This is a genomic window from Variovorax sp. V93 (assembly GCF_041154485.1).
GTDB classification, from domain to species: Bacteria; Pseudomonadota; Gammaproteobacteria; order Burkholderiales; family Burkholderiaceae_C; genus Variovorax; species Variovorax beijingensis_A.
In genome coordinates, this window is sequence record NZ_AP028669.1 from 279,141 (window position 1) to 334,411 (window position 55,271).

A 55,271-nucleotide genomic window follows, 5' to 3' on the forward strand; every position below is an offset into this window, starting at 1 on the left:
CTGCGCCCGACGCTCAAGGTCCATGCCGAGGCGCCCGCGAGCACCGACATGACGCGCTATGTCGCCTTCCTGTCTGACCGCAAGCCGCTGAACCATGCCTATCTGGTGAGGCACGAAGTGCCGGACAACGCCGCACAGGGCGGCAATGCGCAAGCCACGTTCCGCTTCACCGTGGAGGTCGCATGGAAGGACTGACGCGATGGACGCGCCATGGCATGGCGGACATCTGGTGGCAGTGCCGGCGCAGCGCGCACCGCGTGTACCGCATGGCCGGGCCCGACGGCCTTGCCATCCTGCTGGGGCTGCTCGTGGTCTGCGGGCTGGCAGCGGCCGTGGTGCACGTCAGGCAACTGCGCATCGACCTGCGAACCGCCAGCGTGGCGGGCGAAACGACCGAGCCGTTGCTGCAGGCGCGGCCGGCGGCGGAACTGTCGAACCTGCAGAAATTCGAGCAGATGCTGCCCGCGCACGACGACATTCCCGAGGTGCTCGAGCGCCTGTTCGAGCTGGGCGTTGAAGAAAGGCTGCTGCTGTCGCGTGGCGAGTACCGCGCGCAGAGCGACGAGGTCGGCCAGTTCGTGCGCTACCGGATGACCATGCCCATCAAGGGCAATGCGCCCGCGGTCCAGCGCTTCCTGGAGCGCGCACTGGCGGGCAACCGCAGCCTGGTGTTCGAGTCGGTGCAGTTCAAGCGCGACCGCATCCAGGCGGAGCAGGTCGAGGCGATCGTGCAATGGACCCTGGTCACGGGGCTGCCCGGCCTTGCGGTGCGCGCGCCGCTGCCCAGGCCGCTGGACCGGCCGCAGGAGGGGGCGCCATGACGCAGCGCAAGGTGTGGCTGGTCCTGGCCTTCGCGGCCACGCTGGTCGCGGTGTACTTTGCGCCGGCCCAGGAAGAGGCCGTGGTGCAGGCCGCCGTGCGTCCGGCCGCGTCCGACGCGGCGCCGCGTGCGCTGCCCATGCAGGCGGAAGGCCGGCGGTCGGCGGGCGCGGCGGCGGGCGTGCTCGAACTGCGCCCGCGCGACGACATCGATGGCGACGACTCGCACCTGTTCGCAGCGCTGAGCTGGGAGCCTCCTCCCACCCGGATCGAGGCGCCGGCGCCCGCCGCACCCGAAGCCACGGCCCCGCAGGCGCCACCCGCGCCGCTGCAGCTGCTGGGCCGCTACCAGGAAGGCGGCAGGACGGCCATGTTCGCGACCTTCAACGGCGACAGCGTGGTGCTGTGGCCCGGAGAAAACATCAACCCCGAATGGCGCGTCGATGCCATCGAGGCCGGGCAGGTCGTGCTGACCTACCTGCCGCTGGGGCAGAAGCAGAGCCTGCCGTGGACGGCCTCCCAATGAAAGAAGAAATGACGATGTTCATGCACCCGCGCCCGAAGAAGCGCTGGGCCCATGCGGTGGGGGTGTGCGCGCTGGCCTGCCTGCTGCTGTCCGGCTGCGCGAGCCAGATGGCGTTTCGCGAAGCGAACCAGCTGCTTGCCGACAACAAGCCCACCGAGGGCCTCGCGAAGCTGGAAGAAGCGGTCAAGCTCGACCCCCGAAACGCGGAGTACCGGGTGGCGCTGTCGACCACCCGCGCCAGCCTGGTCAACCGCTACCTCACGGCGGCCGAGGCCAACCGCCGCGATGGGCGCCTGACCGAGGCGGAGAAGTGGTACCGGCAGGTCATGGCCTACGAACCCGAGAACGCGATGGCGCGCCAGGGCCTGGAGGCATTGGTGGTCGAACGCAAGCACCGGCTCGTGGTCATAGAGGGCGAGGCGCTGCTGAAGAAAGGCAAGCCGGAAGACCTGGCCACCGCGCTGGACATGCTGCGCCCGGTCCTGAGCGAAAACCCGCGTCAGCGCGAGGCGCTGAACCTGAAGGAGCGCATCGAGGAGGCCCAGAACAAGCAGGCCAAGCCCGAAGCCAAGCTCGCGGAAAGCTTCCGCAAGACCATCACGCTGGAGTTTCGCGATGCGCCGCTGCGCACGGTGTTCGACGTGATCGCCAAGGTATCGAGCCTGAACTTCTTCTTCGACAAGGACATTCGCCCCGACCTGAAGGCGAACATCATGGCGCGCAACACCACCATCGAGGATGCGGTGCGCCTGCTGATGGTGACGAACCAGCTCGAGCAGAAGATCCTGAACGAGAACTCGGTGCTCATCTACCCGAACACGCCGCAGAAGCTGAAGGACTACCAGACGCTGTCGGTGCGCACCTTCTACCTGGCCAACGCGGACGTGAAGGCGGTGTCGAACACCATCAAGACCATCGTCAAGACCAAGGACCTGGTGATCGACGAGCGGCTGGGCCTGATCATCATGCGCGACACGCCCGACGCCATCCGCATGGCGGAGCGCATCGTGGCGCTGCAGGACCTGACCGATCCGGAAGTGATGCTCGAAGTGGAAGTGGTCGAGATGAAGCGCTCGCGCCTGCTCGAACTCGGCATCAACTGGCCCAACCAGTTGTCGCTGTCGCCGGTGCAGATCGACGGCGTGCCGCTGGTGCTGAAGGACCTGGGGAACCTCAACCGCAGCAATCTCAGGGCGACCATTGGCGGCGTCACGGCCAATGCCCGCAAGGAAGACGCGGACGTGAGCATTCTTGCCAACCCGCGGATCCGCGTGCGCAACAAGGAGAAGGCCAAGGTGCTGATCGGCGACCGGGTGCCGGTGATCACGACGACGTCGAACGTGACGGGCTTCGTGTCGGAGTCGATCAACTACGTGGACGTGGGCCTCAAGCTGGAAGTCGAACCCAACATCTACCTGGATGAAGAGGTGGCCATCAAGGTCAACCTCGAAGTCTCCAGCCTGGTGCGGGAAATCATCAGCAAGTCGGGCTCGCTGGCCTACCAGATCGGCACGCGCGGCGCGAGCACGGTGCTTCGGCTGAAGGACGGCGAGACGCAGATCCTGGCGGGCCTGATCAGCGACGAAGACCGCTCCAGCGCCAACAAGGTGCCGGGGCTGGGCGAGATGCCGGTGGCCGGGCGCCTGTTCGGCAGCCAGAAGGACGATTCGCTGCGCAGCGAAATCCTGCTGTCCATCACGCCGCGCGTGGTGCGCTCCATCCGGCGGCCCGATCTGCAGTCGGCCGAGTTCGACTCGGGTACCGAAAGCAACATCGGTGCGCGTCCGCTGCAGCTCACGGGGGGCGGGGCTGAAGTTGTCAAGACGGTGGCCCCTGCGTCCGCCGCGGGTGGCGCGGTGGCGCCCGGCGCGGCTGCGGCAAGCGCAGTCGCGCCTGTGAATGCCGGCACTGCTCCTGCAGCTCCTGCGGCTCCTGCGGCCAAGGCGGCCCCGGCACAGCAGGGTGCGCTGGCAACGGGCGCCGTCAGCCTCAGCTGGAAGGCGCCCGCGCAGGTGAAGGTGGGCGAGCAGTTCAGTGCGGTGCTGAGCGTCAACAGCCAGCAGGCGCTGCGCGGCCTGCCCCTGCTCGTGGGCTTCGATCCGCAGCTGATGCAGGTCGTGAGCGCGCACGAGGGCGATTTCTTCAAGCAGGCCGGTGGCAAGAGCACGTTCAGCCAGCGCGTGGATGGCGTGCAGGGCAAGGTGTTCATTGCGGCCCTGCGCGAGAACCCGGCGGGCGGCGAGGCCGGCATCAACGGCACCGGCAGCGTGGCCACGCTCACCTTCAAGGCCGTCAAGGCCAGCACTGGCGCGAGGCTGCAGCTGCTGTCGGCCACGCCGGAGCCGGCCTCGGCATCCCCGGTGGCCGTTCCCGTGGAACAGGTGTTCAAAATTGTTCCGTAGCGCTCATCCTGCGCGTGGCTTCACCTTTGTGGAGCTGCTCGTGACGCTCGCCATCATGGCCGTGCTGGCGACCGTGGCGGTGCCGCTGGCCCAGGTGAGCGTGCAGCGCCAGAAGGAGCACGAACTGCGGGCCTCGCTGATGCAGATCCGCAAGGCGCTGGACGCCTACAAGCGCGCGTCCGACCAGGGGCGCATCCAGATGAAGCTGGGCGAGAGCGGATTTCCCAAGAAGCTCGACGACCTGTGGCAGGGCGTTCCCGACCAGCGCAGCCCGAACCAGCAGAAGCTCTATTTCCTGCGGTCGCTGCCGCGCGACCCGACCTATGCGGACGCCCAGGCACCCGCCGCGCAGACCTGGGGCCTGCGCAGCTATGCCTCGCCGCCCGACGCTCCGGCCGAAGGAGACGACGTGTTCGATGTCTATTCCAAGTCGAAGAAGACCGGCCTCAACGGGGTCGAGTACGCGCTGTGGTGATGATGAAGCGCATCTCCTTCGCAAGGGCCGCGCGCCGCGCCGGCTTCACGTTGATCGAGCTGCTGGTCGTGCTGTCGGTCGTTGCGCTGCTGCTGACCATTGCCGCGCCGCGCTACTTCGGGTCGATCGACAAGTCGAAGGACCAGGTGCTGCAGGAGAACCTGCGCGTGGTGCGCCTCACGCTGGACAAGTTCTATGCGGACAAGGGGCGCTGGCCGAAAACGCTCGACGAACTGGTCGAGCAGCGCTACCTGCATGCAGTGCCGACGGACCCGGTGACGGAGTCGCGCACCAGCTGGATCCTGCTGCCCTCGCAGAACAGCGAGGAAACGGGCATTGCCGGCATCAAGAGCGGCGCGTCCGGAGCCACCAAGGACGGCCGTTCGTATGAGAGCTTCTGACGGCGGCCCGCGCCCGGCAGGCGCGCTGGCGCAGCGGGGCTTCACCTACATCTGGATGCTGCTGCTGATCGCGCTCATGGGCATTGGCCTGACGGTGGCCGCCGACGTGCAGACCACCGTCAGCCAGCGCGACCGCGAGAAGGAGCTGCTGGCCATCGGGCGCCAGTTCCGCACCGCGCTTGCGAGCTACTACGAGGCCCGGCTGCCGGCGCCGGCGGCGGGCTTGCCCTTGGGCATGGGGGCCGGGCAGCCCGTTTCGGGCCTGCCGCCCGCGGCCGGTGGCGCGAACATTCCCGCCGCGGGCGGCCAGGCCGCGCTGCCGCCGCAGAACGATCCGCGCGGCTACCCCGCCACCCTCGAGGAACTGCTGAAGGACGAGCGTTTTCCGGGCGTGCGCCGGCACCTGCGCAAGGTCTTCGTCGATCCGATGACGGGCAAGGCCGAGTGGGGGCTGGTGCAGGTGTCGGGGCGCATCGTCGGCATCCATTCGCTCTCGACGGCCGTGCCGATCAAGCAGGCGGGTTTCGAAGGCGACGAGCAGGCGTTCACGGGCGCGCAGAGCTACGCCGAATGGGTCTTCGGTTCGGTCGCCCAGATGCCGGCGCCGGCCGGGGGCAAGACCATCGGGCCGGGGGCCGCCACCACATCGCTTCCTTCTTTCTCGACGACGCCTTTCGGCGCGTCCCCACGACCTTGAACCGAGCCGAGGTGTCCATGCGCAAGAAAATCGCTGCCGCCGTGTCGTTTGCTGCCGCCCTGCTGTCGATGCCGCTCTGCGCGCCCGCTGGTGCGCAGACGAATTCGGGGCTTCCTCCGGTGCTGCGGGACATGCCCCAGTCCGGGTCGATGTGCAAGAACGAGCGCTTGCCGGGCTCGGCGTTATCCGGCACGGGGCGTGCCGAAGGCGGCCTGGAGGCCGCTTGCGCATTGCCGGCGTCCGCGGCGGCCTCCTTTCTGCAAAAGAGCGGGGCCACGGTCATCGATACGCGCCACGAGAGCGAGTTCGCGCGCTTCCATATTGCCAATGCCATGCGGGCCGATGCGGCGAGCGTCCGTCTCAAGGAGTACCTGCGCGACAAGCCCTTGCTGCTGGTGGGAGACGGCAAGTCCGACCGCGAGCTCTATGGGGCGTGCGGCCGGTTGCGGGCCCAGGGCTTCAAGTCGGTCCAGGTGCTGATGGGTGGCATGGCCGGCTACCTGGCAAGGGAACTGCCCGTGAGCGGCCGCGGCGCGCCCGATGCATTCGAGTCTGCGCAGCTCGATCCCGCTCAGCTGTGGGCGCAGAGCCAGTTTCCCGAAAGCCTGGTCGTTGTTGTGAACAGTCCCGCGACCGCCGAGGCCCTGCCGCTCGCGTTCCGCACGGCAGACGCGGCGCCGCGTGCCGTTGCAGGCGCCGTGGAGCGCCGCCGCAAGGAGCAAAAGGGGGTGCTAGCCAATGTGACGGTGGTGGTCGACGGTGCCATGAGCGAGGCCACCTTTCGCCAGTACAGCCAGGCCGTGGCACCTACGCCGCTGCTGGTGTATGCGGGCGGCGCGGGCGCACTGAAGGCCTACCTCCGGACGCAGGAGGCCGTGTGGGCCGCGCACGCGCGCGGACCGAAGCAGCCGCGCTGCGGCTGAGGCAGCAATGCAGCGACGTGCATGGATCGGTGCGGCCGGCGCGCTGGCGGGCAGCGCGCTCATGTCCATCGGCCGCGGCAGCCTTGCCGCGCAAGAGGAGCTGCAGCTGCGCTTCAACCTGGGCATGAACAACCCGGGATCGCTCGACCTGGCGGCCCAGCGGCTCTGGATGTACCTTCCCGTGCGCCGCAATGCCTGGTGGACGCTGGACGCCGTCGAAACCGGCCTGCGGCATGAACTACAGGCCGATCCGCTGGGGCACACCGTCCTCTTCGTTTCGATCGACAAGCTCAGCGCCTATGCGCGGCGCACGGCCTCGCTGATGATCAGCCTGAAGCGCGCAGGCGCACCGATGCCTGCGCCCAAAGATGCACAGGATTGGCTCGCGCCGGAGCGCTACATCGAATCGGACCACGAAGCGATCGTGGCGCAGGCGCGGGCCCTGAAATCCGCGACCGGCGAGGGAACGGTGCGCAACATCCACGGCTTCGTGGCCGCGAGCGTGGACTACGCGGGCTACGCGCCGGAGGACTTCGGCGCGCTCTACGCGCTGCGCCAACGGCGCGGGGATTGTTCCGAGTACGCCTGCCTCGTGGTGGCGCTGTGCCGTGCATCGGGCATCCCGGCCCGCATGGTCGAGGGCTATGTCACGGATCGCAGCTTTGTCCCCAAGCCGATGGACTTTCACGATTGGGCAGAGGTCCTGGTCGACGGGCAGTGGCGGGTCGTCGACGCGCAGAAGGGCGCCTTGCTCGAGCAGGAGGCCCAGTACATCGCCTTCCGCTACTACCGCGACAAGGCGCTGAATGGCGTGGGGCTGGCGCACCGCTACCGCGTCGAAGGCGAGATGGAATTCAGCGTGTAGCGTGCGGCTGCCGTTCCAGCGCTGCACCGTTCACACGATGCCGCGCAGCGCCCTGCGGTACTGCACCGCCTCCGCCACATGCACCACCTCCACCGATTCGGCGCCCGCCAGGTCGGCCACTGTGCGCGCCACCTTGAGCGCGCGATGCGTGCTGCGCGCCGACCAGCCGAGCTTGGCGGCGGCGCTGTAGACGAACTTGCGGGCCGCATCGTCGAGCGCAGCATGCTTGTCGATGGCGCCGGCCTGCAGCGCCTGGTTGGGGCTGCCCTGGCGCTGCAGGGCGAATTCGCGCGCGGCCACCACGCGGCTGCGGATGCTGGCCGTCGATTCGCCGGCGGGCGCATCGATGAGCTGCTGCGCCGATACCGCGGGCACTTCGATGTGCAGGTCGATGCGGTCCAGCAGCGGGCCGCTGAGCTTGGCCTGGTAGCGCGAGATCTGGTCCGGCGTGCAGCGGCAGGCCTTCAGCGTCGAGCCCAGGTAGCCGCAAGGGCAGGGGTTCATGGCCGCGACCAGCTGGAAGCGCGCCGGAAACTCGGCGCGACGGGCGGCGCGCGCGATGGTGATGGTGCCGGTCTCCAGCGGCTCGCGCAGCGCCTCGAGCGCGGAGCGCGCGAACTCCGGGAATTCGTCCAGGAAGAGCACGCCGTGGTGCGCCTGCGAGATCTCGCCCGGCCGCGGGGGCGAGCCGCCGCCCACCAGCGCCACGGCGCTCGACGTGTGGTGAGGCGCCGAGGTCGGCCGGTTCATCCAGCGCGCGGCCGAGAAGCTGCCGGCCAGGCTGGCCACGGCCGCGCTCTCCAGCGCCTCGTCCACGCTCATGGGCGGCAGCAGCCCGGCAAAGCGCTGCGCCAGCATGGACTTGCCCGAGCCGGGCTCGCCGACCATCAGCAGGCTGTGCCCGCCCGCGGCGGCGATCTCGAGGGCGCGCTTGGCGCCCGCATGCCCCTTGACGTCGGCCAGGTCCGCATAGAGCGGCGCGGCCGCTGCGGCCGCGGCATGAACCCGGGCCCAGCCGTCCGCGGCGGGCGGCTGCTGGCGATCCTCGCCCTGCAGCGGCGCGGCGCCCTCGGGCATGAAGCGCTGCACCACGTCCAGCAGGTGCCTGGCGCCGTACACCTCGCTGCCGGGCACCAGCGCCGCTTCCTGGGCGCTGCCGGCGGGCAGCACCAGGCGCGTCGCGATGCCGCGCGTGTGCAGGGCCAGCGCCATGGCCAGCGCGCCGCGCACGGGCCGCAGCTCGCCTGAAAGAGAGAGCTCGCCGGCAAATTCGTGGCCTGCCAGCAGCGCGGGCTGGATCTGCCCGCTGGCCGCGAGGATGCCGAGTGCGATCGGCAGGTCGAAGCGGCCGGAATCCTTGGGCAGGTCGGCCGGCGCCAGGTTGACGACGATCTTCTTGTTGTTCGGAAACTCCAGGCCGGCGTTCTGGATGGCCGAGCGCACCCTTTCGCGCGCCTCCTTGACCTCGGTCTCCACCAGCCCGACGAGCGTGAAGCTCGGCAGGCCGTTCGCCAGATGCACCTCGACCGTGACACTGGCCGCTTCCAGCCCAAGCAAAGCACGGCTTTGCACCAAAGACAGGCTCATTCCACTCCCTCTCACCATTGTGGTGCGCCCGTTTTTGGCCGGGCTCATGCACCGCGGTGCCCCATGGGGTACCGCAACCGAACACGCTTGTAACTATTTCGCCTGGGTTGCCGGTGCGGGAGCGGCCGCCGTGCCGCAGGGCAAAACGTGCACTTTGGCACGCTCCCTGCTATGAGACGGTGTCCCCCAACAATCCAACCAACTCCGAGGAGTCTCGATGATGCACCGTAAATTCGCCCAGGCAATGGCCGTGGCCACCCTTGCCGCCCTGCCGATGCTTGCGAGCGCACAGCTCACGGGGAATGTGGCACTGACCAGCAACTACAAGTTCCGCGGTCAGGACCAGGACATGATCGGGAAGAACGACTACGCCAAGACCAAGGGCTTCAAGCCCGCCATCCAGGGCGGCTTCGACTACGCCTTCGGCGAGAGCGGCTTCTACGTGGGCAACTGGAACTCCAGCGTCAACTGGCTGCAGGGCAACAGCATCGAGAGCGACATCTACGGCGGCTACAAGTTCAAGGCCGGCCCCTTCGACCTGGACGTGGGCGCGCTCAGCTACATCTACCCGGGCAACTCCGCGGGCAACACCACCGAGCTGTACGGCGCCGGCACCTGGGCCGACGAGGCCATCGGCTCGTTCACGCTGAAGTACTCGCACACGGTGTCGAAGGACTACTTCGGCTACGCGGGCAACAAGGCCGGCTCGGGGCTGAAGGGCCGCAACACGGGCTACCTGAATCTGGCCTACAGCAAGGAGATCGTGCCCAAGCTCACGCTGAAGGCGGCCGTGGGCTACACCCACATGTCCAGCGACATCCGCAGCCTGGGCTACAAGAGCTACGTGGACTACAACGTGGGCGTGTCGTACGACTTCGGCAACGGCCTGGCGCTGGCCGGCTCGGTGCAGGGCGCCAACAAGAAGAGCTCGTACCTGGCGGTGGCCAACCCCGGCTACGACTTCGGCTTCGGCACCTTCGGCCAGACCACCTATTCGCCCAACAAGGCGCGCTTCATCGTTACGCTCAGCAAGACGCTGTAAGCAGGCACAAAAACAAGGTGCGGCCCAAGCTGCCGCACCATTCATTCCATCCAAGAAGGAGAAAGTCATGAAGCTGGTCACAGCCATCATCAAACCGTTCAAGCTCGACGAGGTGCGCGAAGCCCTCTCGGCCATCGGCGTGCAGGGCATCACGGTCACGGAGGTCAAGGGCTTCGGCCGCCAGAAGGGCCACACCGAGCTGTACCGCGGCGCGGAGTACGTGGTCGACTTCCTGCCCAAGGTGAAGATCGAGGCGGCGGTCTCCGACGACCTCGTCGACCGCGTGATCGAAGCCGTGGAGGGTGCGGCGCGCACCGGCAAGATCGGTGACGGAAAGATTTTTGTCTACAACCTCGAGCAGGTCGTTCGCATCCGCACCGGTGAAACCGGCCGCGAAGCCCTCTGATCCAGCCCGGAAAACAACAACCATGAAAAAACTGCTTGTTTCTCTCGCGCTCGGCCTGAGCCTGCTCGCCGCAGGCACGGCGAGCTTCGCCCAGGCGCCTGCTGCTGCCACGCCCGAGGCGCCCGCGGCATCGGCGCCCGCAGCTGCCGCACCGGCACCCGCGGCCGCCCCGGCCGCCGCCGCGCCTGCAGCTGCTGCCGAAGCAGCGCCCGCCGCGGCGCCTGCCGCTCCTTCGTTCAACAAGGGCGACACCAGCTGGATGATGCTGTCCACGCTGCTCGTCATCATGATGACCATCCCCGGCCTGGCGCTGTTCTACGGCGGCCTGGTGCGCAGCAAGAACATGCTGTCGGTGCTGATGCAGGTGATGGTCACCTTCTCGATGATCGTGGTGCTGTGGCTCATCTATGGCTACAGCCTCGCGTTCACCGAGGGGAATGCCTTCTTCGGCGGATTCGACCGGCTCTTCATGAAGGGCGTGTTCGATCCGGCCACCGGCGTGTTCGCGCCCGGCGCCACCTTCAGCAAGGGCGTCTACATCCCCGAGCTGCTGTTCGCCGCCTTCCAGGCCACCTTCGCCGGCATCACCTGCTGCCTGATCGTGGGTGCCTTCGCGGAGCGCGCCAAGTTCTCGGCCGTGCTGCTGTTCATGGTGATCTGGTTCACCTTCAGCTATGCGCCGCTCGCGCACATGGTCTGGTTCTGGATGGGCCCTGACGCCTATGCCAGCAAGGACGTGGTCGACGCCATGAACGGCAAGGCCGGCCTGATCTGGCAATGGGGCGCGCTCGACTTCGCAGGCGGCACCGTGGTGCACATCAACGCCGCCGTGGCGGGCCTGGTCGGCGCCTACGTGATCGGCAAGCGTGTCGGCTACGGCAAGGAATCCTTCACGCCGCACTCGCTCACGCTCACCATGGTCGGCGCTTCGCTGCTGTGGGTCGGCTGGTTCGGCTTCAACGCAGGTTCGGCTCTCGAAGCCGGCACCAGCGCCGTGCTCGCCTTCATGAACACCTTCTCGGCCACCGCCGCGGCCGTGCTCGCATGGTGCATCGGTGAAGCGCTGATGCGCGGCAAGGCCTCGATGCTGGGTGCCGCTTCGGGTGCTGTCGCAGGCCTCGTGGCCATCACCCCGGCTGCCGGCAACGTCGGCCTGATGGGCGCGATCATCATCGGCTTCATCGCCGGCTTCGCCTGCCTCTGGGGCGTCAACGGCCTCAAGAAGATGCTCGGCGCGGACGACTCGCTCGACGTGTTCGGCGTGCACGGTGTCGGCGGTATCGTCGGCGCGCTGCTCACCGGCGTGTTCAACACCCAGTCACTCGGCGGCCCCGGCCTCGTGGGCGACTGGGTCACGGCCAGCGTGGTGTCCAACGGCATCGGCGCGCAGGTCTGGATCCAGCTCAAGGGCGTGCTGCTGACCATCGTGTGGTCGGGCGTGGTGGCGTTCATTGCCTTCAAGATCGCCGACCTCACCATCGGCCTGCGTGTGTCGGAAGAAGAAGAGCGCGAAGGCCTCGACATCTCCTCGCACGGCGAGACCGCATACAACCGGTAACCCCAAAAAATAGGCAACCCCCCAGTCTTCGCGCACTTCGTGTCGCTACGCCAACCCCCCTGCTGGGGGCAACACCAGAGGCCCGGCAAAGCCGGTTCCTCGGTGTTTCTGGAAGAAGGCATGCGGTGTACAGGCTGGTTATAAGAACTACACGGAACGATTTTTCAGCGAGGTCTCCTTTGGATGTTCAGCCCGTGAGCGCTTCGGCGCCAGCGGGCTTTTTTTTGCCTGTGTTTTTCCTCTGGAGCGGCGATGCCCGCCCATGCACAATTCCGGGCATGTGGACCTCCATCGACAACAGCCTCTGCGAGCTCGGCGAATCGCCGTTCTGGCATCCGCGGGAACGCGCCCTGTACTGGCTCGACATCCCGGGCCGCGCCGTGCTGCGAACGCGCGGCGAGATCGGCACGCCTTCCGCCACGGTCGAGCGCTGGGCCTTGTCCACCGAGCCCGGCTGCATGGCACCGGCGCGCAGCGGCGGCCTCGTGATTGCGCTGCGCGACGGCATCTACCGGGCGCGCGAGTGGGGCGGTGAACTCGTCGCCATCGCGCGCGTGGAACACGACGTGCGCACCATGCGCTTCAACGACGGCAAGTGCGATGCGCTCGGCCGCTTCTGGAGCGGTTCGATCAACGAGGCGAAAGACCGTGCCAACGCCGCGCTCTACTGCCTCGACGCGCGCCCCGGCCGTGGCGCGGCGCCGGCGGCCCTCGCGCAGATGGCCAACCAGGTGACCACGGCCAACGGGCTCGCGTTCTCGCCCGATGCGCGCACCCTGTACTGGGCCGATACGCCCGCGCACCAGGTGCGCGCCTGGGACTGGGACGCCGAGGCCAACACGCTCTCGCAACCCCGCGTGTTCCGCCAGTTCGACGCCAAGCCCGAAGGCTGGACCCCCGATTCGCCGATGCTGCGCTACGCAGGCCGCCCCGACGGCGCCACGGTTGATGCGCAAGGCCACTACTGGGTTGCGATGTTCGAAGGCGCCCAGTTGCTGCGCCTCGCGCCGTCGGGCGAGACCGTGGCCGCCGTTCCCGTTCCGGCGCAATGCCCCACCATGCCCTGCTTCGGCGGCGACGACCTGAAGACCCTCTTCGTCACCACCGCCCGCAAGGGCCGGCCCGCCGCCGAGATCGAGCGGCTGCCGGCCTCGGGCACGGTGGTCTCCATGCGCGTCGACACCCCGGGCCTGCCGGTCGCCTTCTTCGAAGATTGAGCGGCCCCCGCATGGCCCTGCAGCACATCCCGCCGATCCAATGCCTGCTGACCTTCGAGGCCGTGGCACGGCTGCGGCATGCGGGCCGCGCGGCCGATGAGCTGTGCGTGACCGCCAGCGCCGTGAGCCACCGCATCCGCCAGCTCGAGGCGCACGTGGGCTTCAAGCTCTTCGGCCGCGGCGACTTCAGCCTCACGGCCGACGGCGCGGCCTACCTCGCCAACGTGCGCACCGGCCTCGCGGCGCTGCAGGCCACGCCGCTGAGCGCGGCAACGCAGCGCGCCACGCGCCTGCGCATCGCCGTCACGCCCACCTTCAGCCGCGTGTTCCTGATGCCGCGGCTCGAACTGTTCCGCAACATCTACCCCGACATCGAGCTGGTGCTGCAGGTGTCGATCCCGCTGCTCGACGTCACGGCCGAGCAGGCCGACCTCGAGGTGCGCTACGGCAGCGGCGCGTACGCCGACTGCGAACACCGTCTGCTGCTCGAGGAAGAGGTGCTGCCCGCCTGCAGCCCGAGCTACCTCAACGAATTCGGCCCGTTCGATGGCTTTCGCACCGCGGCGGAAATTGCCAGCGCGCGGCTGATCCGCAGCCCGCTCGAACCCTGGGGCACCTGGTTCGCGAGCTGCGGCCTCGACCAGCCCGAGCCGCACGTCGGCTCCCAGTTCAACGACCTGGGCCTGGTATACGACGCCGCGGCCAGCGGCTTCGGCGTGGCGCTGGTGCGCCAGAAGATGGGCGCCGCCTGGTTCGAATCGGGCCGGCTGGTGCCGCTGTCCGACCGGCCCGTGCCCTCGCCGCACCGCCACACCATCTGCTGGCAGCCCGGCACGCTCGATCGCTGGGAATGCGCGGCTTTTGCCGACTGGCTGGCGCTGGCGCTGCGCTGAGCCGGCGGCCGGCCGCCGCATGCGGCAAAGTTCTCTCAAGCCCGGCGCAAAAAAGCTTCAACCCGGCGCCGCCGCATTTTGCGTAGAGTGCAGGGCACCACGAGAGACATCCATGAACGCGCCGCTCACAGCCGCCCAGCACGATTCGCTGCAAAAAACCGACCGCCAGTCGCAGATCGTGCGCGCCCTGCAGGCCCACCTGCCGGCCCACGCGCTGATCTGGCACGCCGAGGACACCACGCCCTACGAGTGCGATGGCCTCACCGCCTACCGCCAGCGCCCGCTGGTGGTGGCCCTGCCCGAGACCGAGGCGCAGGTGGCGGCCGTGCTCAAGACCTGCCACCAGCTCGGCGTGCCCGTGGTGGCGCGCGGCGCGGGCACCGGGCTTTCGGGCGGCGCCATGCCGCATGCGCTGGGCGTGACGCTGTCGCTTGCCAAGTTCAACCGCATCCTGAAGATCGACCCGGTGGGCCGCACGGCCGTCGTGCAGTGCGGCGTGCGCAACCTGGCCATCAGCGAAGCCGCCGCGCCCTTCAACCTCTACTACGCGCCCGATCCGTCGAGCCAGATCGCCTGCACCATCGGCGGCAACGTGGCCGAGAATTCGGGCGGCGTGCACTGCCTCAAGTACGGCCTCACGCTGCACAACGTGCTGCGCGTGCGCGGATTCACGGCGGAGGGCGAGCCCGTCGAATTCGGCGGCGAGGCGCTCGATGCACCGGGCCTGGACCTGCTCGCGCTGGTCATCGGCAGCGAAGGCATGCTGGCCGTCACCACCGAGGTCACCGTCAAGCTGGTGCCCAAGCCGCAGCTCGCGCGCTGCATCATGGCCAGCTTCGACGACGTGCGCAAGGCCGGCGATGCGGTGGCCGCGGTGATTGCGGCCGGCATCATTCCCGCGGGGCTCGAGATGATGGACAAGCCGATGACCGCCGCCGTCGAAGACTTCGTGCACGCGGGCTACGACCTCGATGCGGCCGCGATCCTGCTGTGCGAATCCGACGGCACCGCCGAAGAGGTGGAAGAAGAAATCGGCCGCATGACGGCCGTGCTGCGCTCCTCCGGCGCCACTGCCATTGCGGTGAGCACGAGTGAAGACGAACGCATGAAGTTCTGGAGCGGCCGCAAGAACGCCTTCCCCGCCTCGGGCCGCATCAGCCCCGACTACATGTGCCTGGACTCCACCATCCCGCGCAAGCGGCTGGCCGACATCCTGCTGGCCATCCAGCAGATGGAGAAGAAGTACAACCTGCGCTGCTGCAACGTGTTCCACGCGGGCGACGGCAACCTGCATCCGCTGGTGCTGTTCGACGCCAACGACCCCGACGAGCTGCACCGCTGCGAGCTCTTCGGTGCCGACATCCTCGAAACCAGCGTGGCCATGGGCGGCACCGTGTCGGGCGAGCATGGCGTGGGCGTGGAGAAGCTCAACAGCATGTGCGTGCAGTTCACCGCGGCCGAGAACGAGCAGATGTTCGGCGTCAAGCGGGCCTTCGATCCGGCCGGCTTGCTGAACCCCGGCAAGGCGATTCCCACGCTGCAGCGCTGTGCCGAATACGGCAAGCAGGTGGTGCGCGGCGGCCGGCTGCCGCACCCCGATCTGCCCCGCTTCTGAGAACGACAACAAGAACACAGACCATGGAACCCGCCCTCCGCCAGATCGCCGAGCGCATCCGCGCCGCGGCCGCCGACGCCACGCCCCTTCGCATCCGCGGCGGCGGCACCAAGGACTTCCATGGCGAGACACCGCACGGCGAAGTCCTGAGCACCACCGCGCTCACCGGCATCACGAGCTACGAACCCAGCGAACTGGTGGTCACCGTGCGCGGCGGCACGCCGCTCGACGAACTCGAAGCCGTGCTGGCCGAAAAAGGGCAGTGCCTGCCTTTCGAGCCGCCGCACTTCGGCGCGGCGGGCGCGGGCACTGTGGGCGGCATGGTGGCCGCCGGGCTCAGCGGCCCGGCGCGTGCCAGCGTGGGCGCGGTGCGCGACTACGTGCTGGGTGCCAGGCTCGTCAACGGGCGCGGCGAAGTGCTGAGCTTCGGCGGCCAGGTGATGAAGAACGTGGCCGGCTACGACGTCTCGCGCGTGCTGGCGGGTTCGCTCGGCACGCTGGGCGTGATTGCCGAAGTGAGCCTCAAGGTGCTGCCCGTCGCGCCGGCCGAGGCCACGCTCGAATTCGCCTGCAGCCAGGCCGATGCACTGCGACTGCTCAACGAATGGGGCGGCCGGCCGCTGCCGCTGAATGCGAGCTGCTGGTTCGAATACGCAGGGGCCGGTGCGCTCTACCTGCGGCTGCGCGGCGCGATGGCGGCCGTGGAGGCGGCGTGCACGCATCTCGGCGGCGAGCGCAAGCCCAGCACGCGCGCCGCCGCCGATTGGCAGGCGCTGCGCGACCAGCAGCTGCCGTGGTTCGATAGCGCCGATGGACCGGATGCACTCTGGCGCCTGTCGGTGCCGCAGACCGCGCCGGTGCTCGCCATCGACGGCAACGCGCCGCTCGTCGAGTGGCATGGCGGACAGCGCTGGTACAAGGCTGCGCCCGACCAGGCCGCACGCATCCGCGGCATCGCGCACGCCGCGGGCGGGCACGCCACGCTGTTCAGAAAGCCTGCTTCGCAAGCGGGCGGCGACGTTCCCCGCTTCGACGCACTGAGCGCCCCCATCGCCCGCATCCACCGCGCGCTGATGCACGAGTTCGATCCGCACCGCATCTTCAACCGCGGCCGGCTCTTCGCAGACGAATAAAAAAGAAACGACACCTCCGCGATGCAAACCGAACTCGCCCCCGAATTCCGCGGCACCGACGAAGGCCGCGAGGCCGAAGCCATCCTGCGCAAATGCGTGCACTGCGGCTTCTGCACCGCCACCTGCCCCACCTACCAGCTGCTCGGCGACGAGCTCGACGGCCCGCGCGGGCGCATCTACCTGATCAAGCAGGTGCTCGAAGGCAAGGCCCCCACGCGCAGCACGCAGCTGCACCTGGACCGCTGCCTGACCTGCCGCAACTGCGAGAGCACCTGCCCGAGCGGCGTGCAGTACGGCCACCTGGTCGACATCGGCCGCAAGATCGTCGACGAGAAAGTGCCGCGCCCCGCCATGGAGTCGGCCACGCGCTGGCTGCTGAAGGAGGGGCTGCCGTCGCCGCTCTTCGGCCCGGCGATGAAGCTCGGCCAGTCGGTGCGCGGCCTGCTGCCCGATGCGCTCAAGGCCAAGGTGCCGGCCAAACAGGAGGCCGGCGCCTGGCCCACCGCGAGGCATGCGCGCAAGGTGCTGATGCTCGCAGGCTGCGTGCAGCCCTCGATGATGCCCAACATCAACAGCGCCACCGCGCGCGTGCTCGATGCGGCCGGCATCCAGGCCGTGATCGCGCCCGAGGCCGGCTGCTGCGGCGCCGTCAAGTTCCACCTCAACGACCAGGAGGGCGGCAAGGCGCAGATGCGCGCCAACATCGACGCCTGGTGGCCGATGGTCGAGCGCAACGAGGCCGAAGCCATCGTGATGAACGCCTCGGGCTGCGGCGTCACGGTGCGCGAATACGGCCACATCCTGCAGCACGACGCGGCCTACGCCGCCAAGGCCGCGCGCATCAGCGAGCTGACGCGCGATTTGAGCGAGCTGCTGCCCGATCTGGTGCCTGCGCTGAAGGCCCGCGTGCGCGCGCCGGCCGGCGTGGTCGCCTACCACCCGCCCTGCACGCTGCAGCACGGCCAGAAGCTGCGCGGCGGCGTCGAGACGCATCTGCGCGCCCTCGGCTTCGACGTGCGCGTGGCCTTGAACGAATCGCACCTGTGCTGCGGCTCGGCCGGCACCTACTCGGTGCTGCAGCCCGAACTGGCCTACCCGCTGCGCGACCGCAAGCTCGGCCACCTGGAGCAACTGCAGCCGAGCGTCATCGCCTCGGCCAACATCGGCTGCATCACGCACCTGCAAAGCGGCAGCCCGGAGACGCCCGTGCGGCACTGGGTGGAACTGCTGGACGCGGCGCTGGCAGCGGCCTGATCGCACACCGAAGAGCGCCCTGGTCCGACTCGCGCCAAGGCGATTCGCGCCGCATCATGGCGGCACCGATTTTCCAAGGAGCAAGCCTCATGTCTTCCGTTCCAGCTTTCATCGCCTCCAGGACCTTGCGGCGTGCCTTGCTGGCTCTCGCCTGTGCGGCCGGCGTCTTCGCAGTGCAAGCCCAGTCGGCCATGCCGCAATGGAAGGGCGAGGGCGCGGTGCGCTATGTCTGCGGCGGCATCGGCTCGGACGAATCGACCGCAATGCGCGCGGCCATGAAGGAGCATCCGCTGGCGCTGCTCTTCGCGCGCTCCGACGGCGCCTACCTGGCGGATGTCCAGGTCGACATCAAGGGCGCCGACGGCGCGCCTTCGCTGGGCCTGCGCGCCAGCGGGCCGGTCTGCCTGGTCGACCTGCCGGCGGGCCGCTACACCATCGACGCCGCCATGGCCGGCAGTGCCAAGAGCCAGACGGTGACGGTGGGCGGCGGCTCGAAGACCGTCGATTTCAGGTTCTGAGCTTCCGGTGCGCTCAGGGCGCGCCGCAGCGCAGCGGCAAGCTCAGCCAGAACGTGGTGCCCACGCCCGGTGCGCTCTGCGCCTCGATGCGCCCGCCGTGCTGCTGCACGACCGCGCGCACCACTGAAAACCCAAGGCCCATGCCGCGTGCGGCGGGCATCGGAGCAGGCGCGGCGGCAGCCTGATCTTCCTTGTGCATGGCAAGGCGCTGGCCGCGCGGCGTGGTCAGCAGGGCCTGCAGTTGCGAAGGCGTCATGCCCGAGCCTTCGTCGCTGACGGTGATGCGAACAACGCCTCCGCCGGGGCTCTGGAGATCGGGCATGGCCTCCATGCGCAGGCTCACGCAGCTACCCTGGCTGCTGTGGCGGATGGCGTTGTTCAGCAGGTTCACGATGGCGCGCGTCAGCAGCGCGCCGTCGGCCCGGATCGTTGTTTCATCGGTTTCGTCGAGCCCTGTCTCCACGCGCACGCCGTGGGTCCGGGCGTAGGGCCACACCTGATCCCGCGCGTCGAGCAGCACCGTGCCGACATGCGTTTCCGCAAAGCGGTAGTCGTTCGACCCGGCCTCGGTGTAGTCCATGAAACCCTCGGCCAGCGCGAGCGTGCGTTCCGCTTCCCGGCGGATCGCCCGCAGCAGATCCGCCGGCGGCGGCGCTGTGTCCGTCTCGGCGCCATGCATCGACAACAGGCTGAGGATGGTGACCTGCGGGCTGCGCAGGTCGTGGGACAGAAAACGCCGCCATTCATCGCGCTGGCGCTGGGCTTCGCGCTCGGCTGTGAGTTCGGGCAGTGCCACCACCCAGCCCCGCTCGTCACGCGCCGCGGCGCCGAAGGGCGCGGCCTCGAACTGGAACACGCGTGCCTCGGCGGTCTGGTATTCGCCGCGCAGGCGCTCGGTCCAGTGGGGGTGTTCTGCCGCCATCGCTGCATCGGCTTGCACCGTGGTCGCTAGGGTCGCGAGCAACCTGGGCAGCGACACATCCCTGAGTGCCGCCGTCTCGCCGTCGCGCGAAGGCAGCGCACCGGCGCGCAACAGGCGAAAGGCCGCAGCGTTGCTCGATCCGATGCGCCCGTCTTCGTCGCAGATCAGCATCGCGACGGGCACGGTGTGCATGGCTTCGTCCATCAGCTTCTGCATGCGCTGGACACGGGCAATGGCCCGGTCCAGGGCCTGCTTGGGTTGCTGCGCGGAATCGGCCGCTGCAGGCGCGAGGGCCGGAAGCATCTCGAAGGCGCCGGCCGGAAGCATGTCCAGCGCCTGGGCGCGCTCGCGCAGAAAGGCGAACTGAGACTCCAGCCGCCGCCAGCTCCATAGAAGGTAGAGGATGGCGAGACCCAAGATGGGGGCCGCCGGGGGCAGCCACCAGTGCCGGGCGAGCATGGCGGCGATGCTGAGCAGCAGGCAGGTCGCGGCCAGGCTGAAGGCGACCGGCAAAGCGTGGTGCGCCATGCGGATCAGCAGCCACAGCGCGATCCAGATCGGCACCACCGTCCATGCCGCATAGGCGAGTGGCGGCATCACGCTGATGTTGCGCGCATGAAGCAGGTTGTCGATCGCATTGGCGTGCACCTCGACGCCGGACAGAACGCCCCGGACGCCCGCATGGGGTGCCAGCGTCTGGTCGCCGAGGCCCGGGGCCGTGGCGCCGATGAGCAGCAGCTTGCCCTGCAGCAGCTCACCGGGCACTTCCCCACGCAGTGCGCTCACATACGGCACCGTGCGGTAGCTGCCGCGCGGGCCGGCGAACAGCAGGCGCAGCGGGTCCTCGCGCAGCCAGGTGCCGGACGGTGCCGCTGGGGGCGGCTGCGACGGGACGCGGCCCGTCATGAGCGCCCCCACATAGGGCTGCAGATGCCCGGCGTATCCCTCGCGCAGGTACAGCGTGCGCGCCACCCCGTCAGAATCCGGCGTCAGGCCCGCATGGCCGACGCCCCTGGCGCGTTCGGCGAATACCGCGAGCGGCGGCAGGAAGCCCGGCCAGTACTCGTTCGTCGACGCCAACGGCGGGGCATGCAGCAGCGGCAGGTAGACCGGCAGCTTGCCCATGGCTTGCGCCAGCCGCTCGTCATCCCGCGGGTTGATGCTGGGCTCGGTCAGGAAAAGATCCAGCAGCACCGCGCGCGGTGCATGGGGCGCCAGCCGCTCCAGCAGCCGGGCGTGGATTTCTCTGGACCAAGGCCAGCGGCCGAGTTCGCCCAGGCTGCGTTCGTCGATCGCGATGATCATGATGTCGGGCGTCGCGGTATGCGATGCAAGGCGCAGCATCCGGTCATGGATCGAGGCATCGATCTGCGTCACGATGGGGCGCTGCGCCAGTCCCAGCATGGCAATGGGTAACAGCAGCGCCATCAACAGCCGTTCGATGACGAGCCGCGTGCGCATTGCGAAGGCCCGGCTCAACGCGCGGGAATGTCGAAGCTTCCGCCGAAGCCCTGCCGGGGGCTCGCGGGTTCAGTGCTGCCCGGCTGCTGCTCGCGCACGCGCCAGTGGTAGCGGCCGCCGACCGCGAAGGGGCCCACCGTCATGCCCGTGGCGTAGACAGCCGGCTCGCTGAGCAGCAGCAGCGAGAAGTCGGCGCTGCGCGAAAGCTCGAAGGCGTAGCGCCGACCGGAAACCCCGGGCCACCGGATCTCGACGCGGCCGTCGGCCATGGGCGTGGCCGTTCCTGCGCTGCTGCCCTGTCCACTTGCACTGGATGGCGGCAGGTAGACCGTGCTGTCGCCCGGCAATCCCTCGAGCTGTGCGGCATCGAAGGCGGTGAGGCGAAGCTGGTAGAAGCCGGGCTCGATTTCGGCCGGCACGGTGAATGCAGGGCCGGCACCGCGCTGCTCGTGCACCGGCAGCAGGACGCGCTCGTCGCGCGCGAGCTGCAACCGGTAGCCCTTGGCGTTCGCGACCGGCACGAGTTCGAGCGTCCGGTCGCCGCTTCGGGGCCCGGTGGCAGGCACGAGCTGGGGTGCCGTCAGCAGGGGGCGCGCCTCGGCGCTGCCGTCTTCCAGCAGGACGGCGCCGTGGCCCGCGCGCAGTACGAGGGCAGGAGCTGCGGGCCGCTGCGGGTCTTTTTGTCCTGCCACGGCGCTCTTGCCGACCGTCACTTCGCCTTCGATGACCTCGCTGGCCAGCAAGCCGCCTTCGTCGCGCACGCGGAAATGGGTGCCGCGCACGCCCAGGCCCAGCGAACGTGCGCGGATCTCGAACTGCTGGCTGGGCCGCTGCTTCTGGACTTGCGACTCCACGCGGCCTTCGATGAGCCGCAGCCTGACCGTCGCGGCATCGATCGCCAGCACTTCGAGCGCGCTGCGAGAGGGCAGCACGACGCGGCTGCCGCCGGGCAGGCCCAGGGTGACGAAGGCCTCGCTGCCGGTGGTGAGGATGTCGCCCGGCTGGATCGGCATGCCGGGGGAGAGCGCCTGTTCGCCCCCGCTGCCGCCGCGGCGGCGCGAGGCCGCTCCTTCGACTGCCGTCACCACGGCGGCGCCCTCGGGCACGATGCGGCCGTCCGCGAAATACAGCACCGTGCCGGGTTGCAGCAGGCGAGGCTCGCCGACCTGGTTGCGCTGCTGCACCTCGGGCCAGCGCTGCGGTGCCTGCAGGCGCTGCCCCGTGATGCCCCAGAGTGTTTCGCCGGGCTGCACCACGTGCGGCGTCGGCTGCGACTGTGCGGACACCGCGAATGCAATGAACCACACGCATGCCACCAGCTGCCTGCACTGCATCGCTCGAGAATCTCCCCTCGTTCCGTGATCGCTCTTTGTCATGTCGGAATCGTTCTGGTTGGCGGGAGCATAGTCGTTGCCCCCTGCGGCACCATCAGGGTTCCTCCTGCCGGGTGGCTTCGAGACGATAGCCGCGTCCATAGACCGTGCGCAGGCTCAGCCCGCGCGCCGCCTCCAGCCCGAGCTTGCTGCGCAAGCGGTAGATGTGGCTGTCCAGCGTGCGCGACGGCAGCTCTTCGCTGCTGTAGCCGGCGCTTTCCAGAAGATGGGCGCGCGACACCACGCCGCCCATGTGCTGGAACAAGACCAGCGCCAGCTTGAACTCGCGGTCGGTGAGCGCATGCCGCTCGGGCGGCGCGCTGTCCGGCGGAAGCGGATGGATCAGCACGCTCTGCGTGAGCCTGTCGAACTCCCATCGGCCGAAGAGCTCCTGTTCCGATTGCGCCACCGGCGAGCGCCTGGCCATCAGGCGCTGCACGCGCGCACGCAACTCCAGCGGGCGGAACGGCTTGACGATGTAGTCGTCGGCACCGAAGTTCAGCGCCTGCACCACGTCCTGCTCCGAGGTGCGGGAACTGAGCATGAGCACGGGCACCAGGTCGCGCTGCCAGGTGCGCAGCCATTTCAGCAACTCGAGCCCTTCCAGCCCCGGCACGTTCCAGTCGAGCACCAGCAGGTCGAAGCTTTCCCGCCGCAGCACCTGCTGCAGCGCGGCGCCGTCGGTGAAGGCCGTGCACGCCACCGTCGTCTCTCCCACCGTGAACAGCTGTTCCATCGTCCGCACGAGGTGGGACAGCTGGTCGGGGTCGTCTTCGAGGATGGCGATGCGCATGGGGTCCGTTCGTCTGGCGGCGGGATTCTGACAGCGAATCGAAGGACCAAATCTGACGATTTCACGCAAACCGCCGCCGTTACTCGAAGGATGCGAACAGTAGTAAAAAAATTCACAAACCGACACGAAAAGTGTCGGCAATTCTGACGAAACCTCGTGGCGCGTCCGCGCCGCGGAACCCCTCTCGACATCATCCGCGCCCTGTGCAGTGCCGGCCGGCGCTGCGAATTCCGCAAAAGCCACAGTCTCCCGTGCCCGGTCATGGACGAGGTTGTGCATGCAACCTGATTGATCGAGGAAGACTGAAATGAACAAGACCTACCGGTCTGTATGGAACGAGGCGCTGGGTGCCTGGGTGGCGGCATCCGAAGTGACCAGGGCGCGCGGCAAGCGCGCCGGCGGCAAGGTGATGGCCGGCATTCTGCTGGCGGCGGGTGTGCAGGGAGCCGCCTGGGCCGACGTCAAGATCGACAACGCCTCGGGGGCGGTGTGCAGCGCGGTGGGCACGCCTGCTGCAGGGGGAGGCGCATGGACTTGCCAGGTCCCCAATGGCAGCGGCAGCTTTGCCACGATTTCGGGTATCGCGACCAACCCGACGACGGGAGGACCTGATCTGGCCAGCCTTGCAAGCACAGTTTCCGCGAACGTCGGCACCAATGCCATTGTCTGGGGAAACACCGCCACCAAGGCGCTTGGCATCGACAGCATTGCCATCGGTACTTCGGCGCAGGCCCTGGGCGGGAGCAGCGTCGCCATCGGCACCTTCGCCCGCGCCGGCGATGCCGCCTCTGTCGCAATTGGCCAGGGTGCAACCGCATCGGGCCTTGGCACCACGGCCATAGGTCCCAGCGCCGGCACGGGCGCGACCGCGAGCAACAGCGTTTTCATTGGCCCCAACGCCGGCGCGAACTCGTCTGGCAACAGCAACTCATACATTGGCACAGGTACCGGCTACCAGGCGAACGGCGACGTCAACAGTGCGTTCGGCCCTCTTGCTGGGAGCGTGGTCACAGGCAGCGCCAACGCTGCCTTTGGATATGGCGCAGGCGAATTCGTCAAAGGCGATGCCAACATCGCGTTCGGCGCCGCGTCGGGATTTCAGGTAGAGGGAAGTCAGAACACGGCCATCGGGAGCCTCGCCGGGCTCGCGACCAAGGGCAGCAACAACTATGCTTCCGGCAGCTTTGCCGGCATCGGCACCGAGGGGAACAACAACGTCGCCATCGGCACGTCTGCGGGAACGGGGTTCTCCGTCGATCCCGTGACAGGCGATGTCCTGGACCGCAACGGCAATGTCGTGGCGTCCGCCCCTTCGATCGTGCGGAACGAGACCGTGGCAATCGGCAACAAGGCCATTGCCGACGCGGATCGAGCCATTGCCGTGGGAACGGGTTCGTTGGCGAGTGGGGTCGGTTCGATGGCTGCGGGCGTGCAGGCGAGAACGACGGCGGCAACGACTTGGGGAATGGCCATCGGCAACAACGCCGTTGCGGACGGCGACCGGGCGGCGGCCATGGGCGCCAATTCGCTGGCGCAGGGGCCGAGCACGACAGCCGTCGGCCAGAACGCTACGGCGAGCGCAGCCAACGCAACGGCTGTCGGCGTCGCAGCGACCGCGAGCGCGGAGCGCGCGACAGCGATCGGGCCCAGCGCCGCGGCCCTTGGCGTGGGAACCACCAGCGTCGGCAATTTCGCGGGGCTCGGCAACACGGGCGCTGGCAACTCCTTCCTGGGCCTCAACGCCGGACGGGAGTCTTCCGGCGACAGCAGCACCTACATCGGCAACGGTGCCGGCTGGCAGACCAAGGGCTACTCGAACGCATCGATGGGCACGACCAGCGGCGCTTATTCCACCGCCGACTACATGGCCGCCGTAGGTTCGGGCGCATTGCAGAACAGCACGGGCAGCTACAACTCCGCACTGGGTGCCAATGCGGGTTTCGGCGCCGGTGGAAGCGGCAATGTGGCCCTTGGTGCTTTTGCAGGCCAGAACAACGGCAATGTGAACAACACGATTGCCATCGGCAGGCAATCCACGGCCACGGCCGGCAGCGCCATTGCGATGGGGAACCAGGCCCGCGCTTCGGGCCTTTATTCGATCGCGCTCGGCGCGGTTGACAACCAGGTGGGCAATACCGTGACCACCGCGACGGGCGATCGCGCGATCGCCATCGGCGCGGGCGCGCAGGCGGTGGGGGCCTCGTCCATCTCCATCGGCACGCGCAATGTGGTCAACGGTGCCAACAGCGGCGCCATCGGCGACCCGAGCGTCATCGACGGCGCCAACAGCTACAGCGTGGGCAACAACAACACGCTGGGTGCAGGCGCCACCAACACCTTCGTGCTGGGCAACGGCGTCAATATCCAGGTCGCGAACGCCACGGCGCTGGGCAACGCGACGAGCGTGACGGTGGCCGATGGCGTGGCACTGGGCAGCGGCTCGGTGGCCAGCGTGGACAAGGGCGTGGCGGGCTACGTACCGACAGGCGCCAGCGCCGGGCAGGCTGCCGCCATCGGTGCGACCACCGGAACGCTGGGCGCAGTGAGCGTGGGCGGCAATGGGCAATACCGCCAGATCACCAACGTGGCGGCCGGTGCGGCCGACAGCGATGCGGTCAACGTGAGCCAGCTCAAGGCGGTGTCCAGCGCGGCAGCGGCGGGCGCGGTGCACTACTACAGCGTCAACGACGGGGGCACGCAGCAGGGCAACTACAGCAACAGCGGCGCCACCGGACTGAACAGCCTGGCGGCAGGCGTGAATGCAACGGCGCAGGCCGCCAATTCGGTTTCCATGGGCAACGGCGCGAGCGTGGGAGCTATCGCCACCGGCGGCATCGCCATCGGCACGGGCGCGTCGGTGTCGGGAACCGTTTCCACGGGCGCGACCACGCCTTCGACGTTCTACTCGTCGATCGCCATCGGCAACAACGCGAAGTCGCATGACGCGCAGGAAGTGGTCATCGGCACCGATGCAGGTTTGAACGCCACCATGCTGGCGCAGCCGGGCTACCTGTCCGACAGCGTGATGGTCGGGGCGCAGGCGGGCGCCAACTCGAAGTACCAGTATGCGACCTTCATCGGCCAGGAGGCCGGCCGCAGCACCAACGGCTACCACAACACCGCCGTCGGCCAGAACGCCATGCGCTTCATGGATGGCAGCGCCAACACGGCGCTGGGCAGCAATGCGCTGGCATCGGCCAATGCTTCGGGTCTCAGCCCGGCGTCGGGGTCCAGCAATACGGGCATCGGTTCCGGGGCCGGGGTCAGCCTGCAAGGCAGCGGAAATGCCTACCTGGGCGCATCAGCGGGGGCGGGCACGATCGGCAGCAACAATGTAGCCAGCGGCAACAGCGCCGGGGCTTCCGTCGAAGGCAGCGGCAACGTCGCGAGCGGCTACGTCGCAGGCAACAACGTGACCGGCAACAACAATGTTGCGAGCGGCTACCTGACCGGCCTCAGTGTGACCGGAAACAACAACGTGGCCAGCGGTTACCTGGCGGGTGGGGGCATCATCGCCAATGACACCGTGGCCATCGGTTCGCAAGCGCGGGCCTCGCAGGATCGCGCCATCGCCATCGGCACCGGCGCGCGCGCGACGGGCGTTCAGTCGATCAGCATCGGAACATGGAGCACGGTCACAGGCGAGAACAGCGGCGCCATCGGCGATCCCAACACGGTGTCAGGCTCCGGCTCGTACGTGCTGGGCAACAACAACAGCGTCACCGCCGACAACGCTTTCGTGCTCGGCAACAACGTCACGGTGAGCAACGCCAACAACGTGGTGCTCGGCAACGACAGCGCCGACAAGGCGGCCGTGCAGGTCAGCAGCGCGACCGTGCCGGGCGTGATCGCCACGCTCAATCCGGACGGCTCTGTCAGCTATGCGCCGGGGCCGTCCATCACCTACGGCAACTTTGCCGGCACCGCCGCGGGCGTGGTGAGCGTGGGCGCCCCCGGCGCCGAGCGGCAGATCGTCAACGTGGCGCCGGGCGAGATCAGCAGCACCAGCACGGACGCCATCAACGGCAGCCAGCTGTACGCGGTGGCCAGCACCGTCAATGCGCTGGGCGGCAGCCTCACCACCATCGTCAACAACGCGCAGACGCACTACTACAGCGTGAACGACGGCGGCACCAGGCAGGGCAACTACGACAACAGCGGCGCCAGCGCGGCCAACAGCATTGCTGTCGGCGCGGGGGCGAGCGTCGGCTCCGGCGCGGTCAATTCGCTGGCCGTGGGCACCAATGCCAGTGCCACCAGCGCCAACAGCGTGGCCGTGGGACCGAATGCCACCGTCAGCACCGACAACAGCGTGGCGCTCGGCGCGGGCTCGACCACCGCCGCGGCCACGCCCACGGCCAGCACCACGATCCAGGGACAGACCTACGACTTCGCCGGCACCGCGCCGGTGGGCGTGGTCAGCGTGGGCGCGCCGGGGGCCGAGCGCCAGGTCCAGAACGTGGCCGCGGGCCAGATCAGCGCCACCAGCACCGACGCGATCAACGGCAGCCAGCTGTACGCAACCAACCAGGCGATCAACAACATCCAGACGGGCAGCGGCGGCATCAGGTATTTCCACGCCAACTCGCAGGCGGCGGACTCGCAGGCAGCGGGCGCGGAGAGCGTGGCCATCGGGCCACAGGCCGTCGCGCTGGGCAACAGCGCCTTTGCGGGCGGCAGCGGCGCGCAGGCGAACGGCGCAAGCAGCATCGCGCTGGGCGCGAATGCCATCGCCGCCACCAGCAGCGGCGTGGCCCTTGGCAGCGGCGCATCGGCCGACCGCGCCGGCATGAACGGCCAGCGCGAGATGTTCTCGAACGTCTCGGTGCTGTCCGCGCAGGGCGCGGTGTCGGTGGGATCGGCGGGCAACGAGCGCCAGATCACCAACGTCGCGGGCGGCACGCAGGCCACCGATGCGGTGAACGTGCGCCAGCTGCAGGCGGTGCAGGCCGGCAGCGTGCGCTACGACACGAACGCGGACGGCAGCGTCAACTACAACAACGTGACGATGGGCAACGGCAGCGCCACCGGTCCGGTGGCAGTGCACAACGTGGCGCCGGGCGTGGCGCCCACCGATGCCGTCAACGTGCAGCAACTGCACCAGTCCAGCGCGGCCAATACCGCGTACACCGATGCGCGCGTCAACGCCCTCGGCAGCGACATCCGCGCCGTCGCCCGCAACGCCTATGCCGGCACGGCCGCGGCCATGGCCGTGCAGATGCCCGGCAGCTACGTGCCCGGCAAGACCGTGATGCGCCTGGGCTACGGCGTCTTCAAGGGCGAGAGCGCGGTGGGCGTGAGCTTCCGCCGCACCTCGGAGAACAACGCATGGAGCCTGACCGGCGGCATCGGCATGAGCCGCGCGGGGGCGGCCGCCACGGTCGGTGCCGAGTGGGTCTTCAATTGAGCGAGAGAGAGAGATGAAAAAAATCATGATTCGAACGAGCGGTGGGGCCGCGCTGGCAGCGGCGATGCTGGTGCTCCAGGGCTGTGCCTCGCCGGGCGTCGCCATCGACAAGGACGCGCAGGCGCGCGTCGCATCGGAACGGCCGGAGGCGCCCAGGCCCGAGGACTTTCCGGACCTTGGCGGCGCCAGGTGGAAGCAGGGCGCCTTTCCCGGCACCGATGCGTTCGCCCGCATGCGCACCGGCATGGGCAAGGACCAGGTGCGCGAACTGCTGGGCTGGCCGCACTTCAGCGAGGGGCTGTGGGGCGTGCGCGAGTGGAACTACATCTTCCACTTCCGCACGGGCAAGAGCGCCGACTATGTGACCTGCCAGTACATGGTGCGCTTCAGCAGCGATGGCGTGTCCACGGGCGGCTGGTGGAAGAACCCCGATTGCGCCCTGCTTGCGCAGCCGCCGGCGGCCACGCCGATTCCGGCCAGCACCAGGCTGGCGCCGCCGCAGAAGGTCACGCTGAATGCCGACGGCCTGTTCCGCTTCGACGGCGCTTCGCTGTCGGACCTTCTCCCCGATGGACAGGTGCGCATCGAGCGGCTGGCCGCCGAGCTGCGGGGCAACTTCAGGTCGCTGCACTACATCGTGGTGACGGGGCATACCGACCGGCTCGGCGGCGATGCCTACAACGAGGCCCTGTCGCTCGCCCGCGCCAACACCGTGCGCGATCTGCTGGTGAAGCAGGGCATCGACGGCAAGCTGATCCGCGCCGCGGGCATGGGCAAGCGCCAGCCGGTGGTCAGCGATTGCGAGGGCACGCGCAGTTCGCCGGCCCTGCTGCGCTGCCTGCAGCCGAACCGCCGGGTCGAGATCGACGTCGCCGGGGAGCAGTAGCCTGTGAACGCATCATGGATCCACAGGGAGTATCGGATTGCCCTGGTGGATTCGGATGCGCTGCAGCGCATCTGCACCTCCAATTCGCTGTCGGTCCTGGGCGCGGACAACGCGCCCTTCGGCCGGATGTCCGAACTGGTCGCGGCGATCCGCGCGGGGCATCAGTTCGACGCCGTCATCGTCGGAATCCATGCGGACGCCGCGAAGACGATCTCCGAGCTGGCCGACGTGGAGGATGCCGCGGGCCGGCCGCTTCCAGTGCTGTATGTCGCCCATCACACCGAGCTGCAGATCGTGCATCGGCTGCCTGCGCAGGTGCTGGCGCAGGAGTCGTTCCGCCTGCTGCCTTCGCCGGTCGACGAGGATGCGCTGATCGAGTGGCTGAACGCGCTGGACCGGCGCGATGGCCGGGATGGCCGGCACGCAGGCATCGGGTTCCTGCGCGTCGGGCCTTGATGAATCAGCCCGCCGCCAGCGCCGCCTCGATGTCGCGCGCGATTGACGCGGGCGTGTCCAGCGGTGCATAGCGCTTGAGTACCCGCCCGTCGCGGCCGACCAGGAACTTGGTGAAGTTCCACTTGATGGCCGTGCTGCCCAGGAGGCCCGGCTTTTCCTTGGTGAGCCATTGGTAGAGCGGCGCGGCGTTGCTGCCGTTGACGTCGATCTTTTCCATCATCGGAAAACTCACGCCGTAGTTGGTGGTGCAGAACGCGCCGATCTCCTCGTTGGTGCCCGGGTCCTGCGAGCCGAACTGGTTCGACGGAAAGCCCAGCACCACGAGCCCCTGGCTGGCGTACTTTTCGTACAGCTCCTCGAGCCCTGCGAACTGCGGCGTGAAGCCGCACTGGCTGGCCGTGTTGACGATCAGCAGCACCTTGTCCCGGAAGTCCGAGAGCTTCACGTTCTTGCCGTCGATCCGCTTGGCTTCGAAGTCGTAGATGCTGGTGGTCATGGCGCTGCCTCGGTCAGGTGGGGGACGAAAGCCGATCATCGCCCCGCGCCGGCGTTCGCGCAAACGCCGACCACACGGCGGCCAGCACGATCAGCGCGCCGCCCGCCAGGATGCGCGGATCCATCTGGGCCGCGCCCAGCGCCACGGAAGAGACGCTGGCAAAAAGCACCTCCGACAGCATGATCACCGCCGTGGCGCTGGCCGCCAGCCGCGCCGCGCCGTACTGCAGGCAGACGTTGGCCACCACGAAGCCGGTGCCCAGCAAGGCCGCCCACCCGATCCAGCCCGGCTCCGCGGCAAGCGGGGAGCCGAAGGCGCCGAGCAGGGTGCCGGCCGCCGCCGCGATGGCCGCCACCGTTGCGCATCCGCAGAACATGGCCAGCGCGCGCGATTCGCCGGGCGCGTCGCGCAGGTGGCGCAGCACGATGTTGGTCACGGCAAAGCTGAAGCCGGCCGCCAGGCCCAGCCAATCCGGCAGGCTCGAGGGCACCGGCCATTCGACGCCGGGCGTCTTGAGCACCACGGCCACGCCGGTCAGCGCCAGCGCCACGCGCGCGAGCGCGCCGCCGGTGGGCCGCTCGCCCAGCACGGCCCAGCCCAGCAGCACGCTCCACAGCGGCATCAGGTAGAACAGCAGCACCACGCGCACCACGTCGCCCTGCGTCACCGCCCAGTTGAAGCCCAGGTTGGTGAAGCCCGCCGCCAGGCCCAGCAGCACCAGCATCGGATACGCCGCGAAGCCGCGCCAGGCATGCCGGCGAAAGAAGCCCATCACCGCGGAAATGGCCACGTAGATGATGCAGGTGGTCCAGACGGGATGCAGCCCGTGGCTTTCGATGTGCCGGAACGGGAACCACGAAACGCCCCACACAAAGGCGTTGAAAATCAATGCAAGAGCAGGCATAGGTTGTTGCTCGCCCCCAAGCTGCGCGCACTTCGTGTCGCTACGCCAACCCCCTACCGGGGGCAACACCAGCGGCCCGGCAAAGCCGGTTCCGCGGTATTCCTGGTGAAAGCAAAAGGTCGCAGCAGCGGGGGCTAGTGGTGTTTATCGCTGCGGGCGATGGCGAGCAGGTGCTCGACTTCCTCGGGGTACTTGCGCAGGTTGTGATGATGCCAGCGCTGGATGAACCACATGCAGCCCGCCACCACGCCGCCGAAGGCGCCGATGGCCGCGAAGGCCGACAGGCCCAGGCCGGTGCAGGCGCTGTAGAAGCCGCCGAGCAGCAGGATGCAGGCCTGTTCGTTGAAATTCTGGACCGCAATCGAGCGGCCGGCGCCCATCAGGTTGTGGCCGCGGTGCTGCAGCAGCGCGTTCATCGGCACCACCAGGAAGCCGCCCAGCCCGCCCAGCAGGATCAGAAAGGGCACCGCAATCCAGACGTTGCCGATCAGGTTCATGCTGATGACCAGCAGCCCCATGCCGATGCCCATGGGAATCACGCGCGTGGCCATGTCCAGCCGCATGCGCATCGACGCGACGATGGCGCCCACCGCCATGCCGATGGTGACCACGCCGGTGAGCGCCGTGGCCTGCGTGGTGTTGTAGTCGAGCGCAAGCGCGGCCCAGGCCAGCACGATGTACTTGAGGTTGGCGCCCGCGCCCCAGAACAGCGTGGTGGTGGCCAGCGAGATCTGGCCGAGCTTGTCGCGCCACAGGCGTGCGTTGCAGTGCCAGAAGTCGGGCAGCAGCGAGAACATGTTGCGCGCCAGGCCATGCGCCGGATTGGCGCGCAGCGGCCGCATCTCGACGCCGGTGTGCGGAATGCGCGTGTTGAACCAGGCCGCCAGCATGTAGACGAAGATCAGCACCGAGATGGCCGCCTCGGCCGGTGAATCGACCCCCGTGTTGATCAAAGGCATGTCGAACGACAGCAGCCGGCTGGAGACCGCATGCCCCACCAGCGAGCCGCCGAGCACGATGCCCAGCAGGATCGAGGCGATCGTGAGCCCTTCGATCCAGCCGTTGGCTTTTACCAACTGCGAAGCGGGCAGCAGCTCGGTCAGGATGCCGTACTTGGCCGGCGAATAGGCCGCCGCGCCCAGCCCCACGATCGAATACGACAGCAGCGGATGCGAGCCGAACAGCATCATCAGGCAGCCGATCACCTTGATGGCGTTGCTGATGAACATCACCCGCCCCTTGGGCAAGGCGTCGGCGAAGGCGCCCACCAGCGGTGCCAGCACCACGTAGAAGACGGCAAAGATCGGCACCAGCGCCGCGCGCTGCCATTCGGCCGCGCCCGTGCTTCGCATGAGCTCGACCGCCACGACAAAGATCGCGTTGTCGGCCAGCGACGAAAAGAACTGGGCCGACATGATCGTGTAGAAACCGCGCTTCATCGATGGGCTGGCTGGCCAGGAAGGTGCTGGCAGTAGTGAGAAAGTGTCGCGTCTTTTGGGCGAATGGGCGGTTATAGCATGGGGGTACGACAGCGAAATCAGCGTTCCCATCCTGGACGGCCTGGTCCGGGAAGATGCTAAAACCCCATCTGTTCACCATTCGACGCCCCCCAATGCCGCGCCCCATTCTCGCCACTGTCCACACCGCCGCACTTCGCCACAACCTCGACCGGGCACGGCGTGCCGCGGTCGATGCCCGCGTCTGGGCCGTGGTCAAGGCCAATGCCTATGGCCACGGCATCGAGCGGGTCTATGAAGGCCTGCGCGGCGCCGACGGCTTTGCGCTGCTCGACCTGGCCGAGGCCGAGCGCGTGCGCGCCCTCGGCTGGCGCGGCCCGGTGCTGCTGCTCGAGGGCGTGTTCGAGGCGCGCGACCTGGAACTGTGCTCGCGGCTCGACCTGTGGCACACGGTGCACTGCGACGAGCAGATCGACATGCTCGCGGCCCACAAGACGCTCAAGCCGCAGCGCGTGTTCCTCAAGATGAATTCCGGCATGAACCGCCTGGGCTTCGCGCCCGAGCGCTTCGGTTCGGCCTGGACGCGGCTGAACGCGCTGCCGCAGGTCGACGAGATCTCGCTGATGACGCATTTCAGCGACGCCGACGGCGCGCGCGGCATCGCGCACCAGCTGGAGGTGTTCGAGCGCGTCACGCACGACCTGCCGGGCGAGCGCTCCATCGCCAACAGCGCCGCCACCTTGCGCCATGCCCGGCAGACCCGCGGCGACTGGGTGCGCCCCGGCATCGTGCTGTATGGCAGCGCGCCCGATTTTCCCGAGCACGACGCGGCGCACTGGCAGCTGCAGCCCACCATGACGCTCTCGACCAAACTGATCGGGATTCAGTCGCTGAAGGCCGGCGACACCATCGGCTACGGCTCCAACTTCACGGCCGACGGGCCGCTGACCATCGGCGTGGCCGCGGTCGGCTATGCCGACGGCTATCCGCGCCATTGCAACACCGGCACGCCGGTGCTGGTGAACGGCGTTCGCACCCGCATGGTGGGCCGCGTGAGCATGGACATGATCACCGTCGACCTCACGCCCGTGCCCGAGGCGAAGTTCGGCACCGAGGTCACGCTGTGGGGCCGCTCGGCCGTGAGCGGCGCGGTGCTGCCCATCGACGAGGTCGCGCAGGCCGCCGGCACCGTCGGCTACGAGCTCATGTGCGCGGTGGCGCCGCGCGTGCCCTTCGCCCCGGCCGACGACGAATGAAGGTGCTCTCCAACTGGCGCTCGGTGCGCCTGTGGGAGACGCAGCTCGAGCGCGACCTGCACCGCAACTACAGCCTGCGCACGCATGGCATCCTGATCGGCAGCTTCACGCTGCTGCTGATGTGGGGCGTGTCGGCGCTGCAGATGCATGTGTTCGGCGTGCAGTCGCTGGCGGTGCGCTATTTCCTCACGCTGGGCGTGGGATATCTCGGCTACCTGGGGGTGCTGCGCTGGTGGGCCCGGCGGCTGGTCGAGAACCGCGCCGGCTTCAACCTCGATGCGGGTGACGTCGTCGATGCGGGCGATCTGGCGTTCGATGCGGGCGGCAGCCCGGCCGGCGGCACCGGCGGCAGCGCGCTGTCCGATGCAGCCAGCGGCGCGCTCGAGGTGGCGGGCGCCGCGGACGAAGGCGCCGTCATCGTGGTGCCGGTGGTCGCCATCTTCCTGATCTGCACGGCCATCGTGCTCGGCGCCGGTTCGCTGGTGCTGCTCTACTTCAGCTGGGACGCGCTGCTGGCCGTGGCCGTCGAGGTGGCGTTCTCGTACGTGTCGGCGCGCGCCGCGGTGCGCGTGGCGCGCGAAGGCTGGCTGATGGCGGCCGTGCGGCTGACGTGGAAGCCGCTGCTGGGGGCGGTCTTTTGTGCGGTGGTCCTCGGCGCTGCGCTCGACCATTTCATGCCCCAGGTCAATTCGCTGCCCGAGGCGGTGCGGGTCCTGCTGAAGAAGCACTGAGCTTCTTCCGGCGGCTGCATTGTGGGTGGCCGCGATGCCTGCCTGCGCCTGACCGGTCGATCGTCATACGCAGTCCGTCGGATGGTCTGGCGCCCGCAGAGCCACCACACTCGCGGCATGGCCGAACCACTTCCCGCACCCGCATTCCCTCTCGAGTACGAGCTTTTCAACACCGTCACCGAGGCGGCGCGCGCGGCACTGGAGTCCGTGCTGATCGAGTCGATCGAACGCCGCAAGGAGTTCGGCGCCATGATCTGCCAGCAGGGCAACCAGTTCTTCGCGATGCCGCCGCGCGAGGGCGACACCAACACGGTCGACGTCGGCCACCGCCTCGGCAACGGAGGCTGCCCCGAGGGCACGACGGCGGTGGCTTATTACCACACGCATCCGGCCTACAAGGGCGCAGGCTTCAACATGGAGCCCGACCGCTTCTCGCCCGAGGACCGCGGCGTCGCGAACGACATGCAGATCGACGCCTACGTGGGCAGTGTCTCGGGCCTGTTCCTGCGCTACGACCACCGCCTGCGCAAGATCATGGTGGCCGGACCGCGCCTGCGCAACGCCCGCGACCTGCCGCAGCCGGTTCCGGTGAAGAAGCCCGCGCCGAAGACGCTGCGGCGACGCATCATCCCGGCGCCGCGGCTGCTTTGAAGCGCGTGCGCCGGCGCCCCGCGGCGCTCAATACAGCCCGAGCTGCCGCATCTTCAGCCGCGCCAGCCCCAGCAGCGCATCGGTGAACGGCGTGGCCACCGCCGTCAGCTCGCCGAGCTCGCGCACCACGGTGACCAGCGCATCGAGCTCTACCGAGCGTCCGGCTTCCACGTCCTGCAGCATCGAGGTCTTGAACGCGCCGAGCTTCATCGTCACCGCATGCCGGTCTTCGGGGCTCTGCGTGATCTCGATGCCGATGCGCCGGCCGATCTCCTTGGCCTCGAGCATCACGGCCGAGATGAAGCCGCGCACGTAGTCGTCGCCCATGATCAGGTCGGTGGTGACGCCCGTGAGCGCGCTGATCGGGTTCACCGTCATGTTGCCCCAGAGCTTGAACCACACGTCCTTCTGGATCTGCGGCGACAGCGTGGCGTCCAGGCCCGCGCGCTGCAGCAGCGCGACCAGCTTCTGCACGCGCGGCGTGGCTTCGCCCGAAGGCTCGCCCACGATCAGCCCGTTGCCGAAGTGATGCCGCACCACGCCGGGCCCGTCGAGCGAACAGCTCGCGTGCACCACGCAGCCGATCACGTTGCGCGAGGGAATGGCCCTTGCGATTGCGCCGTCGGGGTCCACGGCCGCCAGGCGGTGGCCGGTGATGGCGCCGCCGAAGCCGCCTTCGAGGAACCACCACGGCACGCCGTTCATCGCCACCAGCACCAGGGTGTCGGGCCCGATCAGCGGGCCGATGCGTTCGGCCACGCCGGCCAGCGCCGGCGCCTTCACGGCGATGACCACGAGGTCCTGCGTGCCGAGCGCTTCGGGGTCGGCCACTGCGTTGACCGGCACGCGCGTGCGCACGTCGCCGCGCATCAGCGAAAGGCCGCCTTGCTGCAGTGCCTCGAGCGTGGCGCCGCGCGCCACCACGTTGAGCCGCTCGCCGGCCTGCGCCAGGCTGGCGCCGATCCATCCGCCGATCGCGCCGGCGCCGTAGATGCAGATCTTCATGTCAGTTCTTGTAGCTGGCGTCGATGCGGTCGACCTGGCGCACCAGCGCGTCGAACACGTCCTGCCCCGCGCCATGCTCGGGGCTGAACTGCAGCGCATCGCGCGTGCAGCACTGCGCGATCTCCTCGCTCACCGGAATGGCCGCGCCCATCGAGAAGGTGGCCATCTGGATCTCGCAGGCGCGCTGCAGGGTCCAGAGGATCGCGAAGGTCTGCGGCAGCGTCTGCCCCCAGGCCAGCAGGCCGTGGTTGCGCAGGATCACGGCGTTGCGGTCGCCGATGCTCCTGAGCAGGCGCGGGCCCTCGTCGGCGTGGATGGTGATGCCCTCGAAGTCGTGGTAGGCCACCATGCCGTGCAGCTGCGCGGTATAGAAATTGGTCTGCTGCAGGCCGCCCTGCAGGCAGGCCACAGCCACGCCGGCCGTGGTGTGCGTGTGCATCACGCAATGCGCACCGGGCAGGCCGTCGTGGATGGCGGCGTGCACCGTGAAGCCGGCCGGGTTCACCGGATGCGTCGAGCCGTCGAGCACCTTGCCGTGCAGGTCGATCTTCACCAGGTTGCTGGCCGTGACCTCGCTGTAGTGTAGGCCGAAGGGGTTGATGAGGAACTGCTTCTCGCCACCCGTCACGCTGTCGGGCAGCCGAAGGGTGATGTGGTTGTAGATCATTTCCGTCCACCCAAGCATCGCAAAGATGCGGTAGCAGGCCGCGAGCTGCTCGCGCGCGGCGCGCTCGTCGGGATGGATCGAGGGATGGACCGGCGCCGACGGCGGCACGCGGGTGGCGAGTGTGGTGTTCATTGCAGTTCCTTTCAGATGACGCTTGTCTTGTCCCCGAGCTCTTTGCGGGGAACACCGCGGAACCGGCTTTGCCGGGCCGCCGGTGTTGCCCCCTTGAGGGGGAGGCGGCTACACGCAGTGAGCCGCTTCGGGGGTGGGCTAGCCCTCCGCGGTGAAGCCGACCTCTTTCACGATCGGCGCCCACTTGGCGGTGTCTTTCTTGAGCAGATCGGTCAGCTCGGCGGGCGTGGAGGACATGGCTTCCAGGCCGAAGGTGCCGAGGCCGTCGATCACGTCCTTCTGCGCCAGCGCGTTCTTCATCGAGGTGTTGAGCTTTGCGACCAGCTCCGGCGAGGCCTTGGCGGGCAGGAAGAAGGCGAACCATTCGCTGTGCGCCATGTCCTGGATGCCCTGTTCGCCGAAGGTCGGCACCTCGGGCGCGAAGCGGCTGCGCTTGGCGCCCGAGACGCCCAGGATGCGCACCTTGCCCGAGGCCAGGTGCTGCGTGATGTCGCCGATCGGGCCCGAGACGGCCGAGATGTTGCTGCCCAGCAGGTCCAGCATGGCCGGCTGCGTGCCGCGGTAGGCCGCGTGCTTGAGCTCGACGCCGCCCTTCTTGCCCAAGAGCGCGCCGATGAAGTGCGGCGTGGAGCCCGCGGCCGGCGAGCCGAAGTTGGCGCCGGCCGGGTTGGCCTTGGCCCAGGCCAGGAACTCGGGCACCGTCTTCACGCTGGCGGGCACCGCGGGGCCGACTGCAAAGCCGAAGTCGAAGATGCAGGCGATGCTGACCGGCGTGAGGTCGACCATCGGGTCGTACGGCAGCTTCTTGTAGATGTGCGGGTAGATCGTGAGGATGGAGGTGGGCGTCTGCAGGATGGTGGCGCCGTCGGCGGGCCGGCCCTTCACGTAGCTCACGGCGATCTGGCCGCCCGCACCGGTGCGGTTTTCGACCACGGCGGCCTTGGCGTAGTCGGGGCTGAGCTTCTGCGCGATGCGCCGGCAGGTGGTGTCCGAGGTGCCGCCGGCCGCAAAGCCGGTGACGATGGTGGCGGTCTCGAGCGAGGCCTGCGCGAAGGCGCGCTGGCCCAGGCTGGCGAGCAGCGCCGAGGCGCCGGTGGTCTGCAGCAGCTGGCGGCGGGTGAAGGTCATGGTCTGTCTCCGGGGTGTTGTGGGTTGCGTTTCACTCAAGACTCGTCGCGCAGCCAGGTGACTGCGCCCGAATGGGTCACGGCGCCCTGGTGAGCGGGCCGCACGGTGAGCGCGTATTTTTCCAGCAAGCCGCGGTGCGGGACCCCCGCGTTTACCTGACGTCGGGAGAGCCGCAGTGCAATCTCTTCCGCCGCCAGTTCCACCGAAATGGTGCGCGCTTCGGCCCGCGCGTCGATGGCGATCATGTCGCCGTCCTGCAGCGCCGCAATCGGCCCGCCGTCGGCCGCTTCGGGCCCCGCATAGCCGATGCACAGGCCGCGCGTGGCGCCGGAGAAGCGCCCGTCGGTCAAAAGCGCCACCTTGTCGCCCATGCCCTGGCCGTAGAGCAGCGCGGTGATGCCCAGCATCTCGCGCATGCCGGGACTGCCCTTGGGGCCTTCGTTGCGGATCACGATCACGTCGCCGGGCTGGTAGCGGCGGTTCTGCACGGCGGCCTGCGCTTCTTCTTCCGAGTTGAAGACGCGCGCGGGGCCGCGGTGCACCAGCGTCTGGAGGCCCGCGGTCTTGAGCAGCGCGCCGTCGGGACAGAGGTTGCCCTTGAGCACGGCCAGGCCGCCGTCGCGCGTGATCGGATCTCCTGGCGCGCGCACCACGCGGCCGTCGGGCGCGGCGGCATCGGCCAGTTCCTCGGCCAGCGTGCGGCCGGTGAAGGTGAGCGCATCGCCATGCACGAAGCCCTGCGCCATCAGCGTGCGAAGGATGACGCCCGCGCCGCCGATGTAGAACACGTCGCGTGCCAGGTACTGCCCGCCGGGGCGCAGGTCGGCGATGAGCGGCGTGCGCGCGAAGACCTCGGCCACGTCGTCGAGGTGGAACTTGATGCCGGCCTCGTGCGCGATGGCCGGCAGGTGCAGCGCGGCGTTGGTCGAGCCCCCGGTGGCCGACACCACGGCGCAGGCGTTCTCGAGCGCCTTGCGCGTGACGATGTCGCGCGGCAGCGGGCTGTCTCCCAGCACCGCCTTCATGAGGTTCTTCGCGGCGCGGCGCATCAGCGGTGCGCGTTCGCTGAACACCGCCGGCACCATGCTCGAGCCGATGGGCGCGAGGCCCAGCGCTTCCGACACCATGCCCATGGTGTTGGCCGTGAACTGGCCCGCGCAGGCGCCGGCCGTGGGCAGGCAGGCGCGGCTCATGGCGTCGAGCTCGCCGTGTGTGGCGGTGCCGGCCAGCACCTTGCCGATGGTTTCGTAGGTATCGACCACATTGAGGTCGCGGCCGTCCGGGCCCGGCATCTGCCCCGGCAGCGCCGAGCCGCCATGCACGAACACGCTCGGCACGTTGCAGCGCACCATGCCCATCATCAGGCCCGGCAGGTTCTTGTCGCAGGCGCCGATGGCGAAGATGCCGTCCCACTGGTGGCCGCGCGTCGAGGCCTCGACGCTGTCGGCAATCAGCTCGCGCGAGATCAGCGAGAAGCGCATGCCCGAATGCGCCATGGTGAGCCCGTCGCTCACCGACACCACCGGGCATTCGTGCGGCGTGCCGCCGCCGGCGTAGATGCCGGTCTTGGCGTGCTGCGCCTGTTCGCGCAGGTTGAGGTTGCACGGGCTCATCTCGCCGCCGGTGTGGAACACGCCGATGTGCGGGCGCTCGATGTCCTCGTCGTCCTGGCCGAGTGCATGCAGGAAGCTGCGCGTGGTCGCGCGGATCGTGCCTTCGCGGATGGTGGCGGAGCGGAATCGCTTGGGATCGGTCGGGGAGGTCATGGCGCGAAGGAGCGTCAGTAGCCGCTGGGCGTTACGGCGCTCGCGGCGCTCTTGTACCGGGACGACAGCTGCCTGGCCGCCGCCGTGAGCAGGATGGTGTCCACGCCCACCGCCACGAACTGCGCGCCGGCGGCCAGCCACTTGCGCGCCTGCTCCTCGGTGGTCGACAGGATGCCCGGCGCCTTGCCGGCCTTGCGGATGCGCGCAATGGCGTCGGCGATCATGGCCTGCACCTCGGGATGGTTGGGCTGGCCGACGAAGCCCATCGAGGCCGACAGGTCGGCCGGCCCGATGAACACGCCGTCCACGCCCGGCGTGGCCGCGATGGCGTCGAGGTTCTTCATGGCTTCCACTGTCTCGGCCTGCACCAACAGGCAGGTTTGCGCGTTGGCCTCGTGCAGGTAGCGCGGATAGGCCTGCCAGCGCGAGGCGCGCGCCAGGGCGCTGCCCATGCCGCGGATGCCTTCGGGCGGATAGCGCATCCCTTGCACCATGCGCGCCGCCTGCTCGGCGGTGTCGACCATCGGCACCAGGATGGTCTGCGCGCCGATGTCCAGGAACTGCTTGAGCAGCGTGACGTCGCCCACCGGCACCCGCACCACGGGATGCGAGCGTTCCGAATCGGGCTGCGCCGACCAGGCGCTCGAGATGCCCTGCAGCTGCGCGAGCACCGAGCGCACGTCGTTGGGCGCGTGCTCGCCGTCGACCAGCAGCCAGTCGAAGCCGGTGCCGGCCAGGATCTCGGCCGCATAGCCGTCGGCCAGGCCGACCCAGAGGCCGATCTTCTGTTCGCCGGCCTGCATGGCCTGCTTGAAGGTGTTCAGGGGTGTTTGCATGGTGTGTCTTTTAGATGAGACGAAAGGCAATGCTGCCCAGAGGGCCGTAGTCGGCATGGAAGGTGTCGCCGGGCAGGGCGATGGTGGGCCGCGTGAACGAGCCGCCCAGCACCACTTCGCCGGCTTCGAGGCATTCGTCCCACGGCGCGAGCTTGTTCGCGAGCCAGGCCACGCCCGTGGCCGGGTGGTTGAGCACGGCCGCGGCCACGCCCGACTCCTCGATCACGCCGTTCTTGTAGAGCAGCGCGCTCACCCAGCGCAGGTCGACCGCGTCGGGCTTGACCGGCCGGCCGCCCATCACGATGCCGGCGTTGGCCGCGTTGTCGGCAATGGTGTCGAACACCTTGCGCGGCGCCTTGGTGTGGCGGTCGAACTGCTCGATGCGCGCGTCGATGATCTCGATGGCCGGCACCACGTAGTCGGTGGCGGCCAGCACGTCGAAGATGCTCAGGTTCGGCCCCTGCAGCTTCCTGCCGAGGACGAAGGCCAGCTCCACCTCGATGCGCGGCGCGATGAAGCGCTTGAACGGAATGTCGCCGCCCTGCTCGAAGAACATGTCGTCGAGCAAGGTGCCGTAGTCGGGTTCGTCGATCTGGCTGGACTGCTGCATGGCACGCGAGGTCAGGCCGATCTTGTGGCCCTTCACGGCGCGGCCTTCCGCGATCTTCTGCCTGACCCATTCGCGCGAGATGGCGTAGCCGTCCTCGATGGTCATGCCGGGAAAGCGCTTGGAGAAATGCTCGACCTGCACGCGCGATCTTTCGCTTTCGTGCAGTTCGGCCGCGAGCTTGGCGATGGTGTCGGCGGTGAGCATGGTGCTACTTGTTGAAGAGAGGATGCAGGTTGCTGTGCTTGCCGTCGTACACCTGACCCGGGCTTTCGTCGATCTGCAGCGTGATGCCGATGTGGCGCTTGTCGAAGATCGGTTCGAAATGCGTGCGCACGGCGGCCAGAAGTTCGTCGCCGGCTTTTTTCTTCACGGCCTCCGAGCGCCCCGCGGCCATGCGGATGTTGAGGTACACGAAGGCATAGTCGGCCTTGCCGTCGGCCACCGCGTAGTGCGCAGCGGGATAGGCCAGCACGCGCGTGCCGCCGATGGGGAACACCGGTTTGCCGGTCTCGTCCTGCTGCGCGAGCATGGTGTCGGCCAGCGTGCGGCACAGCGCCGACATGTCGGTCTCGGCTTCGATGTTGGGCGTGTAGAGAATGACGAGGTGGGGCATGGTGCGTGCTCAGACGGGAAGGGGTGTGACCGGGAAGATCGCATTGATCTGCCCCGTGCCCGAGCTGCCGAAATAGGGCGTGACCACCTCCACCGGCGCGGTGTAGCGGTCCCAGCCCAGCAGGCCCAGCAGCATCGCGGTGTCGTGCATGTCGCCTTCGCCCCAGCACTTGTCGGCGTACATCGGCAGCATGCCGACGAAGGTCTGCCAGTCGCCGGCCTTCCACAGTTCGACCACGCGGCGGTCCACCTGCTCGAGGAAGGGATCGTAGACCTTGTGCATGAATTCGGGGGCGCGGCCGTTGTCCGCGAAGTGGTGCGAGAGCGAGCCGCTCGCGAACACCGCCACCGTGCCCTCGTAGCGCTCCTCGATCGCGCGGCGCACCGCGAGGCCGAAGCGGCCCGACTCGGTGAGGTCGTGCCAGTCGCACCAGCCGCTGATGCTGATCACCTTGTAGTGCTGGTCGGGGTTCATGTAGCGCATCGGCACCAGCGTGCCGTACTCCAGTTCGAGCGTGGTGTCGCTGTGCGCGCGGCTCTTCACGCCCATCTCGTTGGCCACGTCGGCGATCAGGTGGCCCAGCGCCGGGTTGCCGGGGTAGGCGTAGGGCATGTTCTTGATGAAGTGCGGCAGCTCGTTGCTGGTGTAGGTGCCACCGAACTTCGGGCCGCAGTTGACGTGGTATTCGCTGTTGACCTGCCAGTGCACGTCGAACACCACGATGGTGTCCACGCCCAGCGCGCGGCAGCGCCGGTCGATTTCCTTGTGGCCGTTGATCGCGGCGTCGCGGCAGCCGAAGTTCGGTCCCGGGAATTCCGAGAGGTACATCGACGGCACGTGCGTGATCTTGGCGGCGAGAGCGAGTTGGCCCATGTCCGTATCTCCTTGTTCCGTTCAGGCTTCGAGCTGGATGTTGCCCTTGCGGATCACGTCGCCGTACTTCGCGATCTCGCTCTGGATGAAGGCCGCGAAGCGCTCCGGCGTGCCCGGCAGCGGCGCGATGCCGCCCTTCTGGAAGGCTTCGGCCACCGCGGGGCTCGCGAGCGCGCGGTTCACCTCGGCGTTCATGCGCTGCACGATGGCATCGGGCGTGCCAGCGGGCGCCAGCAGTCCGTTCCACGAATTGGACTCGATGGGCACGCCCTGTTCCGCCAGTGTGGGTATGGTGCTCGCGTATTGCGAGCGCTGCGCGGTCGCCATGCCCAGCGCCACCAGCTTGCCGCCCTGCACGTGGCTGCGGAACTCGGGCCAGTTGCCGAACATCATCGTCACCTGCCCGCCGAGCAGGTCGGTGAGTGCGGGGCCCTGGCCCTTGTAGGGCACGTGCACGATGTCCAGGCCCATCTGCAGCTTGAGCATCTCGCCCGACAGGTGGGCCGAGGTGCCGTTGCCGAAGGAGGCGAAGCTCAGCGTGCCGGGCTTGGCCGTGGCGGCGTTGCGCAGGTCGGCCAGCGTCTTCAGGCCGCTCGCGGGATGCGTGGCCAGCACATGCTCCGACATGCCCATGAGCGCGACGGGGCGCAGGTCTTTCTGCGTGTCGTAGGGCAGCTTGCGGACCAGCGTCTGGTTGGCCGTGAAGCTGTTGGCCACGCAGACGAAGGTATAGCCGTCGGGCGCGGCCTTGGCCGCCGAGTCGACGCCGATCACCGTGCCCGCGCCGGGCTTGTTCTCGACGATCACCGGCTGGCCCAGCGCCTTCGCCACCTCGGTGCCTACGAGGCGCGCGACGAAGTCGGTGGTGCCGCCGGGCGGGAAGGGCACGATCACGCGGACCGGCTTGTGGGGCCAGGCGGTCTGTGCCCGCGCGAGCGAGGGCAGCGCGGCGAGTGCGGCCGCGCCCTGCAGCAGCGTGCGGCGCCGCGTGTTCATGCCATGCCCCAATGCGGGATGTGGTGCGAGCCCATCGATACCGCAATGTTCTTCGGCTCGCAGAACACTTCGTAGCTCCACGTGCCGCCCTCGCGCCCCGTGCCCGAGGCCTTGGTGCCACCGAAGGGCTGGCGAAGGTCTCTGACGTTCTGGCTGTTGACGAAGCACATGCCGGCCTCCACCGCGGCGGCCACGCGGTGCGCCCGGCCGATGTTCTCGGTCCACACGTAGCTGCTGAGGCCGTAGGCGATGTCGTTGGCGAGTTCGATTGCGTGCGCCTCGTCCTTGAACGGAATCAGGCAGGCGACCGGCCCGAAGATCTCGTCCTGAGCGATCTTCATGCGGTTGTCGACATCGGCGAACACGGTGGGCATCACGTAGTTGCCCTTCTTCACGCGGTCGGGCAGGTTCGCTGGCGCCTCGAGGCCACCGCACAGCAGCGTCGCGCCTTCCTTCGGCCCCAGCTCGATGTAGCTGCGCACCTTGGCCAGATGCGCCTGCGAGATCATCGGGCCCACGATGGTCTTCTCGTCGAGCGGGTCGCCCACGGTGATGCGCCTGGCGCGCTCGGCGAACCTGGCGGCAAAGCCGGCGTAGATCGACTGCTGCACCAGGATGCGCGAGCCGGCCGTGCAGCGCTCGCCGTTGTTGCTGAAGATCATGAACACGGCCGCGTCGAGCGCGCGGTCGAGGTCGGCGTCGTCGAAGATCACGAACGGGCTCTTGCCGCCGAGTTCCATGCTGAACTTTTTCAGGCCCGCGCTCTTCACGATGCGGTTGCCCGTGGCGGTGGAGCCGGTGAACGAGATCGCGCGCACATCGGGGTGCGCCACGAGCGGCTCGCCGGCTTCCTTGCCGTAGCCGTGCACCAGGTTCAGCACGCCGGCGGGAATGCCCGCTTCGAGCGCGAGTTCGCCCAGGCGCGCAGCTGTCAGCGGCGAGAGCTCGCTCATCTTCAGTACCGCGGTGTTGCCGAAGGCCAGGCAGGGCGCGACCTTCCAGGTGGCCGTCATGAACGGCACGTTCCACGGGCTGATGAGTGCGCACACGCCCACCGGATGGAACAGCGTGTAGTTCAGGTGCGTGGGCGTGGGATAGGTGTGGCCGTCCACGCGCGTGCACATCTCGGCGAAGTAATAGAAGTTGTCGGCCGCGCGGGGGATCAACTGCTTGCCCGTTTGCGCGATGACCTGGCCGCAGTCGTTGGTCTCGGTCTGCGCGATTTCGGGCACGTGCCGGGCGATCAGGTCTCCGAGCTTGCGGATGAGCTTGGCGCGCTCGGGCGCGGGCAGGCCGGCCCACTTCGGGAAGGCCTCCTTGGCGGCGGCCACGGCCGCATTCACTTCGGCCTCGCCGCCCGAGGCGACTTCGGCCAGCACCTCCTGAGTGGCGGGGTTGACGGTTTCGAAGTAGTCGCTGCCGGCGACGGACTTGCCGCCGATGAGATGGTCGATCTGTTGCATGGAGAAATGTCCGGTCCGGTTCAATCGAGTTTGATGTCGCGCGCCTTGATCAGGGCATGCCACTTCTTGCGCTCGGCGTCGGTGTAGCGCGTCATTTCGGCGGCGTCTGCAGGGCGGGCTTCCCAGCCCGCGTCGTAGAGCTTCTGGCGCACGCCGCCATCGGCCATGGCCTTCTGCAGCTCCGCGCCCAGCTTCGCCTGCACTTCCTTCGGCGTGGCGGCGGGTGCGACGAGGCCTTGCCAGGTGTAGGCCTCGACGTTGGCGTAGCCCAGTTCCTTGGCGGTGGGCACGTTGGGCAGTTGCGCAATGCGCTCGGCCGACATCGCGAGCAGCGGCACCACCTTGCCGGCCTTCACGGCGCTCACACCGCTGGGCAGGTCGAGCATCATCAGCGGCACCTGCCCGCCCATCAGGTCCTGCAGCGCCGGCGCGCCGCCCTTGTAAGGCACGTGCAGCATCGACACGCCGGCCTCGCGCTGGAACAGTTCCATCGCCAGGTGGTGCGGACTGCCGGTACCCGGCGTCGCGATGCTGTACTTGCCGGGCGATGCCTTGAGCGCGGCGAGCAGCGCCTTCGCATCGGCGATGCCGGCATTGGGCGCGGCCGTGATGATGAGCGGCGAGCGGCCCATCATGCCGACGAGCGCGAAGTCTTTCTCGGCGTCGTAGGGCAGCTTCTTGTAGAGCGCGGGGTTGTAGACCAGCACGCCGTTGTCGGCCGAGAACACGGTGTAGCCGTCCCCCGGCGAGCGCGCCACGTTCTCCGACGCGATGATCGCGCCCGCGCCGGGCTTGTTGTCGACCAGCACCGGCTGGCCCATCTGCTGCGACACCTGCGCGCCGACCGTGCGTGCGAGAAAATCGGTGCCACCGCCGGCCGGGTAGCCCACCACCCAGCGCACGGGCTTGGCCGGGTAGGCTGCGGTTTGCGCGGACGCGCCGAGCGCGAGCATCGAGGCGCTCAGCGCCACGAGCATGGCTGCCACGCCGGGCATTTTCTTTCTGGCTTTCATGGTGCTTGTCTCCGCTTTTTTTGTGTGTGACAGGAAAAAATTCAGGCCGCGTCGATGGTGTTGACCAGAGCCCCGATGCCTTCGATCTCGCAGACGACCACATCGCCCGGCTTGCAGTCGACCACGCCGTCGGGCGTGCCCGTGAGGATCAGGTCGCCCGGCGACAGCGTCATGAAGCGGCTGAAATACTCGATGAGGAAGGGCGCGTCGAAGATCATGTCGCGCGTGCTGCCCTGCTGCGTGACGGTGCCGTTCACCGTGGTCTTCAATGCGAGCGCCATCGGGTCGGGCACGTCGGCCGCGTCGACGAACCACGGGCCCAGCGGCGTGCAGGTGTCGCGGTTCTTCACGCGCAGGTTGGGGCGGTACCAGTTCTCCAGGTAGTCGCGGATCGCGTAGTCATTGGCCACGGTGTAGCCGCCGATGAAGTCGTAGGCGTCATCGCGCTTCACGTGCTTTGCGGTCTTGCCGACCACGATGGCGAGCTCGCACTCGTAGTGCATGAACTGCACGCCAGCCGGCCGGTGCGTGAACTGCCGGTGGCCGATCAGCGTGCTCTGGCCCTTGACGAACACCAGCGGCTCCTCGGGCGCCTTGAACTCGAGTTCCTTCGCGTGATCGGCGTAGTTGAGGCCGAGCGCGAGGATGGTGCGCGGGCGCGGCGTGGGCGCGAGCGGCGGCAGCCAGACGAGCTGTTCCTGCGGCACGACGCGGCCGTCGTCCAGCCGCACGGCGGCGTCGGCCTGGCCGTTGAAGTCGTGTGCGGTGCCGGTGTGCTCGCGGCCTTCGAAGATGACGCGTGCGTGCTTCATGCGGCGGCCTCCTGCACGAGCGTGTTGCAGAGGCTCTCGAACCCCGGCGCGGAAATCTCGATGCGGTCGCCCGCACGCGCCAGCGGCCGGCCGGCGTCGCAGCCGAGCATCAGCACGTCGCCATGCGCGAGCGTCATGAAATCGCCCACGTCGGTGAGCAGCTGCTGCGCCGGCCGCACGAGCTGCGAGAAATCGATCGATTGCTTCAACTCCCCATTGATGCGCACCTCGACGTGGAAGTGCGCGGGGTCGGCCACCTCCTGCGCATCGCGCAGCACCGGGCCGATGCCCAGGAACCCATCGACGCACTTGAACTTCACGGGCGGGCGGAAGAAGCTCGCATGCGGAATCGAGAGGTCGTTCATCAGCACGAAGCCCTCGACGTCGCCCTCGGCGCCGATCACCATGCCGATGCTCGCGCCGATCTCCACCTCGGGCACCGATGCAGGCACCGCGATGGCGCTGCCGTGCGGGCTCCAGGTGTTGGCCGTCTTCACATAGAGCACCGGCGCCTTCGGCGGTGCCTTGTAGGGTGGCTGCGTCATCTGCGGCGCGAGCGCCTGCATTTCCGCGCGGAAGTTCAGCAGCGTGCCGTACACGGTGCCGGTCGGCAGGAAAGGGGAGGAGGTCATTCGGGTTGCTCCAGCGCGATCAGTTCGTCCAGCAGCCCATACAGCTGCGTCAGCTTGGTCTTGCCCAGCGACTGCTCCAGCCACTGGTAGTGCGACTCGATGCTCGAGGACAGCTTCTTCACCAGCTTCATTCCGTGCGCCGTCGCCTCGACCACGGTGCGGCGCTGGTCCTCGGGGTCGCGGCTGCGGGTGATGAGGTCGTCTCGCTCCATGCGCGCGAGCACGCCCGTGAGGCTGGGGCCGAGGATGAAGGCCTCGCGCGCCACGCGGCCGGTTTCGACCGCACCGTTCTCGCCGAGCACGCGCAGCACGCGCCACTGCTGGTCGGACAGCGCGTGCTCGCGCAGGCTGGGCCGCGTGTGGGCCATGACGGCTTCGCGCGCCTGCAGCAGCAGACGCGGGAGGTTGCGGTGGGCGAAGGTGGTGCTCAAGCGCGGTGCCTTTCCAAATTACTTAACATGTTAAATGATTGGCAAACGCTTTCCAAGCCGTTCGGCATCAGGGTTTGTGCGGACACCTAAACTCGCTGCATGGCCAAGGACAAAACAACTTTCGTCTGCAGCGAATGCGGCGGCACTAGCCCGAAGTGGCTCGGCAAGTGCCCGAGCTGCGGCGCCTGGAACACTCTCATCGAACAGGTGGCGGGCGGCAGCGGCCCGGCCAACAACCGCTTCGGCACGCAGTACGCCGCGCTCGCGGGCGTGTCCGAACTCGCGACCCTCTCCGAAATAGAAGCGACCGACGTCGCGCGCACGCCCACCGGGCTCGACGAGCTCGACCGCGTGCTGGGCGGCGGCATCGTCTCGGGGGGCGTCACGCTGATCGGCGGCGATCCGGGCATCGGCAAGTCGACGCTGCTGCTGCAGGCGGTCGATGCGCTGCAGCGCGCGGGGCAGAACGCGCTCTACGTCACCGGCGAGGAAAGCGGCGCGCAGGTGGCGCTGCGTTCCAGGCGCCTCGGCCTGGACCACTCGCAGGTGCAGGTGCTGGCCGAGATCCAGCTCGAGAAGATCATCGCCACGCTCGACGCCACGCGTCCGGCCATCGCGGTGATCGACTCGATCCAGACGGTGTATTCCGACCAGCTCACCTCCGCGCCAGGCTCGGTGGCCCAGGTGCGCGAATGCGCGGCGCATCTCACGCGCTTTGCCAAGACCAGCGGCACGGCCGTGGTGCTGGTGGGCCACGTCACCAAGGAGGGTGCGCTCGCGGGACCGCGCGTGCTCGAGCACATGGTCGACACGGTGCTGTATTTCGAAGGCGACACGCATTCGAGCTTCCGCCTCGTGCGCGCCATCAAGAACCGCTTCGGCGCCGTCAACGAGATCGGCGTGTTCGCGATGACCGAGCGCGGCCTGAAGGGCGTGGCCAACCCGAGCGCGATCTTCCTGAGCCAGCATGCCGAGCCGGTGCCCGGCAGCGTGGTGCTGGTCACGCTCGAAGGCACGCGGCCGATGCTGGTGGAGATCCAGGCGCTGGTCGACAACGGCGGGCCGAGCCCGCGCCGCCTCTCGGTGGGCCTGGACCGCGACCGCCTCGCGATGCTGCTGGCCGTGCTGCACCGCCACGCCGGCGTGGCCTGCATGGACCAGGACGTGTTCGTGAACGCGGTGGGCGGCGTACGCATCAGCGAGCCCGCGGCCGACCTGGCCGTGATGCTCGCCATCACCTCGAGCCTGCGCGGCAAGCCGCTGCCCAAGGGCTTCATCGCCTTCGGCGAGGTCGGGCTGGCCGGCGAAGTGCGCCCCGCGCCGCGCGGCCAGGAGCGCCTGCGCGAAGCGGCCAAGCTCGGCTTCAGCGTGGCCGTGGTGCCCAAGGCCAACGCGCCGCGCAAGGGCGCGAAGGAGATCGAGGGCCTGACCATCCATGCCGTCGAGCGCATCGAGGAGGCGATGGAGATCGTGCGCCGCCTCGACTGACCGAGGGATCGAGTGCGCAAAAAAATGCCCGGCGCACCATTGATGCGCCGGGCGATCCTCCCTGTCCCCCCGATATGTGTGACGTGTCTTCTTGTTGTGCTGGCAACCTCGGTTGCCTCTCCCTGAAGCCGGTGGCGTTGGCCCGTGCGGCGAAATGTGCCCGCTGGCGCCGCCGCGCGGGTCGCTTTTGGGGGCGAGTACCGTCCTGCGCGCCTGGCGGTAGCCGCGCCGGCTACCGCGCGAGGCGACAATGCGGCCCATGAATTTCCAGAAAATACTGGTGCCCGTGGGCGGCATCGTCCTGCTCGGGCTCGCATGGCGCAGCTACGGCTGGGCCGGCGTGGCGCTGACCGGCGGCGCCATCGTGATGTTCCTGCTGCTGCACTTCAACCGCGCCATGCAGGTGCTCAAGCGCGCGGCCGACCGGCCGGTGGGCTATGTCGCGAGCGCGGTGATGCTCAACGCCAAGCTCAAGCCGGGCGTGACGCTGATGCACGTCATTGCGATGACGCGCGCCCTGGGCGAACTGCGCTCGCCCAAGGACGAGCAGCCCGAGCTCTACCGCTGGACCGACACCGGCGGCTCGTACGTCGACGCCGTGTTCAACGGCGGCAAGCTGCAGAGCTGGACGCTGACGCGGCCCGAAGCCGCGCTCGACGACGCGCCGTCTTCCGAAGAAAACAACGCGGGCTAGGAAGAAGCCAGGAAGCGCCGGCCGTCAGAACGGCGCGTCTTCTTCCTCGGCTTCGGCATCGGCCGGTGTGGTGGTCGCAGGCACTTGCGCGGCAGCCTTCGGCGCTGCTGCGTCCGTTGGGGCGCCGCTGAAGGCTGCCTCGCCGCCCAGCGCATCGAGCAGCGCCGGCACCAGCTGGCCGAGTTCGCCGGTGGCAATGGCCACGTCGGCGTCGAAGTTGTCTTCCTTCTTGCCGCCGGCTGCGCCGTCGCCCGTGCCTTCGAGGAACACGATCTTGCGGATCAGCATGCCGTGCGTCAGCTCGAAGGACACGCGGTCGTCCCAGGTGAGCGCCAGGCGCGTCGGGCGCTTGCCGTCGGTGATGTGCTTCTGCACTTCCTCGATGTCGAGCGGGTGCTTGGCGTAGCGCACCACGGCCTTGGAGTCGTCCGAGGCCTTGAGTTCGCACTCGCGGTCGATGGTGAAGCCGGCCGGCGGCTCCTGCGTCAGCAGCCAGTTGGCCATGGCGGCGGCGGGCTCGATCTGCGTGTTGATGAGGGCCACCGCAAAGCCGTCGAGCGACTTCACGAGGCTGGTGACCACTTCGTCGGCGCGCGCGGCGTTGCCGCTGTTGATCACGAGGCGGTGCTCGGCCTTGTCGATCCACACGGCCACGCGGGCGCTGCGCGTGAAGGCCATCGGCAGCAGCTCGAGGGTGATGTCCTCCTTGAGCTCCTTCTTTTCCTTCTTGCCGGGCTTGCGGCCGGTGGCGGCCTCGATCTGCGCGCAGCGCTCGTCGAGCTTGCGGCGCACCACGGAGCCGGGCACCGCCTTGCTCTCGATCATGTATTCGACCAGCCATTGGCCGTCGATGGATTCGACCAGCGGGCCATTGGCCTCGCCGCGGGGCTCGATCCAGCCGGCGGATTTTTCCTGCGAGGGGCCGCAGGGCTCGAAACGCGCCTTGGCGAGCGCTTCTTCGGCCTCGGCCAGTGTTTGGGACCAGGCAGGTTCGATGCGATAGACGATGACGTTCTTGAATACGGACACGGAAACCCTTTTTTCCACTGGTTTGGACAACCGGCCATTGTCGGGCACGGCGTTGCGGGCTCGGCCGTAAAATCGAAAGCTTTTGCGACTTCCCCTGTCGCACCCCCACAGCTCCCAAAGGAATCAGGAAATGAGCTCGATCCCCCCCTCGCTGGACGACCGTGACGGCAAGATCTGGATGGACGGCGAACTCGTGGACTGGCGCGACGCCAAGATCCACGTGCTGAGCCACACGCTGCACTACGGCTGCGGCGCCTTCGAGGGCGTGCGCGCCTACAAGACGGCCGACGGCAGCACCGCCATCTTCCGCCTGGCCGAGCACACCGAGCGCCTGTTCAACAGCGCCAAGATCCTGCGCATGAAGATCCCGTTCACGCAGGAACAGCTCAACGAAGCCCAGAAGCAGGTGGTGCGCGAGAACAAGCTCGAAAGCTGCTACCTGCGCCCGCTGATCTGGATCGGCTCCGAAAAGCTCGGCGTGAGCCCCAAGGGCAACCGGATCCACGCCATGGTCGCGGCCTGGTCCTGGGGCGCCTACCTGGGCGAAGAGGGCATGAAGCGCGGCATCCGCGTGAAGACCTCGAGCTTCACCCGCCACCACGTCAACATCACGATGACGCAGGCCAAGACGGTGAGCAACTACACCAACTCGATCCTCGCCAACATGGAAGCGCTGGACGACGGCTACGACGAGGCGCTGCTGCTCGACGCGAGCGGCTTCGTCTCCGAAGGCGCGGGCGAGAACATCTTCGTGGTCAAGGGCGGCGTGGTCTACACGCCCGACCTCTCGGCCGGCGCGCTCAACGGCATCACGCGCAACACCATCCTGCACGTGTGCAAGGACCTGGGGCTGGAGCTGGTGCAAAAGCGCATCACGCGCGACGAGGTCTACATTGCCGACGAAGCCTTCTTCACCGGCACGGCCGCTGAAGTGACGCCCATCCGCGAGCTCGACCGCATCGAGATCGGCAATCGCGGCGACGGCGGATCGCGCGGTCCCGTCACCGAAAAGATCCAGGCTGCCTTCTTCGACATCGTGAACGGCAAGAACCCCAAATACGCCCACTGGCTCACGAAAGTCTGAGAAAACCATGCCTACCAACGCAGTCGTCGAACTCCTGGCCAGGGAGCTCAACCATCAGGGCGGCGTGTTCTGCCCCAGCCCCAAGGCCGACATGAAGCTCTGGGACACCCATCCCAAGGTCTACCTGGACGTGGCGCGCACCGGTGAAGCCAAGTGCCCGTACTGCGGCACCGTCTACCGCCTGAAGGCGGGCGAGACGGTGTCGTCGCGGCATTGACCGTTCGCGGCCTGCTCGGGCGCTTCGGCGCCGCCTACCTGCTCCTGCTGCTCATCCTGGGCCTGGCGCTGAACATGTTCGGCGTCAAGGCCAACGCGGGCGTCAATACGGCCGCGCTGCTGGGCGCCGTGATGTGGGTGTGCCTGGCCTTCGGCAAGAAGAACGGCCGGTACCTCGCACGCGATGAAAAGACCCGTGCCGTGCTCGGCATGATCGCGATCGACCTGGCGATCCAGGCCGCGGTCTCGGTGGCGGCGGCGCTGGCGGCCGGTGCCTCGGTCCTGCAACTGGGGCCGATGCTGCTGGTGCTGCTATTCGTGGGCGCGCTGCACGCCGCGGTGATCTACTTTTTCGTCGGCATGGCGGGCCGGCAGTTCGCGGCCGCTGAAGCCAAACGCAGCAGCAATAGCCGCAGATAGCTATCGGGATTGCGGCGGGACCTCGAGCGCCGCCGCGATGCGGCGCGTCGGCCAGAGGTCGCGCCAGGGCTGCGTGTCCCGCGGCTCCTGCGCGAGCCGCAGGTAGACCATCGCGATCCACAGCAGCGCGAGCCCGATCTGGGCGTCGCGCACGGCAGAGTTCACGCTCGACGCGATCAGCGCGATCAGCGTGGCCGCCAGCGCATAGCGCCCCGCGATGTCGGGCCGTTTCCATGCCTGCCAGACGGCGCCCGCCATGATGGCCAGCAGGCTCAGCAAGGCCGGCAGCCCGCCCTGCGCGCCGACCCAGAGGAAGTCGTTGTGCGGCATGTTCGAGTCGGCGAAGAGCGCCGGTCCGCGCTTGTGCCACTGGTCGGTCCAGCCGCCGATGCCCCAGCCGGCGAGCGGCCGGTCGGCGATCATGCGGCCGGTGTCGCGGTACATGTAGTAGCGGATGACCCAGCTGCCCTTGAAGATCTCGCCGGCCTGCGCCTTCTCGATTTCTTCCACGCCGGTCTCGACCTTGTGCTGCAGCTGCGGCAGCTGGTAGAGCCCCGCCGCCAGCACCACGGCGCCCAGCACCAGCGCGCTCACCAGCATCTTCAGGTGGCTGCGCCACTGGTGGATGCACACCACCGGGATCACCAGCAGCAGCGCGAGCACCGAGGTGCGCGAGGTCAGCGGCAGCGCCACCACCAGCCCCAGCCCGAGCATCAGCACGAAGGCGGGAATGGCGCGCAGCGGCCGGTGCGCGGCGATCTGCGCAATGCCCCAGACCGCCGCCGTGGACGCCACCACGCTGAACAGCAGCGCATTGCTGATCGACTTATTGCCCACTTCCATGACCACCGCGCGCAGCGGCGCCCAGATCGGAAAGCCGATGGCGTAATAGGCAACGACCAGCAGGATGTTCAGCGCCGCGATCAGCAGGAAGCCGCGCAGCGCCCAGACCGCTTCCTCGCGCGCGAGCGCCATCGCCATCAGGATGGTGAGACCGATGCGCAGGCCATGGAACAGGTTCGAGCCGGTCTCGGGGTAGTGCGGGCCGATGGCCAGCACGATGAAGGTCCAGGCCAGGTACGCCACCAGCGGCCACCACAGCGGATTGGCGCGCAGCCGCGCGAAGCGCTCGCGCAGCCCGCCGGCCAGCAGCATGGTGGCGAGCAGCAGCAGGGCCGAAAGGTAGGTGACGCCGACGGGCATGAACACCACCAGCCCCCAGAACATGGCCGCGGGCCTGACGATGTGCGATCTCTGCATAGGGGCGGGATTTTAGGTGGGGCCGGCGGACCCAGCCTGACTTGCCCCGGCGCACCCCGGGGCGCGGGTTCAGTGCGCAGGTGCGCTCGCCGGCAGGCGGATCACGAAGCTCGCGCCGCCCTCCGGGCCGTCTTCGCAGCGCACGCTGCCGCCATGCCGCTCGGCGATCGACTTCACCAGCGCGAGCCCGAGGCCGACGCCGCCGTTGCGCTCGCTGGCGCCGGGCAGCCGGTAGAAGGGCTCGAAGATGCGTTCGCGCAGGGCCGGCGGCACGCCCGGGCCGCGGTCGGTGACGCGCACGGTGGCAAAGCCGTTGGCGCTGCCGAGCTCCACACTGATCTCGCCGGCGCCATAGCGGCGCGCGTTCTCGAGCAGGTTGCGGATCGCGCGGCGCAACAGGCGCGGGACGCCGGGCACGGTGAGCCTGGCGTTGTCGGTGCCTGCTACCAGGTCGAGCTCGGCATTCACCTGCGAGCATTCCTCGGCCGCGAGTCCCGTGAGGTCGACGGCCTCGATGGTGCCCATGTCGGCCTCGCTCGCGTCGAGCCGGCTGGCCAGCAGGATCTCGTCGATGAGCTGGTCGAGCTCGCCGATGTTGCGCGAGATTTCCTCGCGTGCCTTGGGGCTCGGGCGTTCGCCCATCAGCTCCAGGCCCATGCGGATGCGGGTGAGCGGCGATCGCAGCTCGTGCGATGCGTTGGCCAGCAGCGACTTGTGCGAACGCACCAGCTGTTCGATGCGCTCGGCCGACGCGTTGAAACGTTTGGAGAGATCAGCCACTTCGTCCTGCCCTTCTTCGGTCACGCGCACCGAGAGATCGCCCTCGCCCCAGCGCTGCACGCCGCGCTGCAGCGCCTCCAGCCGCTGGGTGAGCCGCCGCACGATCGGATACACGCCCAGCGCCACCGCCATGCCCACCAGCGCAATCATCCAGCCCAGCCCGAATGGCGTGCGCCAGGGCGCGAACCCGCCGGTGCCC

53 protein-coding genes (2 of these 53 cut by a window edge) are annotated in these 55,271 nt (G+C 68.5%); 29 read left to right on the plus strand and 24 right to left on the minus strand.

All coding sequences use genetic code 11. The features are described 5' to 3' along the window. The 9 genes in view from ACAM54_RS01220 to ACAM54_RS01260 are tightly spaced (at most 17 nt apart) and all read left to right on the plus strand, a layout consistent with a single transcriptional unit that may run on beyond the window. Nucleotides 1–195, plus strand: the 3' end of a protein-coding gene (locus tag ACAM54_RS01220; protein WP_369649549.1) for a hypothetical protein. Its footprint begins 1,248 nt before the window's first position; only the last 195 of its 1,443 coding nucleotides appear in the window; its start codon lies beyond the left edge, outside the window; its stop codon occupies nucleotides 193–195. Beyond that, nucleotides 183–821, plus strand: a complete 639-nt coding sequence (locus tag ACAM54_RS01225; RefSeq protein WP_369649550.1) for a hypothetical protein — start codon at nucleotides 183–185, stop codon at nucleotides 819–821. Before ACAM54_RS01220 ends, ACAM54_RS01225 begins: the two co-directional genes overlap by 13 nt. Next, a complete protein-coding gene (locus ACAM54_RS01230; RefSeq protein WP_369649551.1) occupies nucleotides 818–1,345 on the plus strand; it encodes a hypothetical protein in 528 nt (175 codons plus the stop codon). Before ACAM54_RS01225 ends, ACAM54_RS01230 begins: the two co-directional genes overlap by 4 nt. A gap of 8 nt (nucleotides 1,346–1,353) precedes the next feature. Then, the gene (locus tag ACAM54_RS01235) at nucleotides 1,354–3,747 is read left to right on the plus strand and encodes a cohesin domain-containing protein (protein WP_369649552.1); all 2,394 of its coding nucleotides are present in this window, start codon (nucleotides 1,354–1,356) and stop codon (nucleotides 3,745–3,747) included. Further along, nucleotides 3,737–4,222, plus strand: coding sequence for a type II secretion system protein (locus ACAM54_RS01240; protein WP_369651887.1), 486 nt, complete (start codon nucleotides 3,737–3,739; stop codon nucleotides 4,220–4,222). Before ACAM54_RS01235 ends, ACAM54_RS01240 begins: the two co-directional genes overlap by 11 nt. Nucleotides 4,223–4,224: 2 nt before the next feature. Further along, on the plus strand, nucleotides 4,225–4,623 hold the full coding sequence (locus ACAM54_RS01245) for a type II secretion system protein (RefSeq protein WP_369649554.1): 399 nt from the start codon (nucleotides 4,225–4,227) through the stop codon (nucleotides 4,621–4,623). After that, nucleotides 4,610–5,320 carry a type II secretion system protein gene (locus ACAM54_RS01250; RefSeq protein ID WP_369649555.1) on the plus strand — a complete coding sequence of 237 codons (711 nt, stop codon included), beginning with the start codon at nucleotides 4,610–4,612 and terminating at the stop codon, nucleotides 5,318–5,320. The genes ACAM54_RS01245 and ACAM54_RS01250 overlap by 14 nt, the downstream gene beginning before the upstream one ends. A 17-nt stretch (nucleotides 5,321–5,337) precedes the next feature. Further along, nucleotides 5,338–6,243, plus strand: coding sequence for a rhodanese-like domain-containing protein (locus ACAM54_RS01255; RefSeq protein ID WP_369649556.1), 906 nt, complete (start codon nucleotides 5,338–5,340; stop codon nucleotides 6,241–6,243). 7 nt (nucleotides 6,244–6,250) lie between these two features. Continuing rightward, complete coding sequence (locus ACAM54_RS01260; protein WP_369649557.1) at nucleotides 6,251–7,108, plus strand: transglutaminase family protein; 858 nt, start codon at nucleotides 6,251–6,253, stop codon at nucleotides 7,106–7,108. A 30-nt stretch (nucleotides 7,109–7,138) separates the two neighbouring features. Here ACAM54_RS01260 and ACAM54_RS01265 read toward each other — a convergent pair whose 3' ends face one another. Next, nucleotides 7,139–8,695: a YifB family Mg chelatase-like AAA ATPase gene (locus ACAM54_RS01265; protein ID WP_369649558.1), complete on the minus strand. Its 1,557-nt coding sequence runs from the start codon at nucleotides 8,693–8,695 to the stop codon at nucleotides 7,139–7,141. A 220-nt stretch (nucleotides 8,696–8,915) separates the two neighbouring features. Here ACAM54_RS01265 and ACAM54_RS01270 point away from each other — a divergent pair, with 220 nt between their 5' ends. From ACAM54_RS01270 to ACAM54_RS01310, 9 genes are all read left to right on the plus strand, one after another. Continuing rightward, the gene (locus ACAM54_RS01270) at nucleotides 8,916–9,737 is read left to right on the plus strand and encodes a TorF family putative porin (protein ID WP_209500637.1); all 822 of its coding nucleotides are present in this window, start codon (nucleotides 8,916–8,918) and stop codon (nucleotides 9,735–9,737) included. Between the two features lie 67 nt (nucleotides 9,738–9,804). Then, nucleotides 9,805–10,143 (plus strand): P-II family nitrogen regulator, encoded by a 339-nt coding sequence (gene glnK, locus ACAM54_RS01275; RefSeq protein WP_007833403.1) that lies wholly within the window; start codon nucleotides 9,805–9,807, stop codon nucleotides 10,141–10,143. 22 nt (nucleotides 10,144–10,165) lie between these two features. After that, nucleotides 10,166–11,701, plus strand: coding sequence for an ammonium transporter (locus tag ACAM54_RS01280; protein ID WP_186454156.1), 1,536 nt, complete (start codon nucleotides 10,166–10,168; stop codon nucleotides 11,699–11,701). A 278-nt stretch (nucleotides 11,702–11,979) separates the two neighbouring features. After that, nucleotides 11,980–12,918, plus strand: a complete 939-nt coding sequence (locus ACAM54_RS01285) for an SMP-30/gluconolactonase/LRE family protein (RefSeq protein ID WP_369649559.1) — start codon at nucleotides 11,980–11,982, stop codon at nucleotides 12,916–12,918. 11 nt (nucleotides 12,919–12,929) lie between these two features. Next, complete coding sequence (locus ACAM54_RS01290; RefSeq protein WP_209537050.1) at nucleotides 12,930–13,811, plus strand: LysR substrate-binding domain-containing protein; 882 nt, start codon at nucleotides 12,930–12,932, stop codon at nucleotides 13,809–13,811. Between the two features lie 112 nt (nucleotides 13,812–13,923). Then, entirely contained in the window at nucleotides 13,924–15,426 is a 1,503-nt protein-coding gene (locus ACAM54_RS01295; RefSeq protein WP_369649560.1) for an FAD-linked oxidase C-terminal domain-containing protein, read from the plus strand. A gap of 23 nt (nucleotides 15,427–15,449) precedes the next feature. Beyond that, the gene (gene glcE / locus ACAM54_RS01300) at nucleotides 15,450–16,559 is read left to right on the plus strand and encodes a glycolate oxidase subunit GlcE (RefSeq protein WP_369649561.1); all 1,110 of its coding nucleotides are present in this window, start codon (nucleotides 15,450–15,452) and stop codon (nucleotides 16,557–16,559) included. A gap of 21 nt (nucleotides 16,560–16,580) precedes the next feature. Beyond that, entirely contained in the window at nucleotides 16,581–17,813 is a 1,233-nt protein-coding gene (gene glcF / locus ACAM54_RS01305; RefSeq protein WP_369649562.1) for a glycolate oxidase subunit GlcF, read from the plus strand. A gap of 89 nt (nucleotides 17,814–17,902) precedes the next feature. After that, nucleotides 17,903–18,331 carry a carboxypeptidase regulatory-like domain-containing protein gene (locus tag ACAM54_RS01310; RefSeq protein ID WP_145742944.1) on the plus strand — a complete coding sequence of 143 codons (429 nt, stop codon included), beginning with the start codon at nucleotides 17,903–17,905 and terminating at the stop codon, nucleotides 18,329–18,331. A 13-nt stretch (nucleotides 18,332–18,344) separates the two neighbouring features. On the opposite strand, the gene ACAM54_RS01315 is transcribed toward ACAM54_RS01310, so the two are convergent. The 3 genes from ACAM54_RS01315 to ACAM54_RS01325 all read right to left on the minus strand — a co-directional run bounded on the left by ACAM54_RS01315 (nucleotide 18,345) and on the right by ACAM54_RS01325 (nucleotide 22,880). Continuing rightward, the gene (locus ACAM54_RS01315; RefSeq protein ID WP_369649563.1) at nucleotides 18,345–20,714 is read right to left on the minus strand and encodes a CHASE2 domain-containing protein; all 2,370 of its coding nucleotides are present in this window, start codon (nucleotides 20,712–20,714) and stop codon (nucleotides 18,345–18,347) included. A gap of 14 nt (nucleotides 20,715–20,728) precedes the next feature. Continuing rightward, nucleotides 20,729–22,048, minus strand: coding sequence for a FecR domain-containing protein (locus ACAM54_RS01320; RefSeq protein WP_369649564.1), 1,320 nt, complete (start codon nucleotides 22,046–22,048; stop codon nucleotides 20,729–20,731). A 94-nt stretch (nucleotides 22,049–22,142) separates the two neighbouring features. Beyond that, nucleotides 22,143–22,880, minus strand: coding sequence for a response regulator transcription factor (locus ACAM54_RS01325; RefSeq protein WP_369649565.1), 738 nt, complete (start codon nucleotides 22,878–22,880; stop codon nucleotides 22,143–22,145). A 307-nt stretch (nucleotides 22,881–23,187) separates the two neighbouring features. Here ACAM54_RS01325 and ACAM54_RS01330 point away from each other — a divergent pair, with 307 nt between their 5' ends. The 3 genes from ACAM54_RS01330 to ACAM54_RS01340 are packed head-to-tail and all read left to right on the plus strand — an operon-like array spanning nucleotide 23,188 to nucleotide 29,629. Next, nucleotides 23,188–28,287 (plus strand): ESPR-type extended signal peptide-containing protein, encoded by a 5,100-nt coding sequence (locus ACAM54_RS01330; RefSeq protein ID WP_369649566.1) that lies wholly within the window; start codon nucleotides 23,188–23,190, stop codon nucleotides 28,285–28,287. 25 nt (nucleotides 28,288–28,312) lie between these two features. Next, complete coding sequence (locus ACAM54_RS01335) at nucleotides 28,313–29,173, plus strand: OmpA family protein (RefSeq protein WP_369649567.1); 861 nt, start codon at nucleotides 28,313–28,315, stop codon at nucleotides 29,171–29,173. A gap of 3 nt (nucleotides 29,174–29,176) precedes the next feature. Then, nucleotides 29,177–29,629, plus strand: a complete 453-nt coding sequence (locus ACAM54_RS01340; protein WP_369649568.1) for a hypothetical protein — start codon at nucleotides 29,177–29,179, stop codon at nucleotides 29,627–29,629. A 4-nt stretch (nucleotides 29,630–29,633) separates the two neighbouring features. On the opposite strand, the gene ACAM54_RS01345 is transcribed toward ACAM54_RS01340, so the two are convergent. The 3 genes from ACAM54_RS01345 to lplT form a co-directional block, all read right to left on the minus strand. After that, nucleotides 29,634–30,125: a glutathione peroxidase gene (locus ACAM54_RS01345; protein WP_145742943.1), complete on the minus strand. Its 492-nt coding sequence runs from the start codon at nucleotides 30,123–30,125 to the stop codon at nucleotides 29,634–29,636. 13 nt (nucleotides 30,126–30,138) lie between these two features. After that, complete coding sequence (locus tag ACAM54_RS01350; RefSeq protein ID WP_145742942.1) at nucleotides 30,139–31,029, minus strand: DMT family transporter; 891 nt, start codon at nucleotides 31,027–31,029, stop codon at nucleotides 30,139–30,141. Between the two features lie 134 nt (nucleotides 31,030–31,163). Then, nucleotides 31,164–32,468, minus strand: coding sequence for a lysophospholipid transporter LplT (lplT, locus tag ACAM54_RS01355; RefSeq protein ID WP_369649569.1), 1,305 nt, complete (start codon nucleotides 32,466–32,468; stop codon nucleotides 31,164–31,166). A 173-nt stretch (nucleotides 32,469–32,641) separates the two neighbouring features. Here lplT and alr point away from each other — a divergent pair, with 173 nt between their 5' ends. The 3 genes from alr (at nucleotide 32,642) to ACAM54_RS01370 (ending at nucleotide 35,124) form a co-directional block, all read left to right on the plus strand. Further along, on the plus strand, nucleotides 32,642–33,742 hold the full coding sequence (gene alr, locus ACAM54_RS01360) for an alanine racemase (protein WP_307697724.1): 1,101 nt from the start codon (nucleotides 32,642–32,644) through the stop codon (nucleotides 33,740–33,742). Next, a complete protein-coding gene (locus tag ACAM54_RS01365; RefSeq protein WP_369649570.1) occupies nucleotides 33,739–34,473 on the plus strand; it encodes a hypothetical protein in 735 nt (244 codons plus the stop codon). The genes alr and ACAM54_RS01365 overlap by 4 nt, the downstream gene beginning before the upstream one ends. Before the next feature lie 117 nt (nucleotides 34,474–34,590). Further along, on the plus strand, nucleotides 34,591–35,124 hold the full coding sequence (locus tag ACAM54_RS01370) for a DUF4329 domain-containing protein (protein ID WP_369649571.1): 534 nt from the start codon (nucleotides 34,591–34,593) through the stop codon (nucleotides 35,122–35,124). A gap of 27 nt (nucleotides 35,125–35,151) precedes the next feature. Here ACAM54_RS01370 and ACAM54_RS01375 read toward each other — a convergent pair whose 3' ends face one another. From ACAM54_RS01375 to hpaR, 14 genes are all read right to left on the minus strand, one after another. Further along, nucleotides 35,152–36,129 (minus strand): 2-dehydropantoate 2-reductase, encoded by a 978-nt coding sequence (locus ACAM54_RS01375; protein WP_369649572.1) that lies wholly within the window; start codon nucleotides 36,127–36,129, stop codon nucleotides 35,152–35,154. A gap of 1 nt (nucleotide 36,130) precedes the next feature. Further along, entirely contained in the window at nucleotides 36,131–36,928 is a 798-nt protein-coding gene (locus ACAM54_RS01380; protein WP_369649573.1) for a class II aldolase/adducin family protein, read from the minus strand. Between the two features lie 138 nt (nucleotides 36,929–37,066). Next, nucleotides 37,067–38,056 carry a Bug family tripartite tricarboxylate transporter substrate binding protein gene (locus ACAM54_RS01385; protein ID WP_192323376.1) on the minus strand — a complete coding sequence of 330 codons (990 nt, stop codon included), beginning with the start codon at nucleotides 38,054–38,056 and terminating at the stop codon, nucleotides 37,067–37,069. Between the two features lie 35 nt (nucleotides 38,057–38,091). Further along, entirely contained in the window at nucleotides 38,092–39,822 is a 1,731-nt protein-coding gene (ilvD, locus tag ACAM54_RS01390) for a dihydroxy-acid dehydratase (RefSeq protein WP_369649574.1), read from the minus strand. 14 nt (nucleotides 39,823–39,836) lie between these two features. Then, entirely contained in the window at nucleotides 39,837–40,658 is an 822-nt protein-coding gene (gene hpaI / locus ACAM54_RS01395) for a 4-hydroxy-2-oxoheptanedioate aldolase (RefSeq protein WP_369649575.1), read from the minus strand. A 10-nt stretch (nucleotides 40,659–40,668) separates the two neighbouring features. After that, complete coding sequence (gene hpaH / locus ACAM54_RS01400) at nucleotides 40,669–41,472, minus strand: 2-oxo-hept-4-ene-1,7-dioate hydratase (RefSeq protein WP_369649576.1); 804 nt, start codon at nucleotides 41,470–41,472, stop codon at nucleotides 40,669–40,671. A gap of 4 nt (nucleotides 41,473–41,476) precedes the next feature. Continuing rightward, nucleotides 41,477–41,881 (minus strand): 5-carboxymethyl-2-hydroxymuconate Delta-isomerase, encoded by a 405-nt coding sequence (locus ACAM54_RS01405; RefSeq protein ID WP_369649577.1) that lies wholly within the window; start codon nucleotides 41,879–41,881, stop codon nucleotides 41,477–41,479. Nucleotides 41,882–41,890: 9 nt separating this feature from the next. After that, nucleotides 41,891–42,754: a 3,4-dihydroxyphenylacetate 2,3-dioxygenase gene (hpaD, locus tag ACAM54_RS01410; protein ID WP_369649578.1), complete on the minus strand. Its 864-nt coding sequence runs from the start codon at nucleotides 42,752–42,754 to the stop codon at nucleotides 41,891–41,893. A gap of 21 nt (nucleotides 42,755–42,775) precedes the next feature. Further along, nucleotides 42,776–43,750 carry a tripartite tricarboxylate transporter substrate binding protein gene (locus tag ACAM54_RS01415; protein ID WP_369649579.1) on the minus strand — a complete coding sequence of 325 codons (975 nt, stop codon included), beginning with the start codon at nucleotides 43,748–43,750 and terminating at the stop codon, nucleotides 42,776–42,778. Next, a complete protein-coding gene (gene hpaE, locus ACAM54_RS01420) occupies nucleotides 43,747–45,213 on the minus strand; it encodes a 5-carboxymethyl-2-hydroxymuconate semialdehyde dehydrogenase (protein ID WP_209500499.1) in 1,467 nt (488 codons plus the stop codon). Before hpaE ends, ACAM54_RS01415 begins: the two co-directional genes overlap by 4 nt. A gap of 20 nt (nucleotides 45,214–45,233) precedes the next feature. Beyond that, on the minus strand, nucleotides 45,234–46,226 hold the full coding sequence (locus tag ACAM54_RS01425) for a Bug family tripartite tricarboxylate transporter substrate binding protein (protein ID WP_369649580.1): 993 nt from the start codon (nucleotides 46,224–46,226) through the stop codon (nucleotides 45,234–45,236). 41 nt (nucleotides 46,227–46,267) lie between these two features. Then, nucleotides 46,268–47,038, minus strand: coding sequence for a fumarylacetoacetate hydrolase family protein (locus ACAM54_RS01430; protein WP_369649581.1), 771 nt, complete (start codon nucleotides 47,036–47,038; stop codon nucleotides 46,268–46,270). Continuing rightward, nucleotides 47,035–47,670 (minus strand): fumarylacetoacetate hydrolase family protein, encoded by a 636-nt coding sequence (locus tag ACAM54_RS01435; RefSeq protein ID WP_369649582.1) that lies wholly within the window; start codon nucleotides 47,668–47,670, stop codon nucleotides 47,035–47,037. Before ACAM54_RS01435 ends, ACAM54_RS01430 begins: the two co-directional genes overlap by 4 nt. Next, on the minus strand, nucleotides 47,667–48,101 hold the full coding sequence (gene hpaR / locus ACAM54_RS01440; RefSeq protein WP_145742916.1) for a homoprotocatechuate degradation operon regulator HpaR: 435 nt from the start codon (nucleotides 48,099–48,101) through the stop codon (nucleotides 47,667–47,669). The genes ACAM54_RS01435 and hpaR overlap by 4 nt, the downstream gene beginning before the upstream one ends. 99 nt (nucleotides 48,102–48,200) lie before the next feature. Between hpaR and radA the strand changes: the two genes are divergently transcribed. Together radA and ACAM54_RS01450 are read left to right on the plus strand one after the other, a co-directional pair. Continuing rightward, nucleotides 48,201–49,589: a DNA repair protein RadA gene (gene radA / locus ACAM54_RS01445; RefSeq protein ID WP_145742915.1), complete on the plus strand. Its 1,389-nt coding sequence runs from the start codon at nucleotides 48,201–48,203 to the stop codon at nucleotides 49,587–49,589. Nucleotides 49,590–49,839: 250 nt separating this feature from the next. Further along, a complete protein-coding gene (locus ACAM54_RS01450; RefSeq protein WP_369649583.1) occupies nucleotides 49,840–50,283 on the plus strand; it encodes a glycerate kinase in 444 nt (147 codons plus the stop codon). 24 nt (nucleotides 50,284–50,307) lie between these two features. Here ACAM54_RS01450 and ACAM54_RS01455 read toward each other — a convergent pair whose 3' ends face one another. Continuing rightward, nucleotides 50,308–51,312: a recombination-associated protein RdgC gene (locus ACAM54_RS01455; RefSeq protein WP_145742911.1), complete on the minus strand. Its 1,005-nt coding sequence runs from the start codon at nucleotides 51,310–51,312 to the stop codon at nucleotides 50,308–50,310. Between the two features lie 130 nt (nucleotides 51,313–51,442). On the opposite strand from ACAM54_RS01455, the gene ACAM54_RS01460 reads away from it, so the two are divergent. From ACAM54_RS01460 to ACAM54_RS01470, 3 genes are read left to right on the plus strand one after another with little or no spacing between them, the layout of a single operon-like run. Further along, nucleotides 51,443–52,396: a branched-chain amino acid transaminase gene (locus ACAM54_RS01460; protein WP_124958353.1), complete on the plus strand. Its 954-nt coding sequence runs from the start codon at nucleotides 51,443–51,445 to the stop codon at nucleotides 52,394–52,396. A gap of 7 nt (nucleotides 52,397–52,403) precedes the next feature. Beyond that, the gene (locus ACAM54_RS01465; RefSeq protein ID WP_012745419.1) at nucleotides 52,404–52,613 is read left to right on the plus strand and encodes a zinc-finger domain-containing protein; all 210 of its coding nucleotides are present in this window, start codon (nucleotides 52,404–52,406) and stop codon (nucleotides 52,611–52,613) included. Then, entirely contained in the window at nucleotides 52,610–53,032 is a 423-nt protein-coding gene (locus ACAM54_RS01470) for an ABZJ_00895 family protein (protein WP_145742909.1), read from the plus strand. The genes ACAM54_RS01465 and ACAM54_RS01470 overlap by 4 nt, the downstream gene beginning before the upstream one ends. Here the strand turns inward: ACAM54_RS01470 and ACAM54_RS01475 are convergent, their stop codons facing one another. Then, the gene (locus ACAM54_RS01475) at nucleotides 53,033–54,292 is read right to left on the minus strand and encodes an O-antigen ligase (protein ID WP_307697731.1); all 1,260 of its coding nucleotides are present in this window, start codon (nucleotides 54,290–54,292) and stop codon (nucleotides 53,033–53,035) included. Nucleotides 54,293–54,361: 69 nt separating this feature from the next. After that, nucleotides 54,362–55,271, minus strand: the 3' portion of a protein-coding gene (locus ACAM54_RS01480) for an ATP-binding protein (protein ID WP_145742906.1). Its footprint extends 290 nt past the window's final position; only the last 910 of its 1,200 coding nucleotides appear in the window; its start codon lies off the right edge, out of view; the stop codon is at nucleotides 54,362–54,364.

Excerpts from the sequence above, each read along its gene's own strand:
- glcF (WP_369649562.1), top strand. The coding sequence starts at position 16,581 with ATGCAAACCGAACTCGCCCCCGAATTCCGCGGCACCGACGAAGGCCGC.
- glcE (WP_369649561.1), top strand. The coding sequence starts at position 15,450 with ATGGAACCCGCCCTCCGCCAGATCGCCGAGCGCATCCGCGCCGCGGCC.
- ACAM54_RS01415 (WP_369649579.1), bottom strand. The coding sequence starts at position 43,750 with ATGAACACGCGGCGCCGCACGCTGCTGCAGGGCGCGGCCGCACTCGCC.
- ACAM54_RS01225 (WP_369649550.1), top strand. The coding sequence starts at position 183 with ATGGAAGGACTGACGCGATGGACGCGCCATGGCATGGCGGACATCTGG.
- ACAM54_RS01430 (WP_369649581.1), bottom strand. The coding sequence starts at position 47,038 with ATGAAGCACGCACGCGTCATCTTCGAAGGCCGCGAGCACACCGGCACC.
- hpaH (WP_369649576.1), bottom strand. The coding sequence starts at position 41,472 with ATGCTCACCGCCGACACCATCGCCAAGCTCGCGGCCGAACTGCACGAA.
- ACAM54_RS01405 (WP_369649577.1), bottom strand. The coding sequence starts at position 41,881 with ATGCCCCACCTCGTCATTCTCTACACGCCCAACATCGAAGCCGAGACC.
- ACAM54_RS01450 (WP_369649583.1), top strand. The coding sequence starts at position 49,840 with ATGCGGCCCATGAATTTCCAGAAAATACTGGTGCCCGTGGGCGGCATC.
- ACAM54_RS01350 (WP_145742942.1), bottom strand. The coding sequence starts at position 31,029 with ATGCCTGCTCTTGCATTGATTTTCAACGCCTTTGTGTGGGGCGTTTCG.
- ACAM54_RS01375 (WP_369649572.1), bottom strand. The coding sequence starts at position 36,129 with ATGAAGATCTGCATCTACGGCGCCGGCGCGATCGGCGGATGGATCGGC.
- ACAM54_RS01475 (WP_307697731.1), bottom strand. The coding sequence starts at position 54,292 with ATGCAGAGATCGCACATCGTCAGGCCCGCGGCCATGTTCTGGGGGCTG.
- ACAM54_RS01465 (WP_012745419.1), top strand. The coding sequence starts at position 52,404 with ATGCCTACCAACGCAGTCGTCGAACTCCTGGCCAGGGAGCTCAACCAT.
- ACAM54_RS01330 (WP_369649566.1), top strand. The coding sequence starts at position 23,188 with ATGAACAAGACCTACCGGTCTGTATGGAACGAGGCGCTGGGTGCCTGG.
- ACAM54_RS01270 (WP_209500637.1), top strand. The coding sequence starts at position 8,916 with ATGCACCGTAAATTCGCCCAGGCAATGGCCGTGGCCACCCTTGCCGCC.
- ACAM54_RS01255 (WP_369649556.1), top strand. The coding sequence starts at position 5,338 with ATGCGCAAGAAAATCGCTGCCGCCGTGTCGTTTGCTGCCGCCCTGCTG.
- hpaE (WP_209500499.1), bottom strand. The coding sequence starts at position 45,213 with ATGCAACAGATCGACCATCTCATCGGCGGCAAGTCCGTCGCCGGCAGC.
- ACAM54_RS01460 (WP_124958353.1), top strand. The coding sequence starts at position 51,443 with ATGAGCTCGATCCCCCCCTCGCTGGACGACCGTGACGGCAAGATCTGG.
- ACAM54_RS01285 (WP_369649559.1), top strand. The coding sequence starts at position 11,980 with ATGTGGACCTCCATCGACAACAGCCTCTGCGAGCTCGGCGAATCGCCG.
- ACAM54_RS01425 (WP_369649580.1), bottom strand. The coding sequence starts at position 46,226 with ATGAAAGCCAGAAAGAAAATGCCCGGCGTGGCAGCCATGCTCGTGGCG.
- hpaI (WP_369649575.1), bottom strand. The coding sequence starts at position 40,658 with ATGCAAACACCCCTGAACACCTTCAAGCAGGCCATGCAGGCCGGCGAA.
- ACAM54_RS01315 (WP_369649563.1), bottom strand. The coding sequence starts at position 20,714 with ATGCGCACGCGGCTCGTCATCGAACGGCTGTTGATGGCGCTGCTGTTA.
- ACAM54_RS01245 (WP_369649554.1), top strand. The coding sequence starts at position 4,225 with ATGAAGCGCATCTCCTTCGCAAGGGCCGCGCGCCGCGCCGGCTTCACG.
- radA (WP_145742915.1), top strand. The coding sequence starts at position 48,201 with ATGGCCAAGGACAAAACAACTTTCGTCTGCAGCGAATGCGGCGGCACT.
- ACAM54_RS01385 (WP_192323376.1), bottom strand. The coding sequence starts at position 38,056 with ATGACCTTCACCCGCCGCCAGCTGCTGCAGACCACCGGCGCCTCGGCG.
- ACAM54_RS01265 (WP_369649558.1), bottom strand. The coding sequence starts at position 8,695 with ATGAGCCTGTCTTTGGTGCAAAGCCGTGCTTTGCTTGGGCTGGAAGCG.
- ACAM54_RS01325 (WP_369649565.1), bottom strand. The coding sequence starts at position 22,880 with ATGCGCATCGCCATCCTCGAAGACGACCCCGACCAGCTGTCCCACCTC.
- ACAM54_RS01295 (WP_369649560.1), top strand. The coding sequence starts at position 13,924 with ATGAACGCGCCGCTCACAGCCGCCCAGCACGATTCGCTGCAAAAAACC.
- ACAM54_RS01435 (WP_369649582.1), bottom strand. The coding sequence starts at position 47,670 with ATGACCTCCTCCCCTTTCCTGCCGACCGGCACCGTGTACGGCACGCTG.
- ACAM54_RS01290 (WP_209537050.1), top strand. The coding sequence starts at position 12,930 with ATGGCCCTGCAGCACATCCCGCCGATCCAATGCCTGCTGACCTTCGAG.
- ACAM54_RS01260 (WP_369649557.1), top strand. The coding sequence starts at position 6,251 with ATGCAGCGACGTGCATGGATCGGTGCGGCCGGCGCGCTGGCGGGCAGC.
- ACAM54_RS01235 (WP_369649552.1), top strand. The coding sequence starts at position 1,354 with ATGACGATGTTCATGCACCCGCGCCCGAAGAAGCGCTGGGCCCATGCG.
- alr (WP_307697724.1), top strand. The coding sequence starts at position 32,642 with ATGCCGCGCCCCATTCTCGCCACTGTCCACACCGCCGCACTTCGCCAC.
- ACAM54_RS01365 (WP_369649570.1), top strand. The coding sequence starts at position 33,739 with ATGAAGGTGCTCTCCAACTGGCGCTCGGTGCGCCTGTGGGAGACGCAG.
- ACAM54_RS01320 (WP_369649564.1), bottom strand. The coding sequence starts at position 22,048 with ATGCAGTGCAGGCAGCTGGTGGCATGCGTGTGGTTCATTGCATTCGCG.
- ACAM54_RS01310 (WP_145742944.1), top strand. The coding sequence starts at position 17,903 with ATGTCTTCCGTTCCAGCTTTCATCGCCTCCAGGACCTTGCGGCGTGCC.
- ACAM54_RS01335 (WP_369649567.1), top strand. The coding sequence starts at position 28,313 with ATGATTCGAACGAGCGGTGGGGCCGCGCTGGCAGCGGCGATGCTGGTG.
- ACAM54_RS01280 (WP_186454156.1), top strand. The coding sequence starts at position 10,166 with ATGAAAAAACTGCTTGTTTCTCTCGCGCTCGGCCTGAGCCTGCTCGCC.
- lplT (WP_369649569.1), bottom strand. The coding sequence starts at position 32,468 with ATGAAGCGCGGTTTCTACACGATCATGTCGGCCCAGTTCTTTTCGTCG.
- hpaD (WP_369649578.1), bottom strand. The coding sequence starts at position 42,754 with ATGGGCCAACTCGCTCTCGCCGCCAAGATCACGCACGTGCCGTCGATG.
- ACAM54_RS01380 (WP_369649573.1), bottom strand. The coding sequence starts at position 36,928 with ATGAACACCACACTCGCCACCCGCGTGCCGCCGTCGGCGCCGGTCCAT.
- ACAM54_RS01370 (WP_369649571.1), top strand. The coding sequence starts at position 34,591 with ATGGCCGAACCACTTCCCGCACCCGCATTCCCTCTCGAGTACGAGCTT.
- glnK (WP_007833403.1), top strand. The coding sequence starts at position 9,805 with ATGAAGCTGGTCACAGCCATCATCAAACCGTTCAAGCTCGACGAGGTG.
- ilvD (WP_369649574.1), bottom strand. The coding sequence starts at position 39,822 with ATGACCTCCCCGACCGATCCCAAGCGATTCCGCTCCGCCACCATCCGC.
- ACAM54_RS01250 (WP_369649555.1), top strand. The coding sequence starts at position 4,610 with ATGAGAGCTTCTGACGGCGGCCCGCGCCCGGCAGGCGCGCTGGCGCAG.
- ACAM54_RS01345 (WP_145742943.1), bottom strand. The coding sequence starts at position 30,125 with ATGACCACCAGCATCTACGACTTCGAAGCCAAGCGGATCGACGGCAAG.
- ACAM54_RS01230 (WP_369649551.1), top strand. The coding sequence starts at position 818 with ATGACGCAGCGCAAGGTGTGGCTGGTCCTGGCCTTCGCGGCCACGCTG.